Genomic DNA, 57,671 nt, shown 5'->3' on the forward strand with positions numbered 1-57,671 from the left:
TTTAAGCCTAATTGACGTTGTATTTCTTTCGATGAAAATCCTTTCTTGGTCGCTGTCAATAAGAACATTGTTTTGTACCAAATCAAAAAAGATAATTTTGAACTTTGCATAACGGTACCACTGCGCAAAGAAGTCCTGCTTCTGCAAGATTTACACTCATAACTCCATTGACTTTTTATCCAGTAATGAGTTGTATTTGAACACTTTTGGCAAATTACCCCAATTTTATCTCGCTCTTCTTTAAAATGCCTGCGACATGATTCTTCGCTATCAAATTCCGCAGTAAATTTAAAAATATTCATACCTTTAATTTTTATTAAAAATAAGCAAAATTTAGTACTTATTAGTGCTTACGGATATACAGAAAAAGTATAATCTATATTGTTTTATTTAGCATATTTAAGAAAGGGTAGTTTAATAAAAACAGATTGATTTAAGTAATAAACAAAAAGCCAAAGCGGGTTCCTCACTTCTTTTTGAAGGGAGGACAATTCAGTAAAACTGAATTAGGAGGGTTTTTAGTCCAACAGTAAGATGAGTAATAATCAGTCATTTAATAAAAGTACATTTTGATTAAAACTATAGATGTCAATTGTGATTTAGGAGAAGGTGTTGGGAACGAATCTGTTTTGATGCCTTTAATTTCGTCGTGTAACATAGCTTGTGGTGGGCATGCAGGAGATTTGAGTACGATGAGTCACGTTGTTGAATTAGCTAAGGCTTATAACGTAAAAATTGGAGCACATCCTTCATTTCCAGATAAAAAGAACTTCGGGAGATTGATTATGAACATGTCTTCAAATGATTTATTTGATACTTTAAAATTCCAAATCGAAAGTTTAAAATCAATAGTAGAAGCACAGCAATTAAAATTACATCACATAAAACCACATGGTGCTTTGTACAACTTGGCTTCAGTAGATGTTGCTACAGCGACGACAGTTGTAAATGTTATCAAGAGTATAGATGTGGATTTGGTGTTGTATGTGCCTTTTGGGTCTGTTATTTCAAAGATAGCTCAGCAAGAAGGATTGAAAGTGATGTTTGAAGGGTTTGCAGACCGCAATTACAATGAAGACTTAACTTTGGTGTCTAGAACAGAGCCTAATGCTATGATTTATGATCCATTTAAGATGTTTGCACATGTTTATAATATGATTTCCCACGGAAAAGTAACAACTAGTAATGGTGTTGAGGTATCATTAAAAGTAGATACATTTTGTATGCATGGAGACGGAAATAATGTAGAAGAGAATTTGCGATTTTTACTAAAAAATCTTGCAACTAAAAGTATACAAATTAACGTGTTTAATTATGGATTTTGAATTGACATATCGACGCTTTTCAGAACGTTCTATTTTGGTAGAATGGCCACAAGAAATCAATGAAGATATTCTAGAAGATATGCTTTTTTATAAAAACTCAATTTTAAATTTTAGTAATAAATCAATAGTTCAAGTAAATAATGCATACTGCTCAATGTTAATTATTTACGAATTAACTATTGATAACCTCAATGACGAGTTTTTAAGTTTAAAGCGACACTATCTAAAACGAAATATTACAAAAAAATTGAGGTCTAAATTATTCAAAATTCCTGTATGCTATGACGATGAATTCGGTTTGGATTTAAAAGTTATTTCTGAGGGAAAAAAGATCGCGATTTCTGAACTTATTAGACAACACACTGAACCTATTTATACTGTTTTTTTTATTGGGTTCTTACCAGGCTTTTTATATTTAGGAGGCTTGAATAAAGGACTCCATTTTCCGAGAAAAAAGAGTCCGAGATTACAAATCAAAAAAGGAGCTGTCGCCATTGGTGGAGAACAAACAGGCATCTATCCTAATGAAAGTCCGGGTGGTTGGAATATTATTGGTAATTCCCCAGTAGACTTATTTCTTCCGAAGAAAAAAGAACCTTGTTTTGCAAAACCGGGAGATAAAATAAAATTCACACCAATTTCTAGAACGGAATATCAGTCCATAGTCCTTCAAATTGAGCAAGGTGTATATGCTATAGAAAGTGAGGTCATTGATGGTTGAGGTTTTGAAAACAGGTTTGTATGACACGATACAAGATTTAGGAAGGCTTGGGAGTCAAGAGTTTGGTGTGCCAATTTCTGGAGTTATGGATCGCTATTCTGCAGCTTTAGCGAACTCTATTTTAGGAAACCCAAGTAATGCAGCAGTTATTGAGAGCGTTGTTATGGGGCCACATTTGAAATTTAAAAGTAACACTGTAATTTGTGTTTCTGGAGCAGAAATGAACCTGACTTTAAATGCTAAAAGATTAAAAACTAATGTGATGTATCCAGTAAATACAGGCGATGTTTTAAAGTTTAATAAACTAAGCAAAGGCTGTCGTTCGTATTTAGCTGTATTTGGAGGTTTTCAAACTGAAGTGCAAATGGGAAGTCGAAGCATGTATAAAGACGTTACCAGAAATTATATATTGAATACAGGTGATGTGATATCAATTTTGGATAGTTCTGAAACTAAAATAGTTTCAAAAAGACGAAATAGTAAATTGTTTTCATCGATAAAAAGAGATGAAAGTCATTTTGAAGCTTCTGAACTTGAGGTTTTTAGAGGGCCGGAATTTGAAAATCTGGATAGTAGACAGCAAAATAAATTATTTAATACCGCTTTTTTGATTTCTAAGGAGAGTAATCGAATGGCTTATCAATTTGATCAAAATATAGAAAACTCGTTAAAAGGTATGATTACATCTGTAGTGTTGCCGGGAACTGTGCAGTTAACACCTTCGGGAAAGCTTATTGTTTTGATGAGAGATTGTCAAATTACAGGTGGCTATCCAAGAATTTTACAACTTACAGAAAATGCTGTAAATAAGATGGCACAGAAGATTTCTGGTAGCAATATTACGTTTAAAGGTGTAATATAGTAAGAATAAACCTAGGTTTTATCATGATTTCTAGATTTGTATAGAGATTTTCAATACATTAGAGGCGTAATTAATTCAAATCAACCAAATTATGAAAAAATTAGTATTACTTATTTTAGGTTTTATTTTAGGTGCTTTAGCCATGTATTTTTATTGTCAAAAAGACAAAGGAGTAGTACACGGTACAGATCCTTTGGTGCCAAAAGGTATTATTACGCCAACTCAAATTAAAACCTTAACACAAGCTTATGATGCGAGATATGACTCCATAAATGCCACTGTTTTTAGAGGTGTACAAGGTGGTGATAATAGGTCATCTTGGTATTCTTTAGATGATGTACGTAATTATTTAGACAGTGTTGAGAAACAAGCCACAAGTTTAAAATACACTATGGATGGAGTACGTTTATATTTAGGAGCTGAGCCAATAGTAGGCAACACACCAGGTTATACGACCTTATTATTTGTGCCAACTGGAACACCAGTAACCTCTGAAGGAAACATGTTTAACTTTGCTATTCAAAAAGGCGGAGGAAGTCCTGATATTCCTGGAGGGAATGGTTTGGATATGGGTGGAAGTGGAAAGCCGCCAAGCGCTAATTATCCACAATAAACCAATGTTATAAAGTGATAGATTTTTTTTTATACTACGATAATATTATTACAGATATCTTTGAAATAATAGCTGCTATTTTTGGCAGCTACTATATTTCAAAAGTGAATAATTCTGTTTTAAAAATATTTGTGTATTATCTTTGGCTTACAGTATTTGTTGAGATTGTAGGTGCTTATACCTATTTGTTTTTGAACAATTATGATTTAGATTGGTTCATATATCTAAAAAACAGTGTGTTTTGTTCAAATACTTGGCTTTATAATATTTATAGTTTTTTAGCAATTGGTTTTATTGGGTTGTTCTATTCTAATTTAATGACAACTAAGACATTTAAAAATAGTATTAGAGTAATTTTTATTGCTTACGCTTTATTTGCTTTTGCGTTTTTCACGTTCACTGATGATTTTTTCGTTAAATCTTTACCTTATACTTTTATATTTGGTACGGCGTCTATATGCATTTATGTAATATTTTATTTTATTGAATTAATGAGAAGTAAGGAAATACTCAGCTTTTATAATTTACCTTCATTTTATATTAGTATTGCGTTACTAATATGGTATTTATGTGTGACTCCTCTTTTTATCTTCGATTCATATTTTTATGCAATGAATGTAAAGTTTGTCGAGTTTAGAAGTCAATTTTTATTAATCATAAACATTTTTACATACTTATGTTTTGCATTCGGTTTTTGGTATTCGCTCAAGAAGAGCAAGCAATAAATGAAGAACAAATAGCATTAATAGCCTATGTTATTTTTGCTGTTTTGTTGCTTTCTGTGATGGTGATTCTGTTTTTTGTAACTTTTCAAAAACGAAAGAATAAAATCCATTTAGATCAAATAAATCAACAAAAAGCCTTCGATGAAGAAATTTCTCGTTCACAAACTGAAATTCAAGAACAAACGCTAAAACACATTGGTTGGGAGCTTCACGATAATGTTGGACAGTTACTCGCCTATGCTAATATGCAGCTCAATGCTTTAGCTGTTAAAGTTCCTGAAGACATGAAGAGTAAAGTTGATGAGGCCACACAAATTGTAAAACAAAGTTTAACTGAGGTGCGGTCGCTTTCAAAATCTCTGAATAATGATGTGTTATCAAATATGGGATTAGAGGCTTCAATTGCTAATGAAATTGAACGACTAAAGCGTATGAAATTCTCTTCTTCAGAATTGGAAGTACATGGAACACAAAGAGATCTCAATGATAAAAAGCATGACATCATTATTTTTAGGATTATGCAAGAGTTTTTCTCTAACTCTGTGAAATATTCTGGAGCAGATGAAATTAAAGTTATTTTAGACTACCAAACAAATCAATTAGTAGTCACAATATCAGATAATGGAAATGGATTTGATATTGATTCTGCCGAAAAAGGATCTGGGCTTATAAATATGAAAAGTAGAGCAGCGCTTATTGCAGCCCTATTTAATCTAGAATCAAAAATTGGCGGAGGCGTAAAGTTAACGCTTACTTATCCTTTTGCTTAAAACAATAGATCAAGCGTCACAAGCTTTCCAAATAGGGTCGTATGGTAATGCGGCTTTGACATCAATGGTGTCCTTAGAAACAGGATGCGTAAACTGTAATCTTCTAGCGTGTAAGCTGATGCTAGCATCTTTGTTACTTCGGTCAAACCCATACTTTAAATCCCCCTTTATTGGAGATCCCATATTTGATAACTGACTCCTAATTTGGTGATGTCTTCCAGTTTCTAATTCGACTTCTAATAAGAAATAATTATCTAAAGTTTTTATAGTTTTATAATGTAAAATAGCCTTTTTACTGTCTGTGATTTCTTTAGGATATGCAGTCGATTTATTGTTTTTAGGGTTTTTCTTTAACCAATTAACTAAAGTGTCTTGAGGTTTCTCAGGAGCATTTTTTACAATGGCCCAATAGGTCTTATGAGCTTTTCGTTCTGCAAATAACTTATTGAGCCTAGGTAAAGCTTTACTGGTTTTTGAGAATAAGACAATGCCTGTTGTAGGTCTATCTAATCTATGGACGACGCCTAAATATATATTACCAGGTTTATTGTATTTCTGTTTGATATATTCTTTAACAACGTCGCTTAGTGGCTTATCTCCAGTTTTATCACCTTGTACAATGTCACCAGCACGTTTGTTCACGATGATAATATGATTATCTTCATAAATGACTTGGAGGTTATCTTTGTTGGAGTGGATTTTTTCTGCCACGAATACACGACTTTGTTGTTTATTGATGTTTATCGAAAACGGCGACTTCTTTTTTATGTTTGAGTGCTACTAAAAATTGAAACTATATTTTAAGCGTTTGAGTCAACTGAAAACTGTGACTGCACACAGCGTCTAATTGCCGCAAACTAATATTGCTCTTTATCACTAGGGAAATCAACCGCTTTCACATCATGAACATATTGACCAATAGCCTTTGTCATGTCTTCATATAAGTTCATATAACGACGTAAAAAACGCGGATTGAACTCATGGGTCATTCCTATCATATCGTGGAGCACAAGGACTTGTCCGTCAACGCCAGCTCCAGCTCCAATTCCAATTACAGGAATGGAGACACTTTGCGCTACTTCGGTTGCCAGTTTTGCAGGTATTTTTTCTAATACAATTCCAAAACAACCTGCTCTTTCGAGCATTAAAGCATCTTCTTTGAGTTGTTGTGCTTCTTGATCTTCTTTTGCACGAACAGTGTATGTTCCAAATTTATAGATGGATTGAGGTGTTAATCCTAAATGTCCCATAACAGGGATTCCAGCGTTCAGAATTCGTTTTATAGACTCTTTAACTTCTCTACCGCCTTCCATTTTTACAGCGTGACCTCCAGATTCTTTCATGATCCGTATCGCAGAGCGTAAGGCTTCTTTGGGGTCACTTTGGTAGCTTCCAAAAGGAAGGTCTACAACAATTAAAGCCCGTTCACTAGCTCTTACTACAGACGATGCATGATAAATCATTTGATCTAATGTAATAGGGAGTGTTGTTTCATGTCCTGCCATAACGTTACTTGCAGAATCACCGACCAATATGACATCAATACCTGCGCCATCAACAATTTTTGCCATGGTATAATCATAGGCAGTGAGCATTGAGATTTTCTCGTTATTTTGTTTCATATCGATAAGAGATTTTACGGTAACTCTCTTGTAATCTTTTTTTGCTACAGACATGTGGTGTTATTTAGTTATTCGTAAAAATACAGAGATTTCTTATATTATATTTATTCTTAAGCTCAAAAACTATTAAATTTATAATCTAACGGAAATTCTAGAACTTTTAAAATTGTCATTCACCTTAAATTCAAGTCATAATATTACATTCAAAATTCTTCAGAAGAAAAAACAATCGAACATTTAAGAATCTAATTAGAGTATGATTTCTATTCTCAAATAGTCACAAAATCAAATTAAATGCAAAATATAGCTCCTCCTTTCGTTTTGGAAGGGAGGATAATTCAGCAAAGCTGCATTAGGAGGGTTGAAGTCCAACAGTTAATCATTCGGGGTTTCCGAAGATAAAAACGAAATACTTTTTAACCCTTCCGTCTTTGATTTCTTTGCCAAAATTAAATCCACCTTCCCTTGAAAAAAGGGAAGGAATTTAGTTTTTGATTTTTGTATTAAAATTTCAACTTACTTGATTCTCCTCCTTTTTTCAAGGAGTGGTTGATTCACTCTCAGAAAAGAGAAAGAAGAAGAGGTGGTTACGATAGACTATTAATTTATTTTTTGATAATTGTAGCTTAATTAAAGATAAGAATTCATAAAAGTAAGCTTTGCGTCTTTACAAGAAAATCAACAATCAGTCATATTCACTCTAACAGCTAAACCACCTTCACTAGTTTCCTTATACTTCGTATTCATATCCTTTGCAGTTTCCCACATGGTTTCAACTACTTTATCCAAAGGAACCTTTACATTTTTAGGATCTGTGTCTAAAGCTAACTCACAAGCATTAATTGCTTTTATCGCTCCCATAGCATTACGTTCTATACATGGTATTTGAACCAATCCACCAATAGGGTCACAGGTCATACCTAAATGATGTTCCATTGCAATTTCGGCAGCAATTAAAACCTGTTCTGGTGTTCCGCCAGAGAGTTCACATAGTGCTCCGGCTGCCATTGCAGAGGAGACTCCAATTTCGGCTTGACAACCACCCATTGCAGCACTAATTGTTGCGCCTTTTTTAAAGATACTTCCTATTTCTCCTGCAACGAGTAAAAAACGTTTGATATCTTCAAAATTGGCATCGTGATTTTCTATGACTAAATAATACATTAATACGGATGGTATCACGCCAGCACTGCCATTTGTAGGTGCAGTGACAACACGACCAAGAGACGCATTAACTTCATTAACAGCTAATGCAAAACAACTTACCCATTTAAGGATTTGTCTGAATTTAACTTCAGTACCTCTAATAGAATACAACCATTCTACCGGATTAGTATAAGCAATTTCACCCTTTAACTTTTGATGCATGTCATAAGCACGACGTCTTACGTTAAGTCCACCGGGAAGACTACCTTCAGTATGACAACCTACATACATACATTCTAACATGGTGTCCCAAATGCGTTGAATTTCAGAATCTATAGTTTCAATTGGACGTATAGATTTTTCGTTTTCTAAAACCACTCCAGAAATCGGAAGCTTTAACTGTTCACAAAACTTTAATAGTTGTACACCGTTTTCTACGGGATAAGGAAATGTGCAATAAAATATAATTTTATTTTTTTTAGAAATTTTTCGTTCCTCTTGTACTACAAATCCGCCACCAATAGAATAGTAGGCGGACTTGTAACGTTTTCCATTAATATGAGCAGTGAAGATCATAGCATTAGAATGAAAGGGTAAAAACTTTTTATTGAATATAATATCTGTTTTTATATCTAATTCAATAGGTCTCTCGTTATTAAATAAAAGTGTTTTGGTCTTTTTTATGGATGCAATTATAATGTCTATAGATTCAACAGGAATATATTCTGGATCAGCACCACTCAAGCCAAGTAAAAGTGCGTAGTCTGTAGCATGACCTTTTCCTGTTAATGACAATGAACCATAAAGATCAACTGTAATTTTCTCAACCTTATCAAATTTCTTTGTGACTTTTAGTTCTTCAATCCAACGTTCAGCAGCGCGCCAAGGGCCCAATGTATGAGAACTAGATGGGCCAACACCAATTTTAAGCATGTCAAAGATAGAAATACACTCCATTTACGAAACCGTTTTAGTGGGTCAAATATATCAAATAGTATGTTCAAACTTTCAATTTTTTTGAAAATAAAAAAAGCACTTTCAATAACTTGAAAGTGCTTTAGTTTTAGTCAAAGAATATATATCCTAAACGGTATGGATTATCTCAATTCGAAATCTTCAATAGCATAGGCTTGCATGATTACATCTAGATTAGAAAGGTCTAACCCGTCAACATTGTCTGCAGGAACAACGACAACTCTAAAGGCTTGATTTTGAGTCCATACATTATCCAACGTATTGAAATCTATTGTTCCATCTAAGAAGATTCGCACATCTTGTTGCGTGAAATCATAATTATAGACTAAAATCCCATCATCAAAATATTCAGTTTGTGTCAATAATCGCCAAATTGGCTCACCATTATCGGTTTCCCATTCGATATAAACCAAAGTCACATCTGAAGGGAACACTTCAAAACCATAAGGTTCTGTAAACTGGTAATCTTCATCTTCATTAAAATTAATTACAATTTCAAAGGCTGAGGCTACGAAAATACCACCATCTTGCCCATCAAATCCATCAAATCCTGGAGGTCCTTGGTTTCCTGTACAAGCAGTTAGTAACAAAGCAAATACTGATGTAAATAATATAATACGTTTCATATGTTAATAGTTTAAGATTATTAATTCAGGCTCACATGGTAGTTCCTTATGAACATTTCTTTTTATAAATATGTTTATAATTTTAGATATGGATGGTTCAAAACGTCAGGTTTTACTCTTTTATTATCAAAACTAATACCAAAGTAAGCTATTATTAGAATAATTTAGAAAAACAATTCTGACATCATGTCACATTTTTTGTCATGGCATAATCCTTGACATATCAAACATGAGAATAAAATCAACATAACGTTTCCGATGAAAAGGAAATATTTAAAACAAATATAATATTATGAGTAAAATTATTGGAATCGATTTAGGAACAACAAACTCTTGCGTTTCTGTAATGGAAGGGAATGAACCAGTTGTAATCCCAAACGCTGAAGGTAAAAGAACAACACCTTCAGTCATTGCCTTTGTAGAAGGTGGTGAAATTAAGGTTGGTGACCCAGCAAAAAGACAAGCAGTAACAAACCCAACTAAAACAGTTTACTCTATTAAACGTTTTATGGGTAACAAGTATTCTGAATCTAAAAAAGAAGCAGAACGAGTACCTTACAAAGTTGTAAAAGGAGATAACGATACTCCAAGAGTAGATATTGATGGTCGTTTATATACACCACAAGAATTATCGGCAATGATCCTTCAAAAAATGAAGAAAACTGCCGAAGACTATTTAGGAACAACCGTAACTGAAGCAGTTATTACTGTACCAGCTTATTTCAATGATTCTCAACGTCAAGCGACTAAAGAAGCGGGTGAGATTGCGGGTTTAAAAGTTCGTAGAATTATTAACGAGCCTACAGCAGCAGCATTAGCTTATGGTATGGATAAAAAAGGTGTTGACCAAAAAATCGTTGTTTTCGATTTTGGGGGAGGAACACATGATGTCTCTATCTTAGAATTAGGTGATGGTGTATTTGAAGTTTTGTCTACAGATGGTGATACACATTTAGGTGGTGATGATGTTGATCAAAAAATTATTGATTGGTTAGCAGATGAATTTAACGGAGAAGAGTCTATCGATTTGCGTAAAGACCCAATGGCTTTACAACGTTTAAAAGAAGCTGCAGAAAAAGCGAAGATTGAATTATCATCTTCTGCACAAACAGAAATTAACTTACCTTATGTTACCGCTACTGCATCAGGACCAAAGCACTTGGTACGCACATTAACTCGTTCTAAATTTGAGCAGTTAATTGATGATTTAGTAAAACGTACGATTGAGCCATGTGCCTCAGCTTTAAAAGCAGCAGGTTTATCAAAAAGTGATATTGACGAGATTATTTTAGTAGGAGGATCAACTCGTATTCCAGTAGTACAGGCCGAGGTAGAGAAGTTCTTCGGAAAAGCGCCAAGTAAAGGAGTTAATCCTGATGAGGTCGTATCTCTAGGAGCTGGAATCCAAGGAGGTGTATTATCAGGTGACGTAAAAGATGTTCTTTTGTTAGATGTTACTCCATTATCTCTTGGTATTGAAACTATGGGTAATGTATTGACTAAATTGATTGAAGCGAATACTACGATTCCTACTAAGAAATCACAAGTATTCTCAACAGCAGCAGATAATCAACCATCGGTAGAAATCCATGTATTACAAGGAGAGCGTCCAATGGCAGCAGATAACAATACAATTGGTCGTTTCCATTTAGATGGTATTCCACCATCCCAAAGAGGAACACCTCAAATTGAAGTGACTTTTGATATTGATGCCAATGGTATTATCAAGGTATCTGCAACAGATAAAGCAACAAACAAAACTCAAGATATTCGTATCGAAGCATCTTCTGGTTTAACAGAAGAGGAAATTGCTAAAATGAAGCAGGAAGCAGAACTTAATGCAGATGCAGATGCTAAAGCAGTAGAAAATGCTACGAAACTAAACGAAGCAGATGCTATGATTTTCCAAACAGAAAATCAGTTAAAAGAATTTGGTGATAAATTATCAGACGATAAGAAAAAACCAATTGAAGAAGCACTTGAAGAGTTGAAGAAAGCTTACGAAATTAAAGACATTGTTTTAATAGCACCTGCTTTAGAGAAAATCAACGAAGCTTGGAAAGTTGCAAGTGAAGAAATGTATAAGGCACAAGCAGATACTCAAGGCGCACCAGAAGGTGGACCAACAGATGATGGAGCTGAAGCAAATGGTCAAACAGCAGACGAAAGCAGTGATGTTGAAGACGTAGATTTTGAGGAGGTAAAATAAGTAGACAATCAGAATTTGTTTTTGCATATTTAGAGTGAATTACTAATCCCAAATTTATTATGGGATCTCACAAACATATAATTACTTAACATTTGGAAAAAAACGCAATCATTAATTTGGTTGCGTTTTTTTATTGGCAAACATCTTATTTATTACCAAAGCATGAGGAAATGTTATCGCAGCAAGAAATGAGAAAAATATGGCGTAAAATAGTTTCTCATCTTTAAAAATAAAATATACAATACTTATTCCTATTAGTGATATTATCCAATACGGGAAGGCCTTTTTTAAATAACTAAACATATTTCCCTTATTGAAATCTCCATAGATATAATTGATTTGCTCATAAAGAGAAGGGATACTATGCCAAAAAATAAAATAAATTGTAAAACCCCAAATTAAAGTAGATACCTTAAAGATTATTGTGAAAATTAGGAGATGAAACAATTCAGTTAATAATACTATTTTGAATTGTGATGATTTGTAATAAAGGAGTATAGAGGTTAATGCAAAAGCAATGAGATTACTGATAAAAGAATATAAAACTACGTTATATGTAACCGTGTAACTAGTAATAGATGTTATGATTTCTATCACCTCTGAGATATTTAAAATAAATAATATTTGGAGCACTAATAAACCGTAAATAAAATAAAAACAGTTTCTTAATTTATTTGAAACATCGAGCCTTTTGTGTTCCCAGTGTTGTTCTCCAAAATGGAAGGCACTAAAAAGTATAAATAAGACTACAGCAAATAAAGGAATTAGATAAAATACGATAACAGCTGCAAAAACGGTCAATAAATAGATGCCTAATACTTTCAAAAATGAATATTTCGCTTTAGAATTTGAAATAGAATCAATAAGTAATATGTCATTTGACCCATGCAAAATACCGAATGAAAATATTAAAATAAACCCCATAAAAATCTCAAGCTCCCCTGAGAATATGGAAGTTACCCATAATCCAACGAAACTTAATAATATTGATAGATTGTGAATTTTACCCATACTTCCATGCAATGTTAGTAATTAATTGACAAATATTTTGTTAAAAAAGCATAATACTTGTTTAATGTTTTGTAAATTTGCTTAAACAATAAAATAATCTAAACTAACTTTTATGAAAACAATGTTATTATTAATCGATGTTACTACAAAAATGGACCCTACAGATTACATAGGTTTTACATTTTTTGTTGGCTGTATGGCTATGATGGCTGCTTCAGCTTTTTTCTTTTTATCACTTAGTCAATTTGATAGGAAATGGAGAACTTCAGTTCTAGTTTCAGGACTAATTACATTTATTGCAGCAGTTCATTATTTCTACATGAGAGATTATTGGGCAGTTAACATGGAGTCGCCTACATTTTTTAGATATGTAGATTGGATTTTAACAGTGCCATTAATGTGTGTAGAATTTTATTTAATTCTTAAAGTTGCAGGGGCTAAACCATCTTTAATGTGGAAACTAATTGGATTATCTGTAATAATGTTAGTTACAGGTTACTTTGGTGAAGCAGTCTATCCTGGACAAGCAGCCGTTTGGGGAGGTATCTCTGGATTAGCTTACTTCGTGATTGTTTATGAAATATGGCTTGGTAGTGCAAAAAAATTAGCAGTTGCTGCTGGAGGAGAAATTTTAAAAGCTCACAAAATATTATGCTGGTTCGTATTAGTTGGATGGGCAATTTACCCTCTAGGTTATATGTTAGGTACTGATGGATGGTACACTAGTATTTTAGGAACTGGTGGTGTAGATGTTGCTTACAACATTGCAGATGCAATTAACAAAATTGGATTTGGATTAGTTATTTATACGTTGGCAGTTAAAAGCCAAGATGTTAAGGCTTAATTAGCACTAATGATTTTATTAAAAGCGTGATCTTACAGGTCACGCTTTTTTTGTTTATCATTTGCCAATCTATTTTATAGTGTTTCAAATAGAACATTCTTCAGAAAAAGAAAGTATTTTGCAACCTTATAACTAATAAAAGATATAATGCTCTTTTCCCCATCCATAGATAATCCTTATCAACCTAAACGCTTGGCCATAAAACTAACAGCAAAAGGTGAGAATTATGTACAGCAAGGTCATCCTTGGGTGTTTTCAGAGAGTATTGTAAAGATTAATTCAGATGCCAAATCAGGTGATTTAGCTATTATCTTCGGAAAGCGTAAAAACGGAATGATTGGTATAGGATTATACGATGCAGATTCGCCAATTAGAATTAAAGTAATCTATAGTGACGGAAAGCCGATACAAATAGATGATGCTTTCTTTCTTCGGAAAATTGAAAAGGCATACCAAAAACGCCTCCCATTACTAAAGACAGAGACGACGAGTTACCGATTAATTTTTGGTGAAAACGACGAATTTCCATCACTAATAGCGGATGTTTATGACGCGGTTCTAGTCGTAAAATTGTATTCTGAAATCTGGTTGCCTTATCTTAAAACTGTTTTAGAAAGTTTGATAATTACATCAGGTTGCGAAACGGTGGTGATACGTTTGAGTCGTAGTTTGCAGCAATCAAGTTCTCATAACTTGAAAGATGGAGAAGTCGTTTATGGAATACTTCACAATGAAGTCGTACAGTTTATAGAACACGGTGTCAACTTTTCAGCAAATGTGATTAAAGGTCATAAAACGGGTTACTTCTTAGATCACAGAGATAATAGAAAGCAGGTTGGACTCTTAAGTAAGAACAAAACCGTTTTAGATGTATTTTCTTATGCTGGTGGCTTTTCAGTTCATGCCTTGGCTAATGGAGCAAAAGAAGTGACGAGTTTAGATATTAGTTCCCAAGCATTAGAGATCGCAGTTCGAAATGGTGAATTAAATGATTATAATGGGACCCATTTTACTTTGGCTGGTGATGCATTTAAAATATTGGAGCAGCTCATTTTAGAAAAAAATAAATTTGACGTGGTTGTTATTGATCCGCCAAGTTTTGCCAAACAACAAACTGAAATTCAACTCGCTAAAAAGAAATATGCACAGTTGGCTAGGTTAGGAGAGAAATTAACGGCTAGAGATGGCTTATTAGTTTTAGCGTCCTGTTCATCTAGAGTGACGTCTACAGCATTTTATGATATTAATGAGCAAGCTTTAATAGTTGCCAAACGTTCATTTTCCGTAGAACAAAAAACACAACACGATATAGATCATCCCATTGGTTTCCCAGAAGGTGCTTACTTAAAATGTGGCTATTACAGGTTTCAAGACTAACAGTCTGTTATGCATGCATAATAATTTATTATATTTACACCTTGATTTTAATAATAGCAGAACTACAGCTAATTTGATGTAGTTGAAATGCGACTAATTAAACTTATAATATGACTACAAGACTCACACAAATGCTCAATATTAAATACCCAATTATTCAAGCACCAATGTTTTTGGTATCTAATGTTGCTATGGTGACAGAAGCAATGAAAGGAGGAATAGCAGGTTGTATTCCTGCACTTAACTACAGGACACTTGATGAATTAAGAGCTGCAATACGTGAATTGAAAGCAAATAAGGTTGAAGGTGGGTCTTTTGGGTTTAATCTCATTGTTAATAAATCAAATATTAAATATCAAGGACAGTTAGAAGTAATCTGTGAAGAGGGTTGTGATTTTTTAATTACGTCTCTAGGTAGTCCAGAAGAAACTATAAATCAAGCACATGCAGTAGGTATTAAGGTGTTTTGTGATGTTACAGATTTACATTTTGCTAGAAAGGTAGAACAATTGGGAGCTGATGCTGCAATAGCTGTAAATAATGAAGCTGGTGGTCACAGAGGAAATCTTACACCAGAGGAATTAACAAGTTTATTGAGTAAAGAGTTAACTATTCCTGTGATTTCAGCAGGAGGTGTTGGTTGTAAAGCAGATATTGATAGAATGTTGAGTTATGGCGCAGAAGGTGTTAGTGTTGGTAGTCCGTTTATAGCTTCTATAGAAGCAGGCGTGACTGACGAATACAAACAGGCTTGCGTTGATTATGGCGCAGAAGATATTATTATGACAGAGCGTATTTCTGGTACGCCTTGCACCGTTATAAATACTCCCTATGTTCAAAAAATAGGAACAAAAGCAACGTGGCTCGAAACCATGCTTAATAAAAATAAGAAGCTTAAAAAGTGGGTGAAGATGGTGCGATTTTCAATAGGTATGAAAGCGACTGAGAATGCTGCCAAAAAAGCAACTTACAAAACAGTTTGGGTTGCAGGACCAAGTATAGCTCATACTAAAGAAATTCTTCCCGTTAAAGATATAATAGATAATCTGATTAGCTAATATAAAACGCTACAGAAACAGTCTCAAGAGTTCTATTTGCTTTCTTTGTAATTATGGACAAAAGATCATTTACATGTTTACTTATCAAGCTAAAGTAGGGACATTAGAATCTAGATATTTTACAGATTTTGAGTATTCTTCTTCTATTTTTATTATAGAAAATTAATTTTCAAATTGGGCTAGAATACTATGTGCTGTTTTTTGTGTTAAATCATTACTCTTCGGTTTTTTTTTATAAATACTTGTTTATGAGTTTGTTTGTAACAAATGCCTAAGTTTTTCGACTTATAAATAAACACGTATTTATAAAAAAAAGCTATGATATATAAAGGAGCAATAGTATTAGGAGTGTTAATAGGAACAGCAGCAGGAGTTTTATTAGCGCCAGAAAAAGGCAGTATAACAAGAGACAAGCTGAAGAAAGAAGGTAAAGACATAAAAAATCAATTATCTAGTGATTTTATAGAGGTTAAAGACGACTTATCTAAAGCAGCAACCTCAGGAAAGGAAACTTTAAAAAAAGAATTTAAAAACATGGCCTCTAAAACAAGTCATAAAACAGAACAAGCAATTACGTTTATAGAAAAGCAATTAGCTATTTTAAAAGAAAAAAACAAAACACTACAGAAGACCGTTTAAAGTGTTCTAAAAACCCGAGTTTTAATAGTTGGTCTTCTTCTTTTAAGATACCATAACATCATTTACTGCGTCTAAAGCCGTCTTTCATAATAGTGTCTTTTCGCAGTATGCCTTCAAGAATGGCACCCAATTTGTCAACAGCGTTTCTCGATTTTTGGTAGCGTTCGTCAATTCTGAATTCTACCTTATCAAAAACTAAAGTTTCAAAAGCATATTGGAGCATTAAAAACTTCATGTTTTTGTTTAATCCAGTGCCTTGAAATTCGTGACCAATCCATGTCCAACGAATATGTAGTACTTTATTTTTCTAATGGATTAAGCCAAAACGCGTGCTTCCTGAATATTGCTGTTTTACTTTATCATAAATAATAAAAGGAATTGCAGTTTGATTTAAATAGCCATCAACAGCTACTTTAAAGTAGTCTTTCAATTTTTCCGAAGAAGAAATAGTGCTAGGTGAGTAGTAGGTCAAATCTTTCTCTTGTGCAATAGCTATGAGCTTAACATAATTATTTAATGTAAGTAGTGTTAGTTTTACATGCTTGGTTTCTAAAATAGGTACTCGCATTTTACACCAGCTGATTTATTATTTCTGTATTGACTTCATGTACGCCCTCAAAGGGAATAATTTCCAATTTGTTACCAAACAACATTTCTGCCTTTTGTTGTTCCTGTGTCATCCGTTCTTCCTGGAGATATTCATCATTGATACCATAAATAAGTTTGGTTTTTCCTTTAAAGAACCTAAAATCTTCTTTTTTTAATTCCTTCGGGATTCCACCAGAAAGCAACACTAATTGCGAGCATTGTAATTGTCGTTTCGCAATATATCTCATAGCCACACTGACGCCTTGCGAATAGCCTAAAATGATAAGGTTCTTATCTTGTGTAATCTGTTCATGTTTAAAAATTGAATCAAAATAAGCGATTATATTATTGGTTTCCATTTTAGTGTTTTCACGAGTTAACCAACTTGCGCCAACATGTTTAAATTTTGGAGTTATATAATATTTACTTTGAGCTTGAGGTGCAATAATATAATTTTCTATAGGGTTTAGATCTTTAAAATATTTAAGAAAATACTTACTTAAATATCCCATACCATGGCAAACAAACCAAACATTTTTTGTTAATGATGTCAGTTCATTTAAGGTAGAGTAACTATTACTAATGTGATAAGAAATTTCCTTTTCTGTTGAATTCATTTGTATCTTTGTATTTCTTATAATTCACGCTAAAAATACAGTAATTCTATGCAATTATCTAAACAAGATATGCTCGATAAAGCTAATGTAGCAAGTAAAAATACGTTGATGGAAACCTTAAATATCGAGATGGTAGATTATGGTGATGACTTCGTGGTGGCTAGAATGCCTGTTAACTCTAGAGTTTACCAGCCTGATGGTGTATTACATGGAGGAGCAACTGCGGCTTTGGCGGAAAGTGTTGGCAGTTTTGCATCTCATCTTTTTCTTGATATTGAGAATAAATTTGTTCGTGGTTTAGAGATTACAGCCAATCATTTAAAAAGTGTCAAGGATGGTTACGTTTACGCTAAGGCTACTTTTATACATAAAGGTAGAACGACACAATTATTGGATATCAGAGTTACAGATGATAACGATAATTTGGTGTCAATTTGCAGATTATCAACAATTTCTCTTCCAAAAAAGAAGTAGGTAATGATTCAAAAAGAATTATTTACAGCTATAGAAACCCATTATAATTCACAACTGCCTTTTGTTGCTTATAGAAAGCCTAACAACTCATTTGTAAAGGCGATACTTCAAAAGGATCATACCGTACGTACCGTAAATGATTTTACGGAGAGTGGTTTTGTGTTTTCACCTTTTGATTCTAAAAATGATGCGATATTATTTCCGTTAGAACAATCAATAAGCATCAATTGTGACTGTGTTTTTTCTTCGGAAATATCTAACAATACAAATCTTAAAAGTAATTCAGAAACATCTCAAAATACTTACGAACAACACTTAGAATTAGTTCAAAAAGGTATTAGAGCTATTAGAAATGGAACATTTGAAAAGGTTGTACTATCTAGAGTTGAAGGTCTTCCAATTTCCGAAGAAAACCCAATACAACTTTTTCAATCTTTACTGAGTGTTTATCCAACAGCATTTGTCTATCTATGGTACCATCCAGACATAGGACTTTGGTTAGGAGCAACTCCAGAAACGCTTTTAAATATTGAAGGACTACGTTTCAAAACCATGTCTTTAGCAGGTACTAAAAAACATAACGACACTAGTGAAACAGCTTGGGGAACTAAAGAAATAAACGAACAGCAAATAGTAACAGATTACATCGTTAATAATCTTCAAGGTGTCTTAAATAATATCAATGTTACAGGTCCAAATACAGTCAAAGCAGGACAACTATTTCACTTGCAATCTAAAATTTCAGGTATATTAAAATCTGGTATATTAAAATCTGTTATAGAAACTCTGCATCCAACACCTGCTATTTGTGGTTTGCCTAAAGCAGAAGCCAAAAATTTCATTTTAAATAATGAAAAGTATAATCGAGAGTTTTATACAGGGTTTCTAGGTGAATTAAATATTAAGACTTCAAAATCTCGAAATACAAATAGACGAAATGTAGAGAATAATGCGTACTCAAGTATTAAAACTACAAGTGAGTTCTTTGTTAACTTAAGATGTATGCAAATAAAAAATAAGCACGCATTGATTTATGTTGGAGGAGGTATCACAAAAGATTCGGACCCACAATTGGAGTGGGAGGAAACCGTCAACAAAACTCAAACGATGATGCGCGTATTATTGAACTAGATGATCATTCTAGAGTTGCATTCTAATTAACTTGTTTCAACAATTCTGCAACAGCAGCTTCTATTTGTTCGTCTTTTCCGTTAGTGACTGCGTCAAAACCATTTTTAACTAAAATATCTGGTTGCAATTCTTTGTTTTCTAAAACATCACCTTCTATGTCTAAGACTTGCATGTTTGGGATTCCAAACACGATCCCATTTTGGATACGTTCCCACCATACAAAACTACAAGTTCCAGGAACTGGCATGCCTACGAGTTTTCCAATTTTTAAATCTTTATATCCAGCAGGAGTACAGTGTGCATCAGAATAGTTAGACTCTCCAATAAGCATAATACTTGGTTTTGTCCAACGGCGTTGTGATTCTGTACCCACCACTTTTCCTCCGTTGCTAAACTCCATATATTTTGTTCCACTTAAAAAGGTAGTGATGTCATCAACTAAATCGCCTCCACCATTAAATCGCGTATCAACGACCAATGCTTTTTTATTGACTTCTTCACCCATGACTTCTTCTAAGAACTCTCTAAAACTCCCATCGTTCATGTTGCGAATATGCATATATCCAATTTGATTATCAGATAGTTTATGTACCATCTCTCGGTTTTTTCTAATCCATCGTTGGTAGCGTAATTCGTTTTCTGCATCTATTGAAATTGGCTTCGCACGCTCTTTCCATCTTTTAGATGTTGATGGGTCATAATAAGAAACTGTAATAGCAGCGTCAATTTTTCTATTTAGGAGTGTATAATAATTAATGCTTTTAGTTAGGGTTTTACCGTTTATTGCTTCTATAATAACACCTGCTTTTACTTTTTTATCACCATTAATTAAAGGACTTCCTTCTATAAGTTCAGAAATTTGGAGTCCATTACCATCATAGCTATCGTTAGTATAAATAGCAAGTGATCCTGTTTCATCTCCTTTTTTATTAGGCTCTGTAAAACGTGCTCCAGTATGTGAAGCATTCAATTCTCCTAGTAACTCTCCTAAAATATCTTTAAAATCATAGTCGTTGTTAATATGAGGTACGAATTTTTTGTAGTTAGCAGATAATGTATCCCAAGGTGCTCCATGAAGATTAGGATCTAAAAACTTTTTCTTAACCTGACGAGATACATGATCCATAAGGTATAAACGCTCTGCAGATAAATTAAATGACATTTCATCGTTGATACCAACACCCTTCGTCTTACCAGAACTAATATCTACTTTAGATATTTTTCCACCACTTAAAACGTAAACTTCCTTAGCATCTTTACCAAAGGCCATACTGCCTCCACGATCATATTTACCCAAAGACTTGATTTCCCTGGTACGTAAATCTAGTTTCCATAAATCGGCTTTATTATCTACGCGACCTAAGTATAATAACGATTTAGCATCCTTAGTGACTAACATGTCAGACAGATTAGTAGAGAATAATGATAATTTTGCTTTACGCTTGTATAAATTATCAAACTCAATATCTATAGGCTTTAACTTTTTATCCTTTTTTTCATTGTCTTTCTTGTCTTTTTTAGAATTTTTTTCATCATCCTCTGTTTCATCAGCCTCATCAGCCTCATCAGCCTCTGAAACAAACGCAAATTCATCTTTACTTAATTTGAATTCATCAAAAGCTTTTTGAGTTAAAAACACACCATACACGTCTAGCTGTGAGGGTCCTGTTTTTGCAACACTGTGCATCCCGTTTCTATCTGATGCCCAATATAGTATAGAACCATCTAATGACCATTTTGGCTTAAAATCATTAAATCCGCTTTTTGATACATTAATCAAATCTCCAGAACCATCGGCTTTTAAAACACCTATTTCTGCAACCCAATATTGATCTGGATAGAAGGTTATAGCAATCCATTTGCCGTCTGGGCTCCATTCAAATTCCTGGTCTCCATCTGAATATGAGAAATGTTTTTCACCATTATGAATCGATATGATTTCTTTAGTCTTTAGATTGATAGTTCTCAGTTTTGTTCGCTCTTCTAAATAAGCGACATCTTCTCCTGTTGGTGAGAACTTAGGTTGAAAACTTTCAGAAATATCAGCGAGTAAGATCTCTTCTTTTAATTCAATAGCATTTAAGAAATATTTTTCTTCTTTCTTTGGAAGCGTTTGAGTGTATAGGTTCCAGCTGTTATTGCGCTCTCCAGCATAAATAATAGTTCTACCATCTGCACTAATGTCAATACTGCGTTCTTGTTCTGGAGTATCGGTAAGTCGTCGTGTTAAACTGCCATCTACTGAGGTTACAAACACATCGCCTCTGTAGATAAAAATTAATTCTTTTCCGTTAGGAGAGGGTACCATATGAGTGACGCTTCCGTCAACAAATAATAATTCATTTTCCATTAATGATTGATCACCACTAACATCTATATTCAATTTTTTTGGAGATTCTCCAATGTGCTGAGTGTAGATATCTCCGTTGAAACTGTAAGCTAAAAGCGCATCATTTGAAACTGAAAGATGTCGCACAGGATGCATCTTGAATTCTGAAATTTGGTCAGATTTATTTGGATTAGAGAACGTAGATTGAAAGACGTTAAATGTTCCAGATTTTTCAGATAAAAAATAAAAAACATCACCAGAACCAAAAAGGATATTGCGATTTTCACCTTTAAAATTTGATAGTTTTGTGTAATTTCCTGTAGCTGATTTGATCCAAATATCTCTAGTGACAGAAGATGTGTGGTGTTTTCTCCACTCATACTCATAGCCTTTGATTTCCTCAAAGATCATATCACCTTTACTGTTGTTTTTAGCTTCGTAAGCAGGGAAACTACTGAGTTGTTTTGGTGTTGACGCATTTATGTTTACACTATACAATTCTCCTAATTTGTGAAACAACATAGAGTTTTCGTTATCCAAACGAATACTATTGAACCAAACCGCATCATTATTTTGAGAGAAGTCTGTTGGCATATCATCAGCGGAGTGAAATGTTAGTCGCTTTACATTGGTTCCAGAAGCTGTCATAATAAATACATCAAAGTTTCCATGTCTATTGGATGCAAACGCTATTTGTTGTCCGTCATGCGACCAGACAGGTTTAGTATCATAAGCACTATGGGTTGTTAATCGAGTAGCTTTCCCGCCATTTGAAGACACCATATAAATATCTGCATTATAAGTAAAGGCAATTTGCTGTCCATTTGGAGAGATGGCAGTGTTTCTGAGCCAAAGGTCTTCATTTTGTTGAGAATTTACAGAGTTGCTAATGGCTAACGATAAAAAGAGAAAAAAGAGAGATTGGAATTTCATGTGTGGATATGTATTATTTTTTAGCGGTTGCATACTATTTACTAGTACTCATCTGATTGAGTGATAAAGCCCTTAATATACTTGTGATATGTAATTTAAATTTGAATATAACAGGAATAAAGTTACTGAATTAATTGTATCCAATCTTATTTTTTTTAAGTGACATTTTCAATAACTTTGTAAACAGATGATACACCCTAAAATTCCGCTTGCGCAAACTGTAATTCAGTTGTGTAAACTTAAAAACATAAAGCATATTATTATTTCTCCAGGAAGTAGAAATGCACCTTTAACACTTGGATTTTCTAATGATGAATTCTTTAAATGCTATAGTATAGTAGATGAGCGTTGTGCTGCTTTTTTTGCATTAGGTATTGCTCAGCAAACCAAAGAGCCTGCAGCTGTTGTTTGCACATCAGGTAGTGCTTTACTTAATTATTATCCTGCAGTAGCAGAGGCGTTCTTTAGTGATATACCTTTAATCGTATTGTCTGCAGATAGACCACAGCATCTCATCGGTATTGGTGACGGACAAACCATCAACCAAAAAGATGTCTTTGAAAAGAATATCTTGTATTCTGCAAATTTAAAGTTAGACTTAAAAAACGAAAAGGGACTATCAGATAAAGATGAACTTCCAATGTTTAAGAGTTTAGAAAATAAATTAGAACGCATTTTAGGCTTACAGCAAAGTATTCAATCTTATAACGAAGAGGAAATAAACAAAGCATTCAATCTAGCTCGATTTAGTAAGGGACCAGTTCATATCAATATTCCTTTTGATGAGCCTCTTTATGATACTGTTGAGGAATTGAGTATAAACCCAAAGGTTGAGGAATTAGATATTAAGACCGTAAAAATTGATCAAGCAGAACTTAAAGACTGTATCGATGAATGGTATGTGTCAAAGAAAAAAATGATTTTGATAGGTGTCTTACCAATTGGTCAAATAGAACAGCAGTGGTTGAATGATTTGGCAAATGATGATAGTGTGATTGTCTTTACAGAAACGACGTCTAATGTTCATCATAAAAATTTCTTTCCTAGTATCGATAAAATGATTGCTCCTTTAGAGGAAGAAGATTTTAAAAACTTACAACCAGACATACTAATTTCAATTGGTGGTTTAATCGTTTCTAAAAAAATCAAAGCATTTTTAAGAACCTATCAACCTAAACATCATTGGCATGTTGGGGAGAAAAATGCTAATGATACATTTTTTTGTTTAAGTAAGCATATTGTAGCAAAACCAAATGATTTTTTTAGTGAATTTCTACCCAAAATAACGCACGTAGCCAAAAGCAGTTACTTAGAGACTTGGACTGCAGTGAAACAATTACGACATAAGAGGCATTTGGAGTATGTAAAACAAATTCCGTTTAGTGATTTTAAAGCTTTCAATCTTATACTAAAATCAATATCCAACAAGACAATTTTGCAACTGGGCAACAGTTCAACGATACGATATGCACAATTATTTAATATGAACCCTTCTCTAAAGGTTTATTGTAATCGTGGTACAAGTGGCATTGATGGCAGTACATCAACAGCATTAGGTTGTGCAGTAGTTAGTGAAAGGCAAACGACATTTATTACGGGAGATTTAAGCTTCTTTTATGATAGTAATGCGCTATGGAATAACTATATACCTAAAAACTTTAGGATTATTGTTATCAATAATGAAGGAGGAGGTATTTTTAGGATTCTACCGGGACATAAAAACACAGATAATTTTGATTATTTCTTTGAAACGAAACATCACTTAACAGCAAAGCAATTATGTGAGATGTACGGTTTTGAATATACAACAGCTCAAAATGAATTAGAATTAGAAGGTGCTTTAAAACCATTTTATAACAAGTCAAAACAACCACGACTATTAGAAGTATTTACACCTAGGACAGAAAATGATTCCATTCTCTTAGACTACTTTAAGTTTGTGAAATAAAAATGTGACATCCTAATTTATTAGGTGTCCAATAATTGTCTATATTTATAGAGCAAATATTTATTAACCTAAAAATTAACAACTAAGATGAGTAAAAGAGACGACTTAATAACAAAATATGCTGCAGATTTAAAAGATAAATGTGGTGTAACTGCTAACATGGATTTATTAACGAAAGTAACAATTGGTTGTGGGCCATCTATTTATAATGCAGACGCTGCAACAGTCTCTGGATCTGATGAATCTGAATTAGCTACAGTTAAAAACAATTTTTTAATTAAAAAGTTAGGTCTTAAGGATAGCCCTGATTTAGATAAGGCTATTGATGCTGTAATTGAAAAATACGGGAAATCAAATAGAAATAAATACAGAGCAGTTGTATATTATCTTTTGGCAACACATTTTAAAAAAGAATCTGTTTACAAATAAGAATCTTTAAAATATATTAAGAAGCATCACTTGGGTGATGATTTTTTTATGCTGAAATTTTAAGTCAAGAATTTTATGACCTAAAAACAGATGAATTTCTCATACCTTAAGTTGAAAAGTAAAGCCATCTAAAGTACTTTTTTACATATCTTTGGCTCATGATTAGAATAGGAGATTTCAACACGTTAGAAATAATACGAGAAACTGAGCAGGGTTTATACTTGTCAGATTCAGAGGAAAACCAAGTTTTACTTCCAAATAGATATGTGCCTAAGACATTTCAAATATGGGAAGAGCTTAAGGTTTTTGTGTATTTAGATAATGAAGAACGTTTAGTAGCAGTGACAGATGAGCCTTATGTTGTTCGTGATGATTTTGCTCTGCTACGTTGTAATGAAGTGACACAACACGGTGCTTTTTTAGATTGGGGATTAGTTAAAGAACTCTTTTGTCCATTTAAAGAGCAAGCTTTTAAAATGAAAGCAGGAGGCTGGTACCTTATCCATTGTTATCTGGATGAAGAAACAAATAGGCTGGTGGCCTCGAGTAAAACCAATCGTTTTTTAGATAATAAAGACTTAACTGTGCAACAGTTTGACGAGGTCGATTTAATCGTATCTCATCCTTCAGAATTAGGAATGAATGTTATCGTCAACAATGAACATTTAGGTTTAATTTTTTCCGAAGATATTTTTAAAGATGTTAGCGTTGGAGATCGTTTAAAAGGTTTCGTTAAAAAAGTACGTGAGGATAATAAATTAGATATCGTTCTTGGTAAAATAGGCTATAGAAAAATTGAACCAAATGCCGATTTAGTTATGGAGTATCTTGGTGATTCTGATGATGGTTTTTTAGCGCTTAACGATAAATCAAATCCAGACGACATTAAAAACGTTTTACAAATGAGTAAGAAGACTTTTAAAAAGGCTATCGGCACTTTGTATAAGCAAAAGTTGATTACTATAAAAGAAGATGGTATTTATTTAAATTAAAAACCAGTTGCTGTTTCTTCTAAATGTTGTGTAACCCAATGAATAGCCGCATCTAATTCATTGAATTTTTGCCTATTAAAATTAAAGAAATGATTTTCTATTTCAAAAACTTGACTAGAAAAAGAAGAGTATGTAATTGTGGCGTAGGCTTTTAAGTTTTTAAATGCTTCGTTGAATAAAGGCGCATCAGTAATTAAAATAGAGTAGGAGTGTATTCTATTAGCAACAAAGCCAAAATAACTGCTGCCAAACTGCTTTTCAATGGCAGTTTTGGCTTCGTTAAAGTTATCAAAATCAATGTTGACACCTTCCTTGAATTCACACACTACGAATTTTTTAAAAAAGTATAAATTTCCTAGGGCTATAGTTTGTTTGTGTATTAGGTTTTGATAGTAGGGATAATCAACAATCGACATATCGTTTATTTAAAAATTGGGGCCACAAATATATTAAGCTTAAATGTATATTCAAAAGAATTATTCAATCCTATTTACTATTATCTATTTTCTATTTTTAGAGTTGAAAACTTGAAGACGGCTAATCTTTTTATGATAATTATTTGACATTAGTATTAAAAAAGTAAGTCATTTATAAAAGCGCACACGTATTTAAAATGGAGTATATTAATTAATAAGTCTATACGTTTTAGATGTTTTTAGATTTGTATATGATGAGTTCTATGTTTAAAAAGCAGTATTTTTGTAACAAATACTTATAGTTATGAATCAAGCCGAATGGGTTACAGCAAAAACCTATGAAGATATTACTTATAAAAAGCGCAACGGTGTCGCTAGAATAGCGTTTAACCGTCCCAATATTAGAAACGCTTTTAGACCCAAAACAACAAGTGAACTTTACGATGCATTATATGATGCTACCGAAGATGTCAATATTGGTGTTGTGTTATTATCTGCAGAAGGACCATCAACTAAAGACGGTATTTGGAGTTTCTGCTCTGGAGGTGATCAAAAAGTAAGAGGTCATCAAGGATATGTAGGAGACGACGGTTACCATCGCCTTAATATTCTCGAAGTACAACGTTTAATTCGTTTTATGCCAAAAGCAGTTATTGCCGTTGTTCCTGGTTGGGCAGTAGGAGGAGGACATAGTCTTCATGTAGTTTGTGATTTAACATTGGCCAGTAAAGAGCACGCTATTTTTAAGCAAACAGATGCAGATGTCACTAGTTTTGATGGTGGGTATGGATCTGCATACTTGGCAAAAATGGTCGGACAAAAACGTGCTCGTGAGATCTTTTTCCTCGGAAGAAATTATTCAGCTCAAGAAGCTTATGATATGGGTATGGTCAATGCTGTGATTCCTCATGATGAGTTAGAAGATACTGCCTACGAATGGGCTCAAGAAATATTAGCTAAATCACCAATGTCAATTAAAATGTTGAAATTTGCAATGAATTTAACAGATGATGGGATGGTTGGTCAACAAGTATTTGCAGGAGAAGCGACGCGTTTGGCTTATATGACAGATGAAGCTAAAGAAGGACGTGATGCGTTTTTAGAAAAGCGTAAGCCTAACTTTGATAAAAAGTGGATCCCTTAAATCTAAAATCATTTTATGATTACTAAAATAAAGCCTTGGCTATCTGCTTTTAGATTAAGAACCTTACCTCTTTCAATATCTGGTATCATTATAGGGTCTTGCTTTGCGTATTATAATGGCAAGTTTGATGCCTATATAATGACTTTTGCGATTCTCTTAACAGTAGCATTACAAATTCTTTCTAATCTAGCTAATGATTATGGAGATGGTATTAGAGGGACAGATAATGAAAGTAGAATAGGACCAAAGCGAGCAATTCAAAGTGGAGAGATTACTCCAGAAGAGATGTTTGAAGGGATTAAATTGAATATATTGGTCGTTATTGTGCTAACCGTAGGACTTATATTTACCTCATTTGGGAGTAAATACCTGCTCTATGCGATTCTCTTTTTCTTTTTATCAGGATTCTCAATATACGCAGCAATAAACTATACTATAGGAAGCTCTCCTTACGGTTATAAAGGATTAGGAGATGTATTTGTTTTTATTTTCTTCGGAATTTTAAGTGTCGTTGGTAGTTACTTTTTATATACTAAAAGTATAGACCATCATGTCTGGTTACCGGCAATTTCAGTAGGCCTCTTAAGTATGGGTGTTTTAAACCTCAATAACATGAGAGATATAGAGTCTGATAGACTAGCAGAGAAAGAGACACTCGCAGTGAAATTAGGAAAGAGCAAAGCAAAGGCTTATCACATTACTCTCATAGTTTTGACTATAGTTGTATCTATAGTGTTCTCAATTTTATATTTTTCAAGTCCTTGGAATTTTTTGTTTTACCTCGCATTTATTCCTTTACTGATTCATATCAATGTTGTCATAAAAGTTACAAATCCAAAAGACTTTGATCCTCAGTTAAAAGTTCTTGCACTTACCACATTTTTGTTTTCAATATTATTAGGTATTGGATATGTTTTGTGATATTTTTAACACAGTTATTTGGTTATCAAGTAATTAATTATTATATTTACTTAATAAATTTTGTAGGTTAGCAGACATTTACTTAAATGTTGACAATAAAATTTGGGGCTTAAAAACTCAGACAATTTCTTAAAATCTGTCTGAGTTTTTTTTGTATTTTCGAGTTAGGTAAATAATCTTATAAAATCCAATACCAATGCAAATTACATTTTACGGCCACGCGAGTCTAGGTATCAAAATTAATGACGTCCATATTTTAGTTGATCCTTTTATTTCTGGAAACCCTAAAGCGTCACATATCAACATAGAAACTTTAAAAGCAGACTATATTTTAGTGACTCATGCACACCAAGATCATATTTTAGATGTTGAAGCTATAGCTAAACGAACAGGAGCAGTAGTCGTCTCAAATTTTGAGATTGCCACACATTTTGATAAGTTAGGTTTAGAAAATCATCCTATGAATCATGGAGGTCAATGGGATTTTGAATTTGGAAATGTAAAATATGTTAATGCTATTCATACATCCTCATTTCCAGATGGTAGTTATGGGGGTCAACCTGGAGGTTTTGTGATAGAAGGTGAGCATAAAAACATCTATATCGCAGGAGATACAGCATTAACTATGGATATGAAATTGATCCCATTATTCACAAAACTAGACTTAGCGATTATACCTATAGGAGATAATTTTACAATGGGAATTGAAGAGGCTATTTTAGCGAGTGACTTTGTCGAATGTGATAAAGTACTAGGTTATCATTTTGATACATTTGGCTATATTGAAATAGACCATGAAGCAGCGAAGCGCAAATTCTTTGATAAGGATAAGGATTTGATGTTGCTGGAGATTGGTGAGAGTATTGAGTTGTAGTTTTACCTAACTTTACTCCGCATAACCAACTTATGAATAAGCCTAGTTGACAAGCGTTTCATAAAAACGCCAAATTTTTCAAATTTACCAATATAAGCTTCAAACTTTTCTTTACGAATGGCGGTAATCATTTTTTGAACAAAGACATCAACGTCTAATCCGTTTTCGGTCATATCGTCTTGATCATCTTGTTTGCTACCATCTGCTGTTAATGCATTTCGAGCCACATTGGTGTTTATAAAACCAGGACAAATCATAGTGACCTTTACGTTGTCTTTATCATGTTCTAAGCGCAAGGCGTCAAAAAAGCCATGTAAAGCATGTTTTGCACCACAATAGGCAGATCTTAAAGGAGAACTGAATTTTCCCATAAGACTAGAAACTACAACATAATGACTAGATTGTTTCTTTACAAAATGGGGTAGCAATGCTTTAGATATGGCAACAGTGCCCAAGTAATCTATTTCCATGAGTTTGCGATCTACATCAATAGAGGTTTCTATGATAGGGGAACGTTGACTAATACTACCATTATTAACAAGAATATCTACAGTCCCATAAATAGAGATAGCAGTTTCAGCTATGGCTGCTAGAGTCTTTGTTTCTGCTAAATCTAAAGTTAATACGGAAACCTGTTCTGGTTGTTTGCGCAAGGTTTTTACCTTTTCTAATTCTGTGTTTCTTCTAGCAGATAATATTAATGTTCAATCGTATTGGGAAAGCGCAATTGCTAAACTTTTACCAATTCCGCTAGAAGCTCCTGTAATCTAAATTGTTTTTTATTAAAATTCATGTTATGCTCGCATAAGCGAGTGTCTTTTTGATTATACATTTTTTTAGCTACATGTTTATCTGTAAACCACTACGGTGACTGAAAGCTTATTATTCATCTTGATACGGCGACTTCAACTTCAACTTCCATTGCCATTACTTTCCAACCATTCCTTCCGTAAATCATCAGAAAGCTGTCCAGTACCATCATGTCGCCAACCAGGTGGTTTAAAAAGATAAAGTATTCTGTTTTTTAACGATTTCCGACCAGAAAAAAAATCTTTAAATAGATCTATCCATTCGGTAAAAGCAATGCTGATTGGGTTATACGTATTAATATTTTTCACCAGTCCATAGACTACTTTTTCATCTTTTAGTTCGGGTTGAAATGTACCGAACATTCTGTCCCAAATAATTAAAATTCCTGCGTGATTTCTGTCTAGATATAGCGGATTTCTGCCATGATGCACACGATGATGCGAAGGTGTATTAAAAACAGTTTCAAACCATTTAGGCATTTTGTCTATAGCTTCTGTATGAATCCAAAATTGATAGATCAAGCTAATCGACATTTGTAGTATAATCATACCAGGATGGAAACCTAAAAGTGGGAGCCATAGCCAAAATACGAAAGAGTAAAATCCACCAGACCAAGTTTGTCTCAATGCAGTACTTAAATTATAATGTTGAGACGAATGATGAACCACATGAGACGCCCAAAATAATCTGCATTCGTGAGAGATGCGATGAAACCAATAATAGGCGAAATCATCTGTAAAGAATATTAAAATAAAACTCCACCAAACAATTGGGATGGTAAATAGTCTAAAGTTCTCATAAATATAAAAGAAAGCCAATAACACCAGTGCTTTACTAAAAAATCCCAAAAACACATTCCCTAATCCCATCGCAATGGAGGAGAAGGCATCTTTGGATTCATAAGTTTTAATACCTTCTTTTGCCGTCACGTACAATTCTAATAACATCGCAATTACAAAAAATGGAATCGCAAAGAAGATAATGTTTGGGAAGGTTGGATCTTGCATGAGCTGTTTCTAATTTCAGCTAAATTACAAAATTGTGAGTTTCTGTTATGAACCAATTTAAGTTCTTTAAAAAGAAAGGAAAGAAGATGTTAAATAGGAGTTAAACCGTATACTAATATTATCTAAATAATAGTAATACTATTATATTTGCATGTAAATAAGTCGATATGAAAAAAATAATAGCTATATGTGTTTTAAGTCTATTTGCGGCAAATGGTTTTTCGCAGGTAGAATCAGGACAAACTGGAGCTTGGTATATGTATTTTTTTAACCGCCAATTTAAGAATAGTCAGTTTGGTATTCAAGGAGATTTACAATATCGCAATTGGAATACCTTAGGAGACTTAGAACAATTGCTAGTAAGAACAGGTCTAACGTATACACCTAAGGAATCCAAGGTTCTCTTAACCTTTGGGTATGCTAATATTACTACAGGAGTATTTGGAGATAGTAATGATATCTCTAGCGAAAATAGGATTTACCAAGAAGCACTTATACCTCAAAAAATAGGGAGCCGTATTTATTTAACACATCGTTTTAGATACGAGCAGCGCTTTGTAGAAGATCAAGATTTTAGAACAAGATATCGATACAACCTTTTCATGAATGTGCCAATTAATAAATATAGCTTAGAAAAAGGAGCAATTTATGCAGCGCTTTACAATGAATTATTTATCAATGGGCAAGAAGATATAGGGAATAGTAGAACTGTAGAACTTTTTGACCGTAATAGAACATATCTAGGATTAGGTTATGTTATAAAATCTAGGCAAAGAATTCAATTGGGCTGGATGAACCAAAAAACAGTCGCTTTAGGAAAAGGACAATTACAATTAAGTTTTCATCACAATTTTTAATCAATTTAACGTTACATAACACATAATACTATGAAAAAAGGTTTTAATTACATCGCAATTACATTATTAAGTTTAGGGGTTTTATCATGTGATACGGCAAAAAAAGAAACGACTACAGATGCTAATAGCACGTTAAAAGAGACAATTACACCAGCGGTCCAGCAGCCAATAAAAAGTATTTTAACTGCAGAAGAGCAGGCCAGCATGACGCCAGATGAAATAATTAGTCGTCTTAAAAAAGGGAATGAGAATTTCGTAAGTAATAATTTAACACAAAGAGATCATTCTTCTCAAAGAAGGCTGGCAACAATTGGTCAATACCCCAAAGCTATCGTTTTATCATGCGTAGATAGTAGGGTTCCAGTAGAAGATGTATTCGATTTAGGTATTGGAGATATTTTTGTCGCTCGTGTTGCCGGGAATATTGAAAACAGAGATATTGTTGGTTCTATGGAATTCGCAACAGCTGTTGCAGGTTCAAAAGTAGTTATTGTTATGGGACATACGGCCTGTGGAGCTGTTAAACATGCAATTGATAATACAGACGCTGCATCTATGAATATGAATGCACTGAGCGATTTACTTGCAGAAATTAGACCATCTGTAGAGGCGACAGAGAAAAATGGAGAAGTCTCTTCTAAAAATCTAGCTTTTACAAATAGTGTGATAAATACCAACGCAAAACAAACAGTTAAAGACATTAGAAAGAGATCACCAAAAATGGCAGAGTTAGAAGCGAATGGAGACATTAAAATTGTATCCGCAGTTTATGATATGGAAACTGGTAAAGTGGTTTTCTTAGATTAGAAAAAGACTTATATTTTAGAGTTAAAAGTTGATGTTAAACAAAAACATCAACTTTTTTTATGCTTATTTTTGTAGCGATGATAAAAGCAATTTGTAAACAGTACATACTCAATTTCAAAAATCCAAGTGGAACCTCTCGAGGCATACTAAAAACCAAAGACACGTGGTTTGTTGTTTTAGAGAAAAACGGTAAAATGGGTATTGGAGAATGCGGTATGTTTAGAGGTCTAAGTATTGATGATAGACCAGATTTTGAAGACAAACTCCAATGGGCTTGCGATAATATCAATCTAGGTTTAGAGATCTTAATCAATGAACTTATTGAACTCCCGAGTATCCAAATAGGATTAGAGATAGCCTTCAAATCTTTAGAAAGTGCAGATGGTTTTAATTTGTTTCCTTCACGATTTACTCAAGACCAATCACCTATCCCAATTAACGGACTGATTTGGATGGGTGACAAAGCCTTCATGAAACAACAAATCAAAGACAAATTGAAAGCTGGTTTCTCATGTATAAAAATGAAAATTGGAGCCATAGATTTTTCTTCGGAAATTGAACTCCTCAAATCCATCCGACAAGAGTTTTCAGGAAACGATATAGAACTTCGAGTGGACGCTAATGGCGCATTTGCTCCTCAAGAAGCTTTAGAAAAACTAAAACGCTTATCTCACTTTGATTTACATTCTATAGAACAACCTATAAAACAGGGACAGTGGAGTGACATGGCGACGTTGTGTGAAAGCACACCTCTACCAATTGCTTTAGACGAGGAGTTGATTGGCGTCTTTTCCGAAGAAAAAAAGAAAGAGATGTTGATGCTTATTAATCCGCAATATATCATTCTAAAACCGACATTAGTCGGCGGATTCAAAGGCAGTGAGGCATGGATTAAATTGGCAGAAAGACAACACATCAAATGGTGGGTAACAAGCGCACTTGAAAGTAATATAGGTCTCAATGCAATTGCCCAATGGACGTATACGCTCAATAGTAAATCACCGCAAGGTTTAGGCACTGGTAGCTTATTTGCTAATAATTTTGATTCGCCATTAGCTGTGAAAAATGGTACATTGCGTTACGAAAATAATCAAGGCTGGAGCCTCTCTAATCTAGATTTAAATATTTAAAAATATAACTATGTTTATAGCTCAAGCATTTAAAGTGCAACATGATTTTTGGAGATATTTATTAGGATCTCTTTTGGTTGCAATGGCAGCCATCATAGGTCAATTCCCATTAATGATAGTGATTATGTACAAAACCACGACAGAGGGTGGTGATGTCACGGGAATTAATGAAACTACGATGTATCAGGTTTTGGATTCTAACGTGTTTCTGTTGTTAGTTTTATTGTCATTTGCTTTCGCCTTTATTGGCTTGTGGGTCGCCGTTAAAACATTACACAAACAAAAAATGGTAAGTATCGCTACCTCGCGTAAAAAGTTGGACTGGAAACGTATTATGTTTGCGTTTGTATTTTGGGGAGTGATCTCGACAGGATTAGTTTTAGTTGATTATTTCTATTTGTCTCCAGAGAATTATCAACTCAATTTTGAGCTAGAACGTTTTGTTATTCTAGTGATTATAGCAGTTGCATTAATCCCTATTCAAACCAGTTTAGAAGAGTATGTGTTTAGAGGCTATTTGATGCAAGGTTTTGGTATGTTAGCAAAAAACAGATGGTTTCCATTGCTAATGACATCGCTTATTTTTGGTCTCTTACATATCGCAAATCCAGAGGTTGGTAAATTAGGCTACAGTATCATGGTGTACTACATTGGTACAGGGTTATTTTTAGGAATCATGACTCTAATGGATGACGGTACAGAGTTGGCGCTAGGCTTTCATGCAGCTAATAATTTGTTTACTGCATTGCTGGTGACTACAGATTGGACTGTATTTCAAACCCATTCAATTTTAAAGGATACTTCAGAGCCAAAATTAGAATTTATAGACATGGTATTTCCTGTGTTTATAATGTTTCCTGTTATATTATTTATTTTTTCTAGAGTGTATAAGTGGAACAATTGGAAAGAAAAGTTATTTGGTAAAATCCATGAACCACCAACAGAAGATTATAAAATTATAGGCGATTAATTTTTTTACACGGAAATGTGATGACACCAACATTTGCTAATATCCATTCAAGATTTAAACTCAATGGAACTCACTTTGAACACGAGGAACTCAAAGAGGTGGCTTATAGCTTGGTTAAAGAAGGTGCGTATTTTCAAAGATCTACTGGTGAATTCTTATTAAATTGGTTAGATGACCATGCCGTTGTTTTGGTGAAAACGTCTGGTTCTACTGGAACCCCCAAAACGATAGAAATACATAAGCAGGCTATGGTGAATTCAGCTATGGCTACTGCCCATTATTTAGGACTACAACCTGGAGATACTGCTTTGCACTGTCTTCCTACGGATTATATTGCTGGCAAAATGATGTTAGTGCGTGCTTTGGTTCTAGGTCTAGAAATTGATGTGGTGACGCCAACATCACAACCTGTTTTTGATTACGAAAAATCCTATCGTTTTTGTGCGATGCTTCCCATGCAAATGCAATCCTCCTTAGGATATCTGCATCATATTGATATTTTAATAGTAGGCGGTTCTCCGGTCTCTAAAGCGCTAACAGCTGCTATTCAAAATTTAAAAACGAAAGTCTTTGCAACTTATGGCATGACTGAAACGGTGACGCATATCGCTTTAAAACTTTTAAATAATGGTGTTAAAAACGCCTATTTTGAAACCTTACCAGATGTTACGATTTCGCAAGACGAAAGGGATTGTTTAGTGATTGAAGCGCCAAAAGTAGCTTCAGAGAGAATAGTCACAAATGATATTGTAAAACTACAGTCTACGCATAGTTTTGAATGGTTGGGGCGCTATGATAATGTGATTAATTCTGGCGGATTGAAATTATTCCCAGAACAAATAGAAGCGCAGCTCAAAGGGAAGATTAAAACACAATTTTTTATAGCTTCAGAAGCTGATGATACCTTAGGCGAAAGACTCATCCTTGTGTTGGAAGCAGATCATACCACTTTAGAGGTTTCTGTTTTTGAAGGTTTAGGGAAGTTTGAAATTCCGAAGAACATATATGCAGTCTCACAATTTGTGATGACAGAGACGGGTAAAATACAACGTAAAAAGACGCTGGATCTCATAAAGTGACGGTTCCCTAATTCAAAATAATGTTTCCCTCATTCCTCATTTTATAAAACGAGATGTGGTTATAAGTTTGGTGTGAACTTAAAACCATAACCATTATGAAACTAGTATTAAATCTATCATTTATACTTTTTACAAGTCTATTATTAAATGCACAAGAGAAACAAATTTATGGCATAGTTACATCAGATTCAGATGGATTGCCATTACCTGGAGTGTCAGTAATTATTGAAGGCACCTCAATTAGCGTACAAACTAATTTTGACGGTTATTATAAAATTAGAGCGTCTGTAGGAGATGTACTTGTGTATACTTTTGTAGGTATAAGACGCCAAAAAGTTAAGGTTGGAAATACTGTAGAAATTAACGTCGCTTTAAAAGAGGATTTAGCAGCACTTGAAACGGTGGTTATATCAGCTTATAGTGGGGCTTCCAACAGTAGTCGGGTCAAAAATAACTGGTCTAAACCCACATTATCTTCAACACTTTCTGGTCGTGCGGCAGGCGTATCTACAAAATCAAAATCAAGAAATTATGGGATAGGACGTAAGAATGTTATGTCAGTTTCATCAGAACCTTTATATGTACTTGATGGTAGGCCAATTTCCGAAGAAAAATTTAGAAGTATCAAAACAGATAAGTTAAAACATGTTGAAATTCTTAATTCCCTTCAAGGTAAAACTGTTTATGGTTATGAAGGCTCTAAAGGCGTCATTGTTTTAAGAACTAAAGGACCTAGAAATAATGTCAACTTTGATATCATCAATGATTTTTTGAACGAGTCTTATGTTCAAATACATGAGAATGCATTTAAACGTTCAACATTAGCACCTTTGTCAACCTTTTCTATTGATGTAGATAAAGCAGCATATAGTAATATTAGACGTATGATTAATAACGGACAAGAGGTTCCTAGAAATGCAGTTAAAATAGAAGAAATGCTCAACTATTTTAGCTATGATTATTCGCAGCCACGAAATACACATCCATTTGCCATTCATACAGAAGTTGTTCAAACACCTTGGCATAATAAAACGCAACTCGTTAGAATTGGGCTTCAGGGTAAAACCTATGACAACGATAAATTGCCTGCATCAAATTTGACATTCTTAATTGATGTTTCTGGGTCTATGGATGCTACAAATAAATTACATCTATTAAAGAAATCGTTTAAACTTTTAGTGAATCAGTTGAGAGAAAAAGACAGGGTATCTATTGTTGTGTATGCAGGTGCAGCAGGCGTTGTTTTAACACCAACATCTGGCGATAAAAAAGAAATTATTTTGGAAGCTTTAGAGCGATTACAAGCGGGTGGTTCTACAGCTGGCGGACAAGGGATTAAATTAGCTTACGAATTAGCAGAACAAAATTTTAAGAAAGATGGAAACAATAGAGTCATTTTGGCAACAGATGGTGACTTTAATGTAGGTGCATCTAGCGATAGTGATATGCAAACGTTAATAGAGAAAAAGCGAGAATCTGGAGTATTCTTATCGGTTTTAGGATTTGGATATGGTAATTATAAGGATTCAAAATTAGAAATGTTGGCAGATAAAGGGAATGGGAATTACTCCTACATCGACAACATGCAAGAGGCTCAAAAAGTTTTTGGAAAAGAGTTTGGAGGCACATTATACACCATAGCGAAAGACGTTAAAATTCAAGTGGAATTCAATCCTAAGAAAGTTCAAGCCTATAGACTTATAGGATATGAAAATAGATTACTAGCAGATGAAGATTTTATTGATGACACAAAGGATGCGGGAGAATTAGGAAGTGGTCATACCGTAACTGCGCTTTATGAAGTTATTCCTGTTGGAGTTTCATCTCATTATTTAAAAAATAGTTCTAATTTAAAATACACAAAAAATGAAATTACTAATAACTATACTGACGAACTTTTTACTGTGAAATTTAGATATAAAAAACCAGATGGAGATAAGAGTATTGAGATGGTTCATGTTCAGGATACTAAAATTTCAATAGCTAGTGAGGATATGAATTTTGCTTCGGCAGTTGCATTAATAGGAATGAATTTGTTACAATCTCAATATGATAATGGCGCATCAATGAAAGATGTTATTAGGTTGGCAAAACAGGGCAGAGGTAACGATGATGATGGTTATAGAGCAGAATTTATACGACTTGTTGAATCTTATAGATATTTGTAAATAAATGTGATCTCTACATTAGAAAGAGCAACTTTTAAGTTGCTCTTTCTAATTATTTATAGTTCACTCATTCAAATGCTTACTTCACTCAATTGTTATTGTATTACCTGTGCTTTGGTTGTAAATTAGTGTAACTAAAAACCTTAATCCAATGAAAAATCAAATCACTTTAGTACTCGTTTGCTTGTTTTTCTACGTTGCAAACGCTCAAGACATGGCTATCGAAACAAAATCTGTAAGCATAGAAAATGTTATTTCGTATGTTATAGAGACTATGGGCAAGAATTCAGAACAGGACTCGCTATCCTCTAAAAACATTACATTCTTAATTCAGTCGGCACCAAACGGATTAGCTATCGAAGATAAAGTTATTTTAAAGCAGACTTTGTAATTGATCTCTAAGCGACTTTCCGAAGATGATAGCATAACTATTATTTCATATTCTGGTATTAATGGAGTCGTTCTCGAGAAAACATCTCCAAAAGCATTGAAGAAAATCATGCATGCTCTTGAGAACTATAAATCGAGTATTAAAGAATTACATAGTGATGGTATTCAATTGGCTTATACTTATGCCCAAGAAAATTTTGAAGAAGACACCTCTAGCACTGTCGTGATGATTAGAAATCCAAAGGCATCTAGTGCTTCATACATTCAAAATGCAGAAGCTCCAAAAAAGAAAAGTAATACAATTCTCATTACAGCAATTGGGTTATTACCAGAAATTATTTCTCTGATTAAGGATTGATAGATAACCGGAATTGTATATTTTTAACCTGAAGTCGAATTTAGATGTTAAACGATACAATAAGATAAATGAAAAAAGTATGCTTTCTCCTGTTATTTGTAAGCTTTCAAATCCATGCCCAACAAATATTATCTGTTAAAGAACAAGCCGTCGTTATTGATGATATTCTTGCAGATCGTTTTAATAATTTGTTACCAGATTTAATGGATCGCGCCAATCTAGATATGTGGATTTTAATGTCTAGAGAGTATAATGAGGATCCTGTTTTGAAAACAATGTTACCAGCCACTTGGCTCAATGCGAGGCGACGAACAATCATTGTGTTTTATAGAAATAAACATATGAATACCCTAGAAAAACTGGCTGTAGCACGTTACAATTTTGGGGATAATATAATTTCTGCTTGGGATAAGGAACAACAACCTAATCAGTGGGAGCGTTTGGTTGAGATTATTGAAGAACGAAACCCAAATCAAATAGGATTAAATTATTCAACGCATTTTAATATTGCTGACGGACTCGATAAAACAGATTACGATGAATTGATGCAGGTGCTTCCTAAGCCCTATAAAAGTAAAGTGGTTTCTGCGGAAAAAGTTGCAGTAGGATGGATTGAGACCAGAACGGAACGAGAAATGATTATTTATAATCAACTCGTAGATATTACGCATGATATTATTGCAGAAGCGTTTTCTGAAAAAGTCATCACAGCAGGAATTACAACCACATCTGATGTAGAGTGGTGGATGCGACAAAAAGTAATTGATTTAGGTTTACAAACATGGTTTCATCCAACAGTTGACGTGCAACGATCAAAGGATGATTTGAAAGGACATTTGTATTCGTTTTCAGACCGACCAGAAGAACAAATTATTGTTCCTGGTGATTTGGTGCATTGTGACTTCGGAATCACTTATTTAAGACTAAACACAGATTGTCAAGAATTAGCCTATGTATTGAAGCCCAATGAAACGGTACCTCCTCAGTTTTTAATAAAGGCACTTAAAGAAGGTAATCGCGTACAAGATATCTTTACCAATAATTTTGAAACAGGGCAAACTGGAAACGAGATTCTTTTAAAATCACTTCGAGAAGCAAAAGCTGAAGGATTAAAACCTTCAATTTACACACATCCTTTAGGAAGTTATGGACATTCATCTGGACCAACAATTGGGATGTGGGATTCTCAAGGAGGAGTTGCAGGCGCTGGAGACTATCCCTTATATCCAAATACAGTATATGCTATTGAATTAAATACAACCGTCAACATTCCAGAATGGAAGCGTGATATTAGAGTCATGTTAGAAGAGGCTGGGTTTTATGGAGAAGACGGATTTAGATATGTAAATGGGCGTCAAACGACCTTGTTGACGATTCCAAGGTTAAAGGCGCATAAAGGGAATTAATTGGTTGTTGATTTAGAATGTCTATACAACCAAAAAGCAGCTACAAGACCAACCAAAGAAAATAGCGTCATAATTCTAAAGGAGTGTTGTAATCCAATTGCTCCAGGGTTTTTGTCCAAGAAGTACCCCATTAAAGGTCCAGCAAAAATATCTGGTGTATACCCAACAATAGAAATAAAACCGACAGCAGTTCCAGTCAAAGCCAGTGGTATTTTACTTTCTTCTAAAGTTGCAAAATAAAGTACTCTTGCAGAATATACTCCCAATGCCATAGTACCAATAGATAATATGAATAGAAGGGTAGAACTGTCATTGATTAGTCCGCTAGCAAAAACCCCACTGGTTACAAGCATGAGTAAAAAGCCAATCATAATCCATAATGATGCTCGTGTACGATCTGCTAATACACCAATCACAACACCAATGATTGGTCGTAGATATAAAAGTGAAGTGCCTACTTTGGCAGCTTCAATCTTATTATAATTCATGACTTGTTCAGCATATTGACTAAATAAATCTGTCATTTTATATCCAAAATAAGCACATAAAATAATAATCATCAAGAGCCAAACAGCTTTAAATTGCATGACCGTTTTAAAGTTTGCTAGCGTTAGTGTTTTCGGTTTATCAATTCCGATTTTAATTTCAATCTGTTTTTCTTCCGAAGAATTTAAATTTCTCAAAAAGAAAAATACAAGAATAGAAACCACACAAACTGCAAAGGCAGTATAAGTGATGACTTGTTTAAAAGCTTCTTTGCGTTCTAAAACAGAAGTAAGCTCTATGTCTTTGGTGATAAATGCGGAAAATACAAGAACGCCAACCGATCCAAACAATGCAGCCACCAAACCACGACCACCATCTAAAAATCCAAAAGCTATTCCTTGTTTGCTTTGTCCTCCCCAAATTCTAGTTGCTTTAATCATTGCAGCCCAAAACAAAAAAATAGTTGTGAAACCCCAAAACCCGTATAATACATGAAGATTTGCTAAGCTTGGATAGCTAGCTAAATAAAAGCCACCAAGAGCGGTAAGCATTAAAGCTATAGACATTAATATCTGCGGACGAAATTTATCTGCTAAAGGTCCTCCAAACAAATAAGACACTAAAGCGACCAGTCCATAAATAGAAAAGCAACTTCCTAACTCTGATTGACTAATGGCGAAAGATTCTAAAAATGTAGTTCTAAAAATACGCTGTAAAACAAAAGGTAATATAAAAACAGACTCACCAGCTAATATGAGTAAGATGATTGTATATGCTGGTGAGGTTGTTTTTTGTTGTGACATTTATACTAATATAAATAATAAATTTCGCATTAAAACTTGTTCATTTCCCGTTCTATTTTATTGTTCACAATTTACGTAACTAATGCTGTGAAAATCGATCACAACGTTATATAACGAAAAAGCAACTTCGTTTTATGTACAACCTTGACTATTTAAATTGGTATTAAACCTGTAAAACACCCATATTAAAAGGTTTTTCAATAGGAGCGTGGTTGGCAGCTTCTATTCCCATACTAATCCAAGTTCTGGTATCTAATGGATTAATAACCGCATCTGTCCAAATGCGAGACGCAGCATAGTAAGGAGATACTTGGTTATCGTATCTGTTTTTGATTTTGTCGAATAATTCTTTTTCTTTCTCTTCGGTGATTTTTTCACCTTTTTTAAGAAGTGATGCTTTTTCTATTTGTAATAATACTTTTGCTGCGCTATTTCCGCTCATAACTGCAAGTTCTGCACTTGGCCACGCGACTATTAATCTGGGATCATAAGCTTTTCCACACATAGCATAGTTTCCTGCACCATAACTATTACCAATAATAATTGTGAATTTTGGTACCACGCTATTACTAACAGCATTTACCATTTTAGCACCATCTTTGATAATACCACCATGTTCAGATTTACTACCAACCATGAAGCCAGTAACATCTTGTAAAAACACTAAAGGGATTTTTTTCTGATTACAATTGGCAATAAAGCGTGTCGCTTTATCTGCACTGTCATTATAAATCACACCTCCAAACTGCATTTCACCGCTATTTGTCTTTACGAGTTTACGTTGATTGGCAATAATACCAACTGCCCAACCATCGATACGCGCATATGCTGTGATGATTGTTTTTCCATAACCTTCTTTGTATTCATCAAATTCACTGTTATCAACTAAGCGTTTGATGATTTCTTTCATGTCGTATTGGGCTGCACGTGATTTTGGTAAAATACCAAAGATATCATCAGGATTTTCTTTCGGTTTTTTTGCAGCTATTTTATTAAAACCAGCCTTGTCATAATCACCAATTTTATCCACTAAACGTTGAATAGTTTCTAACGCGTCTTTATCGTCTTTTGCTTTATAATCGGTTACACCAGAAATTTCGCAATGCGTTGTTGCACCTCCTAGAGTTTCATTGTCAATACTTTCTCCAATCGCAGCTTTCACTAGATAACTACCCGCAAGAAAAATACTCCCTGTTTTATCTACAATAATAGCTTCATCACTCATTATTGGAAGATAAGCACCACCAGCAACACAACTTCCCATAACTGCTGCGATTTGGGTGATTCCCATACTGCTCATAATTGCATTATTTCTAAAAATGCGACCAAAATGCTCTTTATCAGGGAAAATTTCATCCTGCATTGGTAAATACACACCTGCAGAATCCACTAAATATATAATTGGCAACCGGTTTTCAATAGCTATTTCTTGAGCACGCAAATTCTTCTTTCCAGTAATTGGAAACCACGCTCCAGCCTTCACTGTGGCATCATTGGCAACAACTATGCATTGCTTTCCTTTAACATAACCCATTTTCACTATGACACCACCAGATGGGCAACCACCATGTTCTTCATACATGCCATCACCAGCAAAAGCAGCAATTTCTATAATTGGTTTTTTTGAATCTAAAAGATAATCAACACGCTCTCTAGCAGTCATTTTGCCTTTAGCATGATGCTTTTCAATACGCGTTACTCCTCCACCAAGCTTTACTTTGGCGAAACGTTTTTTGAGGTCAGAAAGAAGTAATTTATTATGATCTTCGTTTTTATTGAAGTTTAAATCCATAGTGTTTTTATTTCCTACGAATTTACGAAACCAGTCACATATTAAAAAGTGAATTTTTTGTTAAAATTAATTACATGGAATTATATTCCTAGGAATATATAATTATTTTGTTCTATATTTGCACAGACAAAAACTTTTTAAAACATGAATCGAGACAAAATTATATATTATCTGGCTACAGGATTATTGACCCTATTACTATTGTTTTCTGTAAGTATGTATTTTTTCAATCACGAAGATATCAGGCAAGCATTTACCGGTTTTGGCTATCCAACATATTTAATTTATCCTTATGCAGTAGTTAAGTTACTAGGTTTAGTCGCGATTTGGTTACCCAATTTAAAAATGTTCAAAGAATGGGCGTACGCAGGTTTCTTTTTTGCATTCATACTCGCATTCTTTGCACATTACATGATAGGTGATGGTGAGCAAACAGGAGCCTTAATAGCGTTAGTGTTATTAGTAGTATCGTATATTTGTAATAAAAGAATTAAAAACTAAGAGAAATGAAAAAAATTATAACATTCGCAGGAAGTAACAGTAAAGATTCAATAAACAAGCAATTAGCAGTTTATGCATCAACGTTAGTTAAAAATGTAGAGATAACTGTTTTAGATTTAAATGATTTTGAATTACCTGTCTATGGCATCGATTACGAAAAAGAGCATGGCATTCCAGATCATGCGCATAAATTCCTAGACTACATCAATTCTTCAGATGGAATGATCATATCTTTAGCAGAGCATAACGGAGCTTACGCAACAGTATTTAAAAATCTATTTGATTGGTTATCTAGAGCAGAAGCTAAAACATTTTGTGGAAAACCAATGTTGTTGATGGCAACTTCACCTGGAGCAAGAGGAGGAGAATCAGTTTTAGGCATTTCTAGTGAACGTTTTCCACGTCATGACGCTAATATTATAGGGAAGTTTTCACTGCCTTCTTTTAATGATAACTTTTCGGAAGGAAAAATTAGTAATTCTAAATTGAATGACCAATTAGTAGAAGAGGTCAAACAATTTCAAGAGAGTTTATAGATTAAAGCGAGTTTATTGCAAATTGAAGACTGAAGATTAGTATATGGGAGATATTTCTAAAGATATAAATTCAACGTTTCCAAATAATAGAGTGAAAGCAATGCTCAATATTATTTATACTTCAAATTGGATTACGAGTTGTCAAAACGATTTTTTTAAAGATTTTGGGATTTCACCACAACAGTATAATATTTTAAGAATATTGAAAGGAGCAGGTGAGCCACTTAACGTTCAAACTATAAAAGATAGAATGTTAGAACGCTCACCAAATGCTACGCGACTAATGGATAAGCTTTGTGCTAAAAACTGTATTGAACGTCTACCTTCAGAGCACGATAGACGGGTTGTTAAAATAGTAATTACTAATACAGGGGTAGCACTATTAGAATCCATACCAAACGATTTAAATACCGAGTTGTTGAAAAATTTAAATGAAAAAGAAGCAGAGCAATTGAGTAATCTCTTGGATAAAATGCGGTAACTAAAGTTCTGCATTGGCAGGGATCTTCTTAGGGGCCTTAGTAACTGCGTTTTCTTAACTAAATAGTTTCCATAAAAACTATTTCAAATAGGATTAAACAATGAAATTAAATACAATAAAAAGAGCAGGACGAAGTCATTTCGTCGATATGGGACCCATTAGGTTGCGTCAGCCATTTCCAACACAACATATAAAAATGATAGATCCATTTGTGTTATTACATCATTATGGACCTTATGAAATTAATGAAGAGCGTAACCCTTTTGATTTAGGACCACATCCGCACAGAGGTTTCGAGCCCATTACGTTTTTGGTTCAAGGCGAGCAATTACATCGCGATTCTTTAGGTCATGAAAGTATCGTAAAAGCTGGTGATGTGCAGTGGACGACAGCTGGAAGAGGTATCATTCACGCTGAAGGTCCAACAAAAGAGCTTATCAAAAAAGGAGGTATGATTGAAGGGATACAACTATGGTTGAATTTACCAGCAGAGAAGAAAATGATGCAAGCCAATTATCAACATGCAAAACATGAGGAATTTAATGTGATCGTTTCTGAAGATAAAAAAGTTGAGATTAGAATTATTGCAGGCACACTTGATAATCTTTTTGGGAAAATTGCAACTCAAACACCAGTCAACGCTTTCATGATAGATGCGAAAGCAGGAGGAGAGCAAGCGATAATGTTTGACAACTCTCATCAAGGTATGTTGTACCTTTTAAATGGAAAGGTTTTAATTAATACTTCGGAAATTTTAGAACTCGATAAAAATCAACTGCTAGAGTTTAATCAGGATGGGGAAGGATTCTCAATACAAGCAGAAACCGATAGTAAATTGTTATTTCTTTCTGGAGAACCTATCAATGAAACTATTGCAACATATGGACCTTATGTTATGAATTCTCAAACTGAACTTTTAGAGGCTATGCGTGATTATCAAATGGGTAAAATGGGATTTTTACCTGCAAATTAATTCGGCTGTCATTTCAAGAGAAATCGAGAAATCTCAACCTGATTGCATTTTTTAAATTAGAACTAATAATGATTGTCCCACTGTCTTGGGGTTAAAATAAATTTCAATGAAAACAATACTTCACAAAGCAGACACCAGAGGCTTCGCTAATCATGGATGGTTGAAATCACACCATTCTTTTAGTTTTGCGAGTTATCACAATCCAGAACGTATGAGTTTTGGAGCACTGCGTGTTTTAAATGATGATCTCGTTCAACCTAAAATGGGATTTGGTACACATCCTCATCAAAATATGGAAATAATTTCGATTCCTTTAAGTGGTGCGCTTTCACATAAAGATAATATGGGAAACACACAGGATATTGAAGTTGGCGAAGTACAAGTCATGAGTGCAGGAACTGGATTGACACATTCTGAGTTTAACGATAGTAAAACAGATGAGGTTAACTTTCTCCAGTTATGGATTATTCCTGAAGCAACTAATGTAAAACCTAATTATGAGCAACGTGCATTTTTTTCCGAAGAACAAAAGAATCAATTGCAAACGGTTGTTGCACCAAAAGATAAATTAGAAGGTGATGCCTTACCTATTAATCAGCAAGCTTATATGTATCGTACAAACTTAGAATCAGGTAAGTCCATAGGTGTTAATGTAAAAACTAAGCAAAATGGATTCTATGTATTTGTTATAGATGGTGAAGTTGAAGTGGCTGATAATACACTAGGAAAAAGAGATGCTATTGGTGTTTATGACACAGAAAGTATTGATATAAAATCAAATAATAATTCTGATTTGATTATTCTTGAAGTTCCAATGAATTAATCTAACTATAATTGATTAATAGCTAAAAAGCATTCTGTAACGGAATGCTTTTTTCGTTTAAAAAATGCGATATTTGTAATTCCCTTAATAACAATTGAATTATGGCAATGAATAAAAATACGGTGTTGGCTTGGGCTACCACAATAATGATAATAGTAGGATTAAGTTTAATCGCTTTAGGCGCATTTAGATATGACGACGTAGCTGGTTGGGGCTTTGCTGCTGTTGGTGGTGGGTTTTTCTGTATTGCATGGGTCTTTAACGCTTTAAAGGGTAGAGTGTAGCTGAGATACCGAAAATTCACAACATTAGCTTGCAGTGTACAATCGCAGTAAACCGTTTTACTGAAGTGCAAAAACCAAATTAATAATATCAAGACCACTAAAATTTTAGCTAAAGTGGAAACAACTGAACAACAAACCATTTAACAACTTTACAACACATGTCTGACGATAAAAAAGTGATTTTCTCAATGTCTGGTTTAACAAAGACATTTCAAAGTGCGCAAACTCCAGTTTTAAAAAACATATACTTAAGTTTCTTTTATGGAGCAAAAATCGGAATCCTAGGTTTAAATGGATCTGGTAAATCAACCTTACTAAAGATTATTGCAGGAGTTGATAAAAATTACCAAGGTGATGTTACTTTTCTTCAAGATTATTCTGTAGGTTTTTTAGAACAAGAGCCACAATTAGATGATGAAAAAACAGTTATGGAAATTGTTCGTGAAGGTGCTGCAGAAACAGTCGCTATTCTCGATGAATATAATAGTATCAATGACCAGTTTGGTTTAGAAGAAGTGTATAGTGATCCAGACAAAATGGAAAAGCTAATGAACCGTCAAGCAGTTTTGCAAGATCAAATTGATGCAGCTAACGCTTGGGAACTAGATACTAAATTAGAAATTGCTATGGATGCTTTGCGTACTCCAGATGGTGATAAGAAAATTGGTGTACTTTCTGGTGGTGAGCGCCGCCGTGTTGCACTTTGTAGATTACTGCTTCAAGAGCCAGATGTATTATTACTGGATGAGCCTACCAATCACTTGGATGCAGAATCTGTACATTGGTTAGAGCATCATTTGGCACAATATAAAGGGACTGTTATTGCAGTAACTCATGATAGATACTTTTTAGATAATGTTGCAGGTTGGATTTTAGAACTCGATAGAGGAGAAGGTATTCCTTGGAAAGGAAACTATTCTTCATGGTTAGATCAAAAATCTAAACGTATGGCCCAAGAAAGTAAAACAGCTTCTAAACGTCAAAAAACTTTAGAACGTGAGCTAGAATGGGTTCGTCAAGGTGCTAAAGGTCGTCAAACAAAGCAAAAAGCACGTTTGAACAACTACGACAAAATGATGAGTCAAGATCAAAAGCAACTGGATGAAAAATTAGAGATTTATATCCCTAATGGCCCTCGTTTAGGAACTAATGTTATTGAGTCTGTTGGTGTCAGTAAGGGGTATGATGATAAGTTGCTTTACGAAGATTTAAACTTTAATTTACCACAGGCTGGTATTGTAGGTGTTATTGGACCAAACGGAGCAGGTAAAACAACGATTTTTAGAATGATCATGGGAGAGGAAACTCCAGATAAAGGTGAGTTTAAAGTTGGAGACACAGCTAAACTGGCTTATGTAGATCAAAAACATTCTAATATAGATCCTGAAAAATCTATATGGCAAAACTTTAGTGATGAGCAAGAGTTAGTAACTATGGGAGGAAAGCAGGTAAATTCTAGAGCTTATTTAAGCCGCTTTAATTTCTCTGGTAGCGAACAAAATAAAGCCGTTAAATTATTATCTGGTGGTGAGCGTAACCGTTTACATTTAGCGATGACGCTCAGAGAAGAAGGTAACGTCTTACTTTTAGATGAACCTACCAATGATCTTGATGTTAACACGTTAAGAGCCTTAGAGGAAGGTTTGGAGAACTTCGCAGGATGTGCAGTAGTTATTTCTCACGATAGATGGTTTTTAGATCGTATTTGTACTCATATCTTAGCGTTTGAAGGTGATAGTCAAGTCTATTTCTTTGAAGGAAGTTTCTCAGATTATGAAGAAAATAAGAAAAAACGCTTGGGAGGAGATTTAATGCCTAAGAGAATTAAGTATAAGAAGCTGGTAAGATAATCTAAAAATGAATTCTATTACATTCATTTATAATGAGCTAGAAACAACGTGTGTTTTATTTTCCTGTTTGTGATTTTGTGTAACTAAATAGGTTAAAACCCTATTCTATAATCTGAAATGTATTTAAAATTATAATCAAAGTTAATATTACAAACATTGTGATATGTGAAATTGTAACTAATTGTTGTTATCGTACAAATGACTTTCTGTAAAATCTTGATAACTTTTTTCAACGTCAGATTTGTAAAAGCTACTATCAAGTAATTTTTTATTTTCTGCCTTTAGCTTGTACATTTTGATAATTGCAACAGCAATAAATACTAAAAATATGGAAGCTGTAACGATGAGAACTATAGTAAGTTGCATCGTGCTTACAAGAGAGATATTTGAGATATAGGTGTTTAGCATCTTGCTAGGTTTAAAATGATTGGGAAGTCAAATATACAACATATATCATAATAAGAACGCTTTATCTATAATAAAACACACTTCATCGGTATAATTTATTAACAAAACCGTTTTAAATAGTTCATAAGTCTATTTTTGATACCAATTTAATTGGACAACTTCTATACCTTTATCTGCTTGGTTTACTAATGTTTTAAAGTTTTCTACGTCACTAAAACCATCTGTTCCTCTATAATGATAGGGATATATTTGTTTTGGTTTAAATTCTAAAACAGCACTAACAGCACTTTTTACAGTCATTGTATAAGGTAAATTCATGCAAACAAAAGCTTTATCGATATTTTTGAGAGCTCTCATTTCAGGAATGTCTTCTGTATCACCTGAAATATAGATACGTTCGCCGTCAATTGTTAATATGTATCCATTTCCGCGACCTTTAGAATGATATTTTAAAGCCTCCTCTCGTAAGTTATACATTGGGATTGCCTCAAATAAGTGTCCATTTATTGTGATAGAATCACCATTATTGAGAGTTACAAAAGTTCCAATTTTAAGATCTTCGGGAAATTGATCAACCACAGCTTTAGGCCCGATTACAGTAGCATTAGATAAATCTAAGGCTTTGAGAGTTTCAAAATCCATATGATCGCCATGGATATCTGTAATTAAAACAATTTCAGGAACAGAGAAGCCTTCAAACACTTGAGGACCTCCTGTAGGGTCCACATAAATATCATCTTTACCATAAGATAAAATCATGGTTGCATGTGATATTGGATTAATACGTAAGGTTTTTTCTGCGGAAGATGTTTCAGTAACTAAACCTCCTACGCTTGTTTCCAGCGAATTAATAGATCGGTCTTTCGATTCATTTTTACAAGAGAAAACTGTTAAACTCAAGGGAAATAGTAGTAATAAGTAATATTTCATATAGCTATATATTTTAAGATTTTAAAGATAATAATAATTGAAATACGAAAGTATTTTGTAACAAAATATTAAATTTTACTACTTATATTTTAGGCGGTTTAAGTTTTTAAAATCATATTTTTTAACGAAATTGCTAGTCCTAAAGATTGTTCAACCAATATTAGTTCTTACTGATAAGTTATTTCAATTGAGAAGTGATATTAAAATACATAACATAATATGTCTGATGATTTTGATTTATTAGAAACAAATATTAACGAGAAAGCTGATAAAGTAGATGTCAATTGGGGAAAAGCTATTGACCAAATGAAGTCAAAGCTCGCTCAAGAAGATGATCCAGAAAGTCGTCAAAAAATTCTGAATGCCACGTTAGACAATGTTGTTGGTATGGCAGAGAAAGATCGTTCTACATTATTGGATGCGATTAAAGACTTGACCGATTACCAAGATGAGGTAGGAATTATGTTTGAAGGTTTTTCGGCATTAAATTTAGGTGAACAAAAAATTATTGATGATGCTATCAAACGTTTAGAGCGTGCAAAAGTAGAATTGGAAGATGCTAACGCAAAGCCAGATACGTTTTGGAACAATCTCTTTGGAAGAAAAGCTAAAATCAAAGAAGCAGAGCAAGAGCTAAAAGATGCTCAAAAAGTTAGAGATGCTGCAGATAATGAAGCTAAGGCTATGTTTCAACAACGTATTGAAACTGCAGATGTACAAACACTACTAAATGAATTGTCATTTAAAAGTCAGGCTGCCATCAAACGTTTAAAAGATAGAGAAGTTGAGATCAAGGAGGTAGAAGAAAGTTTAAAGACTGCTATTTTAGAAGCGAGTAATAATCACACAAAAGCGCTTCAAAAGAAAAAAGAAGTAGAAGACAAGTTAGAGGAGCAATACGCATTACTCAAACAAGCGCGTCAAGCCTTAGAAGAAGTTGCAGATAAGCAAACAACAGCATATTCTGAAGCCCTAAGTAAAGTAACAACACTTGAGCAAAAAGTAGAGGAGTTAGAAGGTCTTAAAAACGCTTATACAACACTTGCAGCATCAAAAGATAGTTTTGTACATAAGCATAATTTAACGATTAAAGTATTAACCTCATTACGCAGTAATTTACAAACACATCGTGCAAAATTAAAAAGTGATACCGATGAGCGTCTTAAATATTATGATGGTTATATCGTAGCATTAAAAGCACGTACAGATCAAGAATTCGCTGCGATTTTAGAACATTTAGGTGTTAAAACAGATGAGCATATTGGCGAAACGTTAGCAGCAATGCATACTGCAAGTGCTAAAGCACGTCAAGAAATGATGGATAATATTCCAGTTCACGAAAAAGTGATGCAAGGCGTCTATGGTAGTTATGCAGAGGCTTTACAAGAAATTCGAGAGAAGGATAAGTCAATTCAAAAGAATTTTGCAGAGCGTTACGGTATCGATATGAAAGAGATTTTTGAAGATTACTATGCGGCAGATGCTAATGCTCCTTCAGGAGGTGATGGAGGAGGAGAACCAGCAGGTGACCCAAAACCAGAAGCAAACGACGAAGATGATTTATTATCTTAAAAAGTGGTCACTGAGGTTGTTGATTTTGGGTGTTACCTAATTTTGCTTTCAATGGCAAAATTGGGTCAGGCTTTCGGCAGTCGCTCTCTTCGAGGAGCTTCAACAAATGCCTCAATCCTTAAGGCGGTTTAGACTTTATTGACAATAGATAAAATGAATAAAAATAACAGTAATAAAACGTTACTTGTTTTCATAATAGTATTTTTTCTTATGATGACAGTTATAAATTATTTTTTTCTTTATAACTCAGACATTAAACAATCTTTAATACAGTCTGTTTTGTCAATATTAGTAGTCCTTTTAATTTTTATGATTAAAAGAAAATGGGATAGAAAGCAAGATCATGAATTCACAAAGTAAGCAGTTATGAAAAAAACACTCATTTTTTCTTTAGTAATAATTTTAATATCCGTTATGGCAATCTTATTTATCAAAGATTCTAATGACCATAAAGAATTTACTGAGATTCAAGAAATCAAAAATTCAGACAACGGAACAACGGCAGTTACAACAGACAAACACGTTTGTAAAGAAAAATTTAATTTATAAAACGTATAGTTAGCTTAAAGCTAATTGCCAATAGCAGAAAGCTAAGAGCGAAAAAAGTATGATTGTAACACCATTAGATTCTGCAATTTTAGACTCAAAAGAGCAATATGTATTCTACCATAAAATGGTCGATTTTGCACTCAAGGAACTCATTGTAGCTGTCCAACTAAAGAAAATATTAGAAGAGAAAGAGATTTTACTATTTAAGCAATATTCAGATCTACTATTATATTCTATAGAAGCGATGCGTGTAAAATACATGTATGACGAAGAGGGTAATATGAAAGTGGATTTAACCGATTCTGGTTTTCCTAATTATTTAGAGTTTCGTTATTTATTTAATGATTTAGAACTTCGTGACGACTATTTAGGTAAGCTCACCAATATTGAAGTAATAAAAGATGAATTTTTAGATACCTTACTGCGCAAGAAAGAACCCATTGCTAAACGCAAATTGTTTCAAGCAGCATCAATAGTATATTATTCTTCTGCAAAAAAAGAATATATTTTTAATCGATTTGTACAAGGTAAAATTATTGAAGCACCTCAAGGTTCTCCTGGAGAGTTTATGGTGAGTTGGAGTTTTTATGACGTGTCACATAACAGACCGTTTATTAACTATATGTATTTTAACTATGATGGGAATCCGCAAAACGATAGAGACGAGATTTACTACGCCTTAAAAACAGTTGCAGATCGAGAAATGGCTATGGATACGATGGCTTACGGGATTGATAAACGCATCCCGAAATTATTTCCTAAGCTCATAAAACGTGTTGATTTAGGACCTATTCATAATGTGTTTGCAAAAGATGAAAATAAAGTGACACATGCAATTTTAGAGGGCATTGCAGAAAAGACAATCCCTTTAGAGTCGTATGCTATTTCGTTTAAAATTGATGAAGTAAAATCACAAAGTGAATTTAAGGAAGGTAGTTTCTTTAATAAACAAACGTTTCAAAAATGGGATGCTGTTTCTAGACAACGTTATGTATTTGCGCCACATAGAATCATACAACTACTGTACAATAAAACACCTGAGATTATGAATAATTTGGCGAAAGCACCTATTCAAATTGCAGACTTGAAAATGAAGTGATAAATGTGTAGCAGTTGTTTTGATATTGAATATGAAAAATTTATAGCATATAAGGATTTTGATGTCTTTGAAATTGAATTAAATAAAAGAATAGAAAGTGGCGACCTAATTTTACATAAAAGTGATATAGAAAATGATGGTCCTTTTGAATGTTTATATAGATGTATAACGTGCAATACTGTTTGGCGTCTATCGATTCCTGAGAATGCATGGAGAGGTTATTTTTTATCTGAGAAAAACGCTGTTCATTTTAAAAAAGCACTTAAAAAAGAAGAAAAAAAAGGAAGCGTAGGGTGTATAATATTTTTGCTCATTTTAGTGTTCGGTATTATGTATTCTATTATGAGATGATTTTTAAAGATTTTTGAAATATTAAAATAAAACATACTCGTAAGAGTTAAAATGTCAACAGATAACAAGCCTATGGAGCACAATTCAACTTTCCCTATAAAACAAAATGAACTCGATATGCTTCGTGATGAAGCGACATCCTATATAAAAAGTATTCAATGGGAGCAAGGTCAGCGCGCAAAAAACAAAGATAAAGACGCTAAAGATGAGTCCATATTATTATACTTATCTCGTGCGAGTGGAAATGGTGGAGGAGCTGACGTGACTTCTGTATCAAAAACGATTTTAGAACTTAAGAAACGCTTGTTGCCAGAGTCTATAGCAATTCCACTTCACTTAAATCAAACGTTGTATGCGGTTCAAGAAGGAATTACCTTAGGTATATGGATTAAGGACAGCTTCTATGATTCTTCTGGTTTATCTCGTTTGTTAGAAAACAAACCTGCTTTAGATAATTCTGGAAAACGTGAGTATGAAAGTAAAATGCAAACCAGTACGGCGTTTATGTTGTTTGCTACTGCATACAAAGTACTACATGATTTAAAGAGGGTTGCCTCTGACGATTTAAGCGTCATGAAAAATAAGTTTGCGGGAATTCCAGAGGTGTCCTTGATGACACCATTAAAGGGGGTTTCATGCGCATTATTCTACTATGATAAATATTTGGGGCATCCAGAAATCATAAAAACAGATCAAGACGTCATTGATTTTACAGTCGTTTATTTTGAAGCACTAATTGCCGAAATTCAAATGCGAAAAGGGAGTTTGGAGTATATAGAGACTATTGCCGACAGAACTTACAAATTAGAACATTCAGAATTTGCCGTTTCAGGTTGGGATAATGTATTTCAAGGTACCGCAAAAAGCGTAGAATTTAATAACATACGGTTTGAGCAAATTGTAGGTAACAGAGATGCAAAACATTTTGCGCGTCGTTTGACCGAGCGTATGTTGAGTTATGATTTTGAAGCTAAGAAGAATCCGTTTCAAGAGCTTGGTGGTTTTATGCCGGTGTTTATGGGTTACGGAATTCCGGGTACTGGAAAAAGCATGTTGATTGCTGCTATTGCAACGCGACTAAAAGAACACTCAGATAATTTAGATATTCCGTTTTTATTTCACCCCATGCCAGATACGTTGATTTCAACGTTTCAAGGTGGTTCCGCAGAAAAAATGGTGGATTGGATGAAACCGATGCAAGACCCTTCTAAATTAATTTTTGCTCCAATAGATGATGCTGAAAACAATTTGCAAGAACGTACAGCACAGGGTGTTTCCGCAGGTGTAAAAGAAGTCATTGGTGTGTTTTTAAGATATACAGAAGGTGCTTATGCTGTTAATTACGGAAATAGCGCTATCGGTCTATTTACAAATCTTCCAGAAATGTTGGATAAGGCGGTTATTTCTCGTGTACAAGGCCGATTTAAAATTGATGGTGCACAAACGGAACATGACTTTTTAGATCAGGATCATTTATGGTGGCGAAAGTTAGATGCAACCATGCCAGATTTTGTAAATATGCATGGTCCAGAAAACTACAGCTATTTGCAAGATCAAGGTCTCGCAAAGAATATGGGAGAAATATTTAATGTGTCTGATAAGCCAACAGAGGAGCGTGTTTTAGACGTTTATGACAAAATAGAAAAGCAGTATAAATCAACAGATCATTTGTTTTATGCTAATTTGTATAAGGAAATCCAGAGGATATTTCCATTCTTCTCGTCCCGTGATGTGAGGAATATACAAAGTGCGGTATCGTTACGTTTAACAGATTTTGATTTAGAGGAGGATTGGTTTTCAAATCCTGAAATCTATTTCAAGAAAGATTATGATACTAAATTTAATATGCTTCAAGAGTTAATGCGCGGCAATATGAACGGATTAGATTTTTCTGAAATTCGCCGACAAGAAGTTGTTCGTTATTTAGACAATGTCGCAACTATTGCAGATACAGATTTTAAACGAAAAGTCGATGCTAGAATTAATCAGTTAAATGTTGAAACAGAAGCAAGAGAACAGTTTGGAGAAAGAGACTAAAATAGAATCAACAATTGTTTTATTTTAACTAAAACGGTGTGAATTATAATTAAAAGATTCCTGCTTTCGCAGGAACTAAAGATGAAAAAACTAAAAGCAGCAAATTTATATCGAAGTGAATTAATTCGCGTAAGTGGTAAATTAGTGGAGCGCTATAATAAATGCCTTAAGAAATTAGGCTTTACTGAGACTAAGCTCACTCATTTTCATATTGATGGTATTGGTTGGAGTCCAGAAGTAGCTGAAGAAAAAGCAAATGGTAATTACTTGTGTAATGGAGAATCAAATCCTCATGGTATTATCATTTCTCCATTACAAAACAAGAAACCAGTATATATGCCATATCATACGTTTGATAGGGCTATGATGCTAGAAGTTTTTAAAGTTCATGGAGAAAAGATTAATGATATTACAAGAGATTCTGCTATTTGTATAGATTTTGATCAAAGTATAGATGCGTTTTATGAGCCTCTAGACGTACTTAAATATCATATAGTATCTATAAAATTTCATCTTATTGATAATCTAGATCATATTAGAGAGCAGCAATTAAAGCTTATTTCGACATTTAAAATTGGAAATAATTTTATTGACGAGGATTTACATAACGAGTTATTAAAATCGGCTAACAAATATGGTGATTTACGGGAGCGCGATTTAAATCTCAGTGTTGTAAATTTTGTTACAGATTCATTTTATACCAAATCATTTGGAGGTGTTTATGTACTTCGTGATTTTATTACACCAATAGTAGTTTTTGAAGATATGAAATGGTATAAAGAGGCCATAAAAGATACGCTTCATGAGGTTACGGTTTTTCATGTTTCACAACCCGAACTTATGGAAAAGCTTCGGGATCATATCATAATTGCCTATGATTTAGAGGATATAGTGAAAACAAAACGCTATGAACGCATTAAGAAATTTGAGTTTGCTCGATATTTAAAAGACACCCAACATCCAATAAGAGATATTCTTAGTGATCCATTACTATTTAAAAGTTATTTAAATAAAGTCGACATCGACACTCGTAAAAAGGTCATGAGCGTTGAGCGCTATTTAGAAAAGTTAGAAACAAGTAATCAATATAAAATATCAGATATTGTAGATGATGATTTATTTGAAGCGATGCATGAACCACATTCAAGTTTGCATCCAAAACATCAAGATTTGATCTGGAAGCTGTTGGTTAATATCTCACCAAAAGATGTTTTGTTTTTATATTGGTATGACAAAGAAGAGTTTTACAAACAATATATAACTTGGGATGATTCTTTAAAAGACTGGGTGATTGAAACAATTAGTAACAATATTTGATTTTTTAGACTAACTTTAGTAGATAGTTGTCATTCTGAACTTGATGCGGAGTCTTGAAAATTATGAACGGTAATTACCATCAATATTTTACTTAAATCATTTCAAACAAAAAAGGAAGTTACGTGATAGATAGCAGTTACTAATGGCCTATCCTTCGATTGGTAAATAAAATAGATTCTGCTTCGCAGCGCAGAATGACAAAATAAAATAATATTAATTTAAGTTGAGTGCGACACTTCAAAATTCGTACTTCCAACTTTTAACTTTTTAAACTATGGGAGCAGACATTATAATCTTTATCATAGCCATTTTATTCGGAATTTTCTTGTATTGGAGAGAATCCAACGGTAACGGGATGTACCGTTTTGTAAATAAATTGGTGAATAGTAAAGAATTGCAAATGGCAGCAGATAGTAAAAAAGGATTTATCTATCAGCAAGCATTTTTACCACGTCTTATTTTTGTGGTTACTGTCGTTTTAATTGCCGCATTGATTGTGGAGTTCTTTACCCCAATTTCAATATTTGGAAGTTACTTAGGGATTTCTGCATTTGCTTCTTTTGCTGCAGGAACTTTAA

The 57,671-nt window shown here is 33.8% G+C and carries 58 protein-coding genes (1 of these 58 running past the window's edge); 41 read left to right on the forward strand and 17 right to left on the reverse strand.

The genetic code is table 11. The annotated features are described in order from the left end of the window. Window positions 1-302, reverse strand: a 302-nt coding sequence (locus tag H593_RS18440; RefSeq protein WP_037051452.1) for a transposase, incomplete at its 3' end; no start/stop codon positions are given. A gap of 267 nt (window positions 303-569) precedes the next feature. Between H593_RS18440 and pxpA the strand changes: the two genes are divergently transcribed. From pxpA to H593_RS0103695, 5 genes are all read left to right on the forward strand, one after another. After that, window positions 570-1,325: a 5-oxoprolinase subunit PxpA gene (pxpA, locus tag H593_RS0103670; protein ID WP_245585007.1), complete on the forward strand. Its 756-nt coding sequence runs from the start codon at window positions 570-572 to the stop codon at window positions 1,323-1,325. After that, entirely contained in the window at window positions 1,315-2,046 is a 732-nt protein-coding gene (gene pxpB, locus H593_RS0103675) for a 5-oxoprolinase subunit PxpB (protein ID WP_028871188.1), read from the forward strand. The genes pxpA and pxpB overlap by 11 nt, the downstream gene beginning before the upstream one ends. After that, a complete protein-coding gene (locus H593_RS0103680) occupies window positions 2,039-2,908 on the forward strand; it encodes a 5-oxoprolinase subunit C family protein (RefSeq protein ID WP_028871189.1) in 870 nt (289 codons plus the stop codon). The genes pxpB and H593_RS0103680 overlap by 8 nt, the downstream gene beginning before the upstream one ends. A gap of 91 nt (window positions 2,909-2,999) precedes the next feature. Further along, window positions 3,000-3,521: a hypothetical protein gene (locus tag H593_RS0103685; RefSeq protein ID WP_028871190.1), complete on the forward strand. Its 522-nt coding sequence runs from the start codon at window positions 3,000-3,002 to the stop codon at window positions 3,519-3,521. A gap of 676 nt (window positions 3,522-4,197) precedes the next feature. Then, on the forward strand, window positions 4,198-5,016 hold the full coding sequence (locus tag H593_RS0103695; protein WP_051229613.1) for a sensor histidine kinase: 819 nt from the start codon (window positions 4,198-4,200) through the stop codon (window positions 5,014-5,016). 9 nt (window positions 5,017-5,025) lie between these two features. Here H593_RS0103695 and H593_RS0103700 read toward each other — a convergent pair whose 3' ends face one another. The 4 genes from H593_RS0103700 to H593_RS0103715 form a co-directional block, all read right to left on the reverse strand. Next, window positions 5,026-5,727, reverse strand: a complete 702-nt coding sequence (locus tag H593_RS0103700) for an RluA family pseudouridine synthase (protein ID WP_028871193.1) — start codon at window positions 5,725-5,727, stop codon at window positions 5,026-5,028. A 146-nt stretch (window positions 5,728-5,873) separates the two neighbouring features. After that, on the reverse strand, window positions 5,874-6,692 hold the full coding sequence (panB, locus tag H593_RS0103705) for a 3-methyl-2-oxobutanoate hydroxymethyltransferase (protein ID WP_028871194.1): 819 nt from the start codon (window positions 6,690-6,692) through the stop codon (window positions 5,874-5,876). A 624-nt stretch (window positions 6,693-7,316) separates the two neighbouring features. Beyond that, window positions 7,317-8,741, reverse strand: a complete 1,425-nt coding sequence (locus H593_RS0103710; protein WP_028871195.1) for an L-serine ammonia-lyase — start codon at window positions 8,739-8,741, stop codon at window positions 7,317-7,319. A gap of 140 nt (window positions 8,742-8,881) precedes the next feature. Then, window positions 8,882-9,385, reverse strand: coding sequence for a hypothetical protein (locus tag H593_RS0103715; protein WP_028871196.1), 504 nt, complete (start codon window positions 9,383-9,385; stop codon window positions 8,882-8,884). A gap of 292 nt (window positions 9,386-9,677) precedes the next feature. Between H593_RS0103715 and dnaK the strand changes: the two genes are divergently transcribed. After that, window positions 9,678-11,594: a molecular chaperone DnaK gene (gene dnaK, locus H593_RS0103720; RefSeq protein WP_028871197.1), complete on the forward strand. Its 1,917-nt coding sequence runs from the start codon at window positions 9,678-9,680 to the stop codon at window positions 11,592-11,594. A gap of 111 nt (window positions 11,595-11,705) precedes the next feature. Here the strand turns inward: dnaK and H593_RS0103725 are convergent, their stop codons facing one another. Continuing rightward, a complete protein-coding gene (locus H593_RS0103725; RefSeq protein ID WP_028871198.1) occupies window positions 11,706-12,605 on the reverse strand; it encodes a Brp/Blh family beta-carotene 15,15'-dioxygenase in 900 nt (299 codons plus the stop codon). Window positions 12,606-12,717: 112 nt separating this feature from the next. On the opposite strand from H593_RS0103725, the gene H593_RS0103730 reads away from it, so the two are divergent. From H593_RS0103730 to H593_RS0103750, 4 genes are all read left to right on the forward strand, one after another. Beyond that, entirely contained in the window at window positions 12,718-13,449 is a 732-nt protein-coding gene (locus H593_RS0103730; RefSeq protein ID WP_028871199.1) for a bacteriorhodopsin-like, read from the forward strand. Window positions 13,450-13,596: 147 nt separating this feature from the next. Then, window positions 13,597-14,826 (forward strand): class I SAM-dependent rRNA methyltransferase, encoded by a 1,230-nt coding sequence (locus tag H593_RS0103735; RefSeq protein WP_028871200.1) that lies wholly within the window; start codon window positions 13,597-13,599, stop codon window positions 14,824-14,826. Between the two features lie 110 nt (window positions 14,827-14,936). Further along, window positions 14,937-15,884 (forward strand): NAD(P)H-dependent flavin oxidoreductase, encoded by a 948-nt coding sequence (locus H593_RS0103740; protein WP_028871201.1) that lies wholly within the window; start codon window positions 14,937-14,939, stop codon window positions 15,882-15,884. A 318-nt stretch (window positions 15,885-16,202) separates the two neighbouring features. Then, window positions 16,203-16,523: a YtxH domain-containing protein gene (locus H593_RS0103750; protein ID WP_028871202.1), complete on the forward strand. Its 321-nt coding sequence runs from the start codon at window positions 16,203-16,205 to the stop codon at window positions 16,521-16,523. A 58-nt stretch (window positions 16,524-16,581) separates the two neighbouring features. Here the strand turns inward: H593_RS0103750 and H593_RS21475 are convergent, their stop codons facing one another. The 3 genes from H593_RS21475 to H593_RS0103760 form a co-directional block, all read right to left on the reverse strand. Further along, on the reverse strand, window positions 16,582-16,758 hold the full coding sequence (locus tag H593_RS21475; RefSeq protein WP_390620520.1) for a GNAT family N-acetyltransferase: 177 nt from the start codon (window positions 16,756-16,758) through the stop codon (window positions 16,582-16,584). Window positions 16,759-16,830: 72 nt separating this feature from the next. Continuing rightward, on the reverse strand, window positions 16,831-17,091 hold the full coding sequence (locus H593_RS21480; protein WP_315969367.1) for a hypothetical protein: 261 nt from the start codon (window positions 17,089-17,091) through the stop codon (window positions 16,831-16,833). 1 nt (window position 17,092) lies between these two features. Beyond that, window positions 17,093-17,728, reverse strand: coding sequence for an alpha/beta hydrolase (locus tag H593_RS0103760; RefSeq protein WP_028871203.1), 636 nt, complete (start codon window positions 17,726-17,728; stop codon window positions 17,093-17,095). Between the two features lie 48 nt (window positions 17,729-17,776). Between H593_RS0103760 and H593_RS0103765 the strand changes: the two genes are divergently transcribed. Together H593_RS0103765 and H593_RS0103770 are read left to right on the forward strand one after the other, a co-directional pair. Continuing rightward, a complete protein-coding gene (locus tag H593_RS0103765) occupies window positions 17,777-18,202 on the forward strand; it encodes a PaaI family thioesterase (RefSeq protein ID WP_028871204.1) in 426 nt (141 codons plus the stop codon). Window positions 18,203-18,205: 3 nt separating this feature from the next. Beyond that, entirely contained in the window at window positions 18,206-19,333 is a 1,128-nt protein-coding gene (locus tag H593_RS0103770; protein WP_028871205.1) for a chorismate-binding protein, read from the forward strand. 22 nt (window positions 19,334-19,355) lie between these two features. On the opposite strand, the gene H593_RS0103775 is transcribed toward H593_RS0103770, so the two are convergent. Beyond that, window positions 19,356-22,595 (reverse strand): S41 family peptidase, encoded by a 3,240-nt coding sequence (locus tag H593_RS0103775; protein WP_028871206.1) that lies wholly within the window; start codon window positions 22,593-22,595, stop codon window positions 19,356-19,358. A 187-nt stretch (window positions 22,596-22,782) separates the two neighbouring features. On the opposite strand from H593_RS0103775, the gene menD reads away from it, so the two are divergent. The 3 genes from menD to H593_RS0103790 all read left to right on the forward strand — a co-directional run bounded on the left by menD (window position 22,783) and on the right by H593_RS0103790 (window position 25,964). Next, complete coding sequence (gene menD, locus H593_RS0103780) at window positions 22,783-24,543, forward strand: 2-succinyl-5-enolpyruvyl-6-hydroxy-3-cyclohexene-1-carboxylic-acid synthase (protein ID WP_028871207.1); 1,761 nt, start codon at window positions 22,783-22,785, stop codon at window positions 24,541-24,543. 87 nt (window positions 24,544-24,630) lie between these two features. Then, entirely contained in the window at window positions 24,631-24,972 is a 342-nt protein-coding gene (locus tag H593_RS0103785) for a DUF2853 family protein (protein ID WP_028871208.1), read from the forward strand. 158 nt (window positions 24,973-25,130) lie between these two features. After that, window positions 25,131-25,964 carry a CvfB family protein gene (locus H593_RS0103790; protein WP_028871209.1) on the forward strand — a complete coding sequence of 278 codons (834 nt, stop codon included), beginning with the start codon at window positions 25,131-25,133 and terminating at the stop codon, window positions 25,962-25,964. On the opposite strand, the gene H593_RS0103795 is transcribed toward H593_RS0103790, so the two are convergent. Then, the gene (locus tag H593_RS0103795) at window positions 25,961-26,380 is read right to left on the reverse strand and encodes a hypothetical protein (protein ID WP_028871210.1); all 420 of its coding nucleotides are present in this window, start codon (window positions 26,378-26,380) and stop codon (window positions 25,961-25,963) included. The genes H593_RS0103790 and H593_RS0103795 overlap by 4 nt on opposite strands. A 304-nt stretch (window positions 26,381-26,684) precedes the next feature. On the opposite strand from H593_RS0103795, the gene H593_RS0103800 reads away from it, so the two are divergent. From H593_RS0103800 to H593_RS0103810, 3 genes are all read left to right on the forward strand, one after another. After that, the gene (locus H593_RS0103800; protein ID WP_028871211.1) at window positions 26,685-27,524 is read left to right on the forward strand and encodes a 1,4-dihydroxy-2-naphthoyl-CoA synthase; all 840 of its coding nucleotides are present in this window, start codon (window positions 26,685-26,687) and stop codon (window positions 27,522-27,524) included. A 15-nt stretch (window positions 27,525-27,539) separates the two neighbouring features. Further along, window positions 27,540-28,445, forward strand: a complete 906-nt coding sequence (gene menA / locus H593_RS0103805) for a 1,4-dihydroxy-2-naphthoate octaprenyltransferase (protein WP_037051457.1) — start codon at window positions 27,540-27,542, stop codon at window positions 28,443-28,445. 196 nt (window positions 28,446-28,641) lie between these two features. Then, complete coding sequence (locus H593_RS0103810) at window positions 28,642-29,319, forward strand: metal-dependent hydrolase (RefSeq protein WP_028871213.1); 678 nt, start codon at window positions 28,642-28,644, stop codon at window positions 29,317-29,319. Between the two features lie 2 nt (window positions 29,320-29,321). On the opposite strand, the gene H593_RS18450 is transcribed toward H593_RS0103810, so the two are convergent. Both H593_RS18450 and H593_RS0103820 read right to left on the reverse strand, forming a co-directional pair. After that, window positions 29,322-30,017: an SDR family NAD(P)-dependent oxidoreductase gene (locus H593_RS18450; protein ID WP_261793664.1), complete on the reverse strand. Its 696-nt coding sequence runs from the start codon at window positions 30,015-30,017 to the stop codon at window positions 29,322-29,324. Between the two features lie 213 nt (window positions 30,018-30,230). Further along, complete coding sequence (locus tag H593_RS0103820; RefSeq protein ID WP_028871214.1) at window positions 30,231-31,136, reverse strand: sterol desaturase family protein; 906 nt, start codon at window positions 31,134-31,136, stop codon at window positions 30,231-30,233. A gap of 167 nt (window positions 31,137-31,303) precedes the next feature. Between H593_RS0103820 and H593_RS0103825 the strand changes: the two genes are divergently transcribed. The 9 genes from H593_RS0103825 (at window position 31,304) to H593_RS0103865 (ending at window position 40,301) form a co-directional block, all read left to right on the forward strand. Further along, on the forward strand, window positions 31,304-31,993 hold the full coding sequence (locus H593_RS0103825) for a DUF2490 domain-containing protein (protein ID WP_028871215.1): 690 nt from the start codon (window positions 31,304-31,306) through the stop codon (window positions 31,991-31,993). Between the two features lie 30 nt (window positions 31,994-32,023). Further along, complete coding sequence (locus H593_RS0103830; protein ID WP_028871216.1) at window positions 32,024-32,800, forward strand: carbonic anhydrase family protein; 777 nt, start codon at window positions 32,024-32,026, stop codon at window positions 32,798-32,800. Between the two features lie 77 nt (window positions 32,801-32,877). After that, window positions 32,878-33,930 (forward strand): o-succinylbenzoate synthase, encoded by a 1,053-nt coding sequence (locus H593_RS0103835; protein ID WP_028871217.1) that lies wholly within the window; start codon window positions 32,878-32,880, stop codon window positions 33,928-33,930. Window positions 33,931-33,940: 10 nt separating this feature from the next. Then, complete coding sequence (locus H593_RS0103840; protein ID WP_028871218.1) at window positions 33,941-34,900, forward strand: CPBP family intramembrane glutamic endopeptidase; 960 nt, start codon at window positions 33,941-33,943, stop codon at window positions 34,898-34,900. A gap of 20 nt (window positions 34,901-34,920) precedes the next feature. Continuing rightward, window positions 34,921-35,979: an AMP-binding protein gene (locus tag H593_RS0103845; protein WP_028871219.1), complete on the forward strand. Its 1,059-nt coding sequence runs from the start codon at window positions 34,921-34,923 to the stop codon at window positions 35,977-35,979. A 95-nt stretch (window positions 35,980-36,074) separates the two neighbouring features. Then, window positions 36,075-38,147 carry a vWA domain-containing protein gene (locus H593_RS0103850; RefSeq protein ID WP_028871220.1) on the forward strand — a complete coding sequence of 691 codons (2,073 nt, stop codon included), beginning with the start codon at window positions 36,075-36,077 and terminating at the stop codon, window positions 38,145-38,147. Window positions 38,148-38,298: 151 nt separating this feature from the next. Further along, the gene (locus H593_RS0103855) at window positions 38,299-38,538 is read left to right on the forward strand and encodes a hypothetical protein (RefSeq protein ID WP_028871221.1); all 240 of its coding nucleotides are present in this window, start codon (window positions 38,299-38,301) and stop codon (window positions 38,536-38,538) included. After that, the gene (locus H593_RS0103860; RefSeq protein WP_028871222.1) at window positions 38,539-38,895 is read left to right on the forward strand and encodes a vWA domain-containing protein; all 357 of its coding nucleotides are present in this window, start codon (window positions 38,539-38,541) and stop codon (window positions 38,893-38,895) included. It begins immediately after the preceding gene. A 68-nt stretch (window positions 38,896-38,963) separates the two neighbouring features. Next, window positions 38,964-40,301, forward strand: coding sequence for a M24 family metallopeptidase (locus H593_RS0103865; protein WP_028871223.1), 1,338 nt, complete (start codon window positions 38,964-38,966; stop codon window positions 40,299-40,301). Here H593_RS0103865 and H593_RS0103870 read toward each other — a convergent pair. Further along, window positions 40,298-41,590: an MFS transporter gene (locus H593_RS0103870; protein ID WP_028871224.1), complete on the reverse strand. Its 1,293-nt coding sequence runs from the start codon at window positions 41,588-41,590 to the stop codon at window positions 40,298-40,300. The two genes, H593_RS0103865 and H593_RS0103870, sit on opposite strands and share 4 nt — an antisense overlap. 163 nt (window positions 41,591-41,753) lie before the next feature. Continuing rightward, the gene (locus H593_RS0103875; protein ID WP_028871225.1) at window positions 41,754-43,382 is read right to left on the reverse strand and encodes an acyl-CoA carboxylase subunit beta; all 1,629 of its coding nucleotides are present in this window, start codon (window positions 43,380-43,382) and stop codon (window positions 41,754-41,756) included. A gap of 144 nt (window positions 43,383-43,526) precedes the next feature. Between H593_RS0103875 and H593_RS0103880 the strand changes: the two genes are divergently transcribed. The 7 genes from H593_RS0103880 to ettA all read left to right on the forward strand — a co-directional run bounded on the left by H593_RS0103880 (window position 43,527) and on the right by ettA (window position 48,830). Then, window positions 43,527-43,883, forward strand: a complete 357-nt coding sequence (locus tag H593_RS0103880) for a DoxX family protein (RefSeq protein WP_028871226.1) — start codon at window positions 43,527-43,529, stop codon at window positions 43,881-43,883. Between the two features lie 5 nt (window positions 43,884-43,888). Then, window positions 43,889-44,419 (forward strand): NADPH-dependent FMN reductase, encoded by a 531-nt coding sequence (locus tag H593_RS0103885; RefSeq protein ID WP_028871227.1) that lies wholly within the window; start codon window positions 43,889-43,891, stop codon window positions 44,417-44,419. A gap of 43 nt (window positions 44,420-44,462) precedes the next feature. Beyond that, a complete protein-coding gene (locus tag H593_RS0103890) occupies window positions 44,463-44,900 on the forward strand; it encodes a MarR family winged helix-turn-helix transcriptional regulator (RefSeq protein ID WP_028871228.1) in 438 nt (145 codons plus the stop codon). Window positions 44,901-45,000: 100 nt separating this feature from the next. Further along, a complete protein-coding gene (locus tag H593_RS0103895; RefSeq protein ID WP_028871229.1) occupies window positions 45,001-45,873 on the forward strand; it encodes a pirin family protein in 873 nt (290 codons plus the stop codon). 106 nt (window positions 45,874-45,979) lie between these two features. Further along, window positions 45,980-46,696, forward strand: a complete 717-nt coding sequence (locus H593_RS0103900) for a pirin family protein (protein ID WP_028871230.1) — start codon at window positions 45,980-45,982, stop codon at window positions 46,694-46,696. 101 nt (window positions 46,697-46,797) lie between these two features. Next, window positions 46,798-46,980: a CAL67264 family membrane protein gene (locus H593_RS0103905; protein ID WP_028871231.1), complete on the forward strand. Its 183-nt coding sequence runs from the start codon at window positions 46,798-46,800 to the stop codon at window positions 46,978-46,980. Between the two features lie 158 nt (window positions 46,981-47,138). Beyond that, a complete protein-coding gene (gene ettA, locus H593_RS0103910) occupies window positions 47,139-48,830 on the forward strand; it encodes an energy-dependent translational throttle protein EttA (protein WP_028871232.1) in 1,692 nt (563 codons plus the stop codon). 177 nt (window positions 48,831-49,007) lie between these two features. On the opposite strand, the gene H593_RS0103915 is transcribed toward ettA, so the two are convergent. Next, entirely contained in the window at window positions 49,008-49,238 is a 231-nt protein-coding gene (locus H593_RS0103915; protein ID WP_028871233.1) for a hypothetical protein, read from the reverse strand. A gap of 129 nt (window positions 49,239-49,367) precedes the next feature. Next, complete coding sequence (locus H593_RS0103920) at window positions 49,368-50,168, reverse strand: MBL fold metallo-hydrolase (RefSeq protein WP_028871234.1); 801 nt, start codon at window positions 50,166-50,168, stop codon at window positions 49,368-49,370. Window positions 50,169-50,387: 219 nt separating this feature from the next. On the opposite strand from H593_RS0103920, the gene H593_RS0103925 reads away from it, so the two are divergent. From H593_RS0103925 to H593_RS0103960, 7 genes are all read left to right on the forward strand, one after another. Then, the gene (locus H593_RS0103925; protein ID WP_028871235.1) at window positions 50,388-51,740 is read left to right on the forward strand and encodes a coiled-coil domain-containing protein; all 1,353 of its coding nucleotides are present in this window, start codon (window positions 50,388-50,390) and stop codon (window positions 51,738-51,740) included. 366 nt (window positions 51,741-52,106) lie between these two features. Then, window positions 52,107-52,289, forward strand: coding sequence for a hypothetical protein (locus tag H593_RS20715; RefSeq protein WP_147231677.1), 183 nt, complete (start codon window positions 52,107-52,109; stop codon window positions 52,287-52,289). Between the two features lie 58 nt (window positions 52,290-52,347). Next, entirely contained in the window at window positions 52,348-53,388 is a 1,041-nt protein-coding gene (locus H593_RS0103940) for a hypothetical protein (protein WP_028871237.1), read from the forward strand. Between the two features lie 3 nt (window positions 53,389-53,391). Beyond that, window positions 53,392-53,739, forward strand: a complete 348-nt coding sequence (locus H593_RS0103945) for a hypothetical protein (RefSeq protein WP_028871238.1) — start codon at window positions 53,392-53,394, stop codon at window positions 53,737-53,739. Window positions 53,740-53,811: 72 nt separating this feature from the next. After that, window positions 53,812-55,776, forward strand: coding sequence for an AAA family ATPase (locus H593_RS0103950; protein WP_028871239.1), 1,965 nt, complete (start codon window positions 53,812-53,814; stop codon window positions 55,774-55,776). A gap of 81 nt (window positions 55,777-55,857) precedes the next feature. Beyond that, window positions 55,858-57,093 (forward strand): DUF6638 family protein, encoded by a 1,236-nt coding sequence (locus tag H593_RS0103955; protein ID WP_028871240.1) that lies wholly within the window; start codon window positions 55,858-55,860, stop codon window positions 57,091-57,093. Window positions 57,094-57,367: 274 nt separating this feature from the next. Further along, on the forward strand, window positions 57,368-57,671 hold the 5' portion of the coding sequence (locus H593_RS0103960; protein ID WP_028871241.1) for a hypothetical protein. 239 nt of this gene lie beyond the right edge of the window; only the first 304 of its 543 coding nucleotides appear in the window; its start codon is at window positions 57,368-57,370; the stop codon falls past the right edge of the window.

The organism is Psychroserpens burtonensis DSM 12212 (genome assembly GCF_000425305.1).
GTDB lineage: Bacteria > Bacteroidota > Bacteroidia > Flavobacteriales > Flavobacteriaceae > Psychroserpens > Psychroserpens burtonensis.

What these genes read in the sequence shown, in the direction of transcription:
- pxpB (WP_028871188.1), top strand. Translation starts at nt 1,315, where the DNA reads ATGGATTTTGAATTGACATATCGACGCTTTTCAGAACGTTCTATTTTG.
- H593_RS0103680 (WP_028871189.1), top strand. Translation starts at nt 2,039, where the DNA reads ATGGTTGAGGTTTTGAAAACAGGTTTGTATGACACGATACAAGATTTA.
- H593_RS0103685 (WP_028871190.1), top strand. Translation starts at nt 3,000, where the DNA reads ATGAAAAAATTAGTATTACTTATTTTAGGTTTTATTTTAGGTGCTTTA.
- H593_RS0103695 (WP_051229613.1), top strand. Translation starts at nt 4,198, where the DNA reads ATGTTTTGCATTCGGTTTTTGGTATTCGCTCAAGAAGAGCAAGCAATA.
- panB (WP_028871194.1), bottom strand. Translation starts at nt 6,692, where the DNA reads ATGTCTGTAGCAAAAAAAGATTACAAGAGAGTTACCGTAAAATCTCTT.
- H593_RS0103710 (WP_028871195.1), bottom strand. Translation starts at nt 8,741, where the DNA reads ATGGAGTGTATTTCTATCTTTGACATGCTTAAAATTGGTGTTGGCCCA.
- H593_RS0103715 (WP_028871196.1), bottom strand. Translation starts at nt 9,385, where the DNA reads ATGAAACGTATTATATTATTTACATCAGTATTTGCTTTGTTACTAACT.
- dnaK (WP_028871197.1), top strand. Translation starts at nt 9,678, where the DNA reads ATGAGTAAAATTATTGGAATCGATTTAGGAACAACAAACTCTTGCGTT.
- H593_RS0103725 (WP_028871198.1), bottom strand. Translation starts at nt 12,605, where the DNA reads ATGGGTAAAATTCACAATCTATCAATATTATTAAGTTTCGTTGGATTA.
- H593_RS0103730 (WP_028871199.1), top strand. Translation starts at nt 12,718, where the DNA reads ATGAAAACAATGTTATTATTAATCGATGTTACTACAAAAATGGACCCT.
- H593_RS0103735 (WP_028871200.1), top strand. Translation starts at nt 13,597, where the DNA reads ATGCTCTTTTCCCCATCCATAGATAATCCTTATCAACCTAAACGCTTG.
- H593_RS0103740 (WP_028871201.1), top strand. Translation starts at nt 14,937, where the DNA reads ATGACTACAAGACTCACACAAATGCTCAATATTAAATACCCAATTATT.
- H593_RS0103750 (WP_028871202.1), top strand. Translation starts at nt 16,203, where the DNA reads ATGATATATAAAGGAGCAATAGTATTAGGAGTGTTAATAGGAACAGCA.
- H593_RS21475 (WP_390620520.1), bottom strand. Translation starts at nt 16,758, where the DNA reads ATGAAGTTTTTAATGCTCCAATATGCTTTTGAAACTTTAGTTTTTGAT.
- H593_RS21480 (WP_315969367.1), bottom strand. Translation starts at nt 17,091, where the DNA reads ATGCGAGTACCTATTTTAGAAACCAAGCATGTAAAACTAACACTACTT.
- H593_RS0103760 (WP_028871203.1), bottom strand. Translation starts at nt 17,728, where the DNA reads ATGAATTCAACAGAAAAGGAAATTTCTTATCACATTAGTAATAGTTAC.
- H593_RS0103765 (WP_028871204.1), top strand. Translation starts at nt 17,777, where the DNA reads ATGCAATTATCTAAACAAGATATGCTCGATAAAGCTAATGTAGCAAGT.
- H593_RS0103770 (WP_028871205.1), top strand. Translation starts at nt 18,206, where the DNA reads ATGATTCAAAAAGAATTATTTACAGCTATAGAAACCCATTATAATTCA.
- H593_RS0103775 (WP_028871206.1), bottom strand. Translation starts at nt 22,595, where the DNA reads ATGAAATTCCAATCTCTCTTTTTTCTCTTTTTATCGTTAGCCATTAGC.
- menD (WP_028871207.1), top strand. Translation starts at nt 22,783, where the DNA reads ATGATACACCCTAAAATTCCGCTTGCGCAAACTGTAATTCAGTTGTGT.
- H593_RS0103785 (WP_028871208.1), top strand. Translation starts at nt 24,631, where the DNA reads ATGAGTAAAAGAGACGACTTAATAACAAAATATGCTGCAGATTTAAAA.
- H593_RS0103790 (WP_028871209.1), top strand. Translation starts at nt 25,131, where the DNA reads ATGATTAGAATAGGAGATTTCAACACGTTAGAAATAATACGAGAAACT.
- H593_RS0103795 (WP_028871210.1), bottom strand. Translation starts at nt 26,380, where the DNA reads ATGTCGATTGTTGATTATCCCTACTATCAAAACCTAATACACAAACAA.
- H593_RS0103800 (WP_028871211.1), top strand. Translation starts at nt 26,685, where the DNA reads ATGAATCAAGCCGAATGGGTTACAGCAAAAACCTATGAAGATATTACT.
- menA (WP_037051457.1), top strand. Translation starts at nt 27,540, where the DNA reads ATGATTACTAAAATAAAGCCTTGGCTATCTGCTTTTAGATTAAGAACC.
- H593_RS0103810 (WP_028871213.1), top strand. Translation starts at nt 28,642, where the DNA reads ATGCAAATTACATTTTACGGCCACGCGAGTCTAGGTATCAAAATTAAT.
- H593_RS0103820 (WP_028871214.1), bottom strand. Translation starts at nt 31,136, where the DNA reads ATGCAAGATCCAACCTTCCCAAACATTATCTTCTTTGCGATTCCATTT.
- H593_RS0103825 (WP_028871215.1), top strand. Translation starts at nt 31,304, where the DNA reads ATGAAAAAAATAATAGCTATATGTGTTTTAAGTCTATTTGCGGCAAAT.
- H593_RS0103830 (WP_028871216.1), top strand. Translation starts at nt 32,024, where the DNA reads ATGAAAAAAGGTTTTAATTACATCGCAATTACATTATTAAGTTTAGGG.
- H593_RS0103835 (WP_028871217.1), top strand. Translation starts at nt 32,878, where the DNA reads ATGATAAAAGCAATTTGTAAACAGTACATACTCAATTTCAAAAATCCA.
- H593_RS0103840 (WP_028871218.1), top strand. Translation starts at nt 33,941, where the DNA reads ATGTTTATAGCTCAAGCATTTAAAGTGCAACATGATTTTTGGAGATAT.
- H593_RS0103845 (WP_028871219.1), top strand. Translation starts at nt 34,921, where the DNA reads ATGACACCAACATTTGCTAATATCCATTCAAGATTTAAACTCAATGGA.
- H593_RS0103850 (WP_028871220.1), top strand. Translation starts at nt 36,075, where the DNA reads ATGAAACTAGTATTAAATCTATCATTTATACTTTTTACAAGTCTATTA.
- H593_RS0103855 (WP_028871221.1), top strand. Translation starts at nt 38,299, where the DNA reads ATGAAAAATCAAATCACTTTAGTACTCGTTTGCTTGTTTTTCTACGTT.
- H593_RS0103865 (WP_028871223.1), top strand. Translation starts at nt 38,964, where the DNA reads ATGAAAAAAGTATGCTTTCTCCTGTTATTTGTAAGCTTTCAAATCCAT.
- H593_RS0103870 (WP_028871224.1), bottom strand. Translation starts at nt 41,590, where the DNA reads ATGTCACAACAAAAAACAACCTCACCAGCATATACAATCATCTTACTC.
- H593_RS0103875 (WP_028871225.1), bottom strand. Translation starts at nt 43,382, where the DNA reads ATGGATTTAAACTTCAATAAAAACGAAGATCATAATAAATTACTTCTT.
- H593_RS0103880 (WP_028871226.1), top strand. Translation starts at nt 43,527, where the DNA reads ATGAATCGAGACAAAATTATATATTATCTGGCTACAGGATTATTGACC.
- H593_RS0103885 (WP_028871227.1), top strand. Translation starts at nt 43,889, where the DNA reads ATGAAAAAAATTATAACATTCGCAGGAAGTAACAGTAAAGATTCAATA.
- H593_RS0103890 (WP_028871228.1), top strand. Translation starts at nt 44,463, where the DNA reads ATGGGAGATATTTCTAAAGATATAAATTCAACGTTTCCAAATAATAGA.
- H593_RS0103895 (WP_028871229.1), top strand. Translation starts at nt 45,001, where the DNA reads ATGAAATTAAATACAATAAAAAGAGCAGGACGAAGTCATTTCGTCGAT.
- H593_RS0103900 (WP_028871230.1), top strand. Translation starts at nt 45,980, where the DNA reads ATGAAAACAATACTTCACAAAGCAGACACCAGAGGCTTCGCTAATCAT.
- H593_RS0103905 (WP_028871231.1), top strand. Translation starts at nt 46,798, where the DNA reads ATGGCAATGAATAAAAATACGGTGTTGGCTTGGGCTACCACAATAATG.
- ettA (WP_028871232.1), top strand. Translation starts at nt 47,139, where the DNA reads ATGTCTGACGATAAAAAAGTGATTTTCTCAATGTCTGGTTTAACAAAG.
- H593_RS0103915 (WP_028871233.1), bottom strand. Translation starts at nt 49,238, where the DNA reads ATGCTAAACACCTATATCTCAAATATCTCTCTTGTAAGCACGATGCAA.
- H593_RS0103920 (WP_028871234.1), bottom strand. Translation starts at nt 50,168, where the DNA reads ATGAAATATTACTTATTACTACTATTTCCCTTGAGTTTAACAGTTTTC.
- H593_RS0103925 (WP_028871235.1), top strand. Translation starts at nt 50,388, where the DNA reads ATGTCTGATGATTTTGATTTATTAGAAACAAATATTAACGAGAAAGCT.
- H593_RS20715 (WP_147231677.1), top strand. Translation starts at nt 52,107, where the DNA reads ATGAAAAAAACACTCATTTTTTCTTTAGTAATAATTTTAATATCCGTT.
- H593_RS0103940 (WP_028871237.1), top strand. Translation starts at nt 52,348, where the DNA reads ATGATTGTAACACCATTAGATTCTGCAATTTTAGACTCAAAAGAGCAA.
- H593_RS0103945 (WP_028871238.1), top strand. Translation starts at nt 53,392, where the DNA reads ATGTGTAGCAGTTGTTTTGATATTGAATATGAAAAATTTATAGCATAT.
- H593_RS0103950 (WP_028871239.1), top strand. Translation starts at nt 53,812, where the DNA reads ATGGAGCACAATTCAACTTTCCCTATAAAACAAAATGAACTCGATATG.
- H593_RS0103955 (WP_028871240.1), top strand. Translation starts at nt 55,858, where the DNA reads ATGAAAAAACTAAAAGCAGCAAATTTATATCGAAGTGAATTAATTCGC.